The sequence below is a fragment of the Paenibacillus sp. tmac-D7 genome (assembly GCF_006519665.1).
GTDB classification, from domain to species: domain Bacteria; phylum Bacillota; class Bacilli; order Paenibacillales; family NBRC-103111; genus Paenibacillus_G; species Paenibacillus_G validus.
On the sequence record NZ_VIDW01000026.1, the window covers coordinates 1 to 57671 of the forward strand.

Sequence of the window (57671 nt, forward strand, 5' to 3'; positions counted from 1 at the left end):
GTCCGCGGCCGCCCCTTGCGCAGGGGGCTGCGAGGCGGCGCCGGCAGAAGGCTGCGCTTGCGGCCCACAGCCGGAGAGAGCGGTCATCACGGCAATTCCCAGCAGAAATAATCGATACATCTAGGATCCTCCTGACATGAAAAGGAAAGAAAGAGCCCCTTGCGAACAGGGCTCTTTTCATCCTCACCGATTACGGCTTTTTTGTCAATTCATAGGCTCTTACCGCTACGACCGCAGCCATCTCGCGCGTTGCCGAATCCAGCGGCAGGAACCGTCCCGCTTCGTCGCCTTCCATCAGCCCTTGCTCGCGCACGGCTTGAATGAATGGTACGGCATCCGGGTACGATTCGCTCATATCGATAAATCCGGCGGAATCGGCGCCTGTGGCTTGCAATTGCAGCGCTCTTGCCAGCATGATAGCCATCTCCTGACGTGAAATGGCGGCATCCGGAGCAAACCGATCCGCGCTTACGCCCTGCACGATGCCCTTCGCCACCGCTTTGGTCACATAGCCTGCGTACCAGGCATCCGGAGCGACATCTGCGAAATCCGTCGTGGCTTCGGCCAGAGGCGCTTCGCCCATCATCCGCAGCAGCATCGCGGTAAATTGTACGCGGGTCACTTTTTGTTTAGGTTCGAAAACGGGTACCGATCCGCCCGTCCCCTCCATGATCCGGTAAATAGACGCCTTCTGTACGAACGGCAGCGCCCAGGAGGCAATGTCCGTCTGGTCGGCGTAGACCGGGGCGGCAGGCACCTGCCGATCAAGATTCACATAGGCTTGGTACGCTCCCAGCGCCATTAACGCCTGCTCCGTAGCCATGACCTCCGCTTCCCCTCCGCGTTCATGAGGGAAACCGCCGTTACTCAGCTGCAGCCCGAGCAAGCAGGCCAGCATGCTCTGCTTGCCGGACTTGAAATACGGGCTGTTCACCGGATCGGTTCCGCTTACCGAGAGACCCCAAATCACTTGCGCTGTACTTTCCGCATTCTCCACACCGTTCAGGGCAAAGCCGCCGTCCGGGGACTGCACGGAGCCCAGCCATTTAACCGCCCTCTCCATGGCGGCTTTCACATCCGTCCGCTCTTGGTAAGGGGTAAGGGCAGCCAGCGCCGCAGCCGTTAAGTCGGGATTTCCCTGCTCGCCCTTCACAAGCGGCCAGCTGCCGTCCGCATTCTGCACGTCGAGGATCCACTGCGCCAGCTTCCCGGTCGTCCATTTCGCATCGGCCGGAATGCGATAAGCGCCTCCGTTCAAAGCCAGCAGCGCATAAATCGGGCCGTTGCTTCCCTGTACTTCCATCCGCTCGTTATTATAAATACGCTCGATCAGATTGAAGCCGCCTATCGATTCCGGATTGCCGCCTGCCGCCTGTATGCTTAGCGCCAATCTTTCATAGTCGGTGACGTTCCGGAACTCGCCGTTCTTCTCCTTCAGCTTGGCGGAAGCCAAAGCGAGGTAATCGTTTGGAACGGCCACGCCGGCTCTGCTCAGCGCATAGGCCGACCAGTCGCTCAGTTCCACGCCGCCCTTCAGCCATTGGGCCGCCCGTTCGATGGAAGGTCCGACGTCTATGCCCGCAGCCGACGCCACTTTGGACTTGTCGATAACCGCGAATTTCGTAAAATGGTTCACCCATCCGGTAACCGTTCCCGTCTCGGCATCGATGACGGCCGGAATCGGAATCCATTGCTCCGTCTGCTCATCCAGCCACACCAGCGCCAACTGATCCAGACTTACCGAGGCAACCGGCGTTTTAATCGAAATTTGTACCGGTGTATCAAAGGACTGACCCTGCGGGCCGAACTCATACATCGAGGAAACGAGCTCGTTCCGCCCGGCCGAAGCCGAAGGAAGCTCGCTGACCGTCAGCTTCGTCGTTTCCTTAAGCGCACCGGCCGGAACCTGGAGCTGAACCTCCGCTTTGGCGTCGGCAATGACGGTTTCGGTATCGGCAGCTGCCGCTTTTTGCACGTTCACCGTATTGGCCGCCAAGTCCTTCTTGAGCGTATCGGCGGCATTCGCCGTCATTTTCTTGTCTGCGTTCAAGACAATGGCCGGCTTCGCGATCTCATGGATCGGCTTCCGGTTGTTATACGGCATCTCCAGCTTCTGAACCACATCGGCAGCCGCCGGGACGGTCGGCGCCACCGGTACCCCGACAGCGCCCGTTCCTCCGGTACCCGCGCCGGCATTCAAATCCTTGCCGCCGTCCAGCGTATAACGCCACGCCACCGTATCGCCCGGCTTCAAGGACGTGGAATCCGCCCCTGTGCTCAGGTAGGTGCCGTTGACCGCGTACATCCAGCCGCTTAGCGGCCCCCGGTCGAATTCCCGCAGTCCGTCAATGCCTTGGACGTAAGCCGTCGAGCCCGAGCCGGACGATTGAACGCGGCCTGCGCCCAGGGCCCGGATCAGAATGGAATAAGGCGTGTCGCCGCTCTGCAAGGAAACCGAGGTCGAAGGCAGGATCGTCCCCATGCTGCTGTCCCCGGTTACGGACACATATACGACCGGATTGACGACAGGACCCGTTCCTCCGTCTGTTCCGCCCCCGGTTCTCGGTTGAATCGTCACCGGTTGCGAGGTATGTACCACTTTCGGCGCCTCACCGGTCACATAGCCTGATATATCGAGGGTATAGGTTCCTGCAGGCAATCCGGCGAATGTGGCGATGCCTTCACTGCTTGTTGTGGCGGTCAAGCTTCCGATCTTCACTTGAATGCCGGCTGCGGGAGAAGCCGGCTTATTGTCCGCGAGCGTCTTCTTCACCGTAACGGTGAACGATTCGTTAGCCTTAGGCTGTGCAGGATTCAAGGCAATCGAATCGACCAAATACGTCGACGAGTTCCACTCCGCGTCGAATCCGCTAATATAAACGACCGCCCGGTCCCCCGGCTGCAGCGTATATTGATCCGCGCCGACCATTCCCGGATTCCACTTGCCTTGGCGGTAGATCGCATAGAGCCAAGCCCCGGCATCAGCGCCGACGGATTGGATGTACGTTCCGAAGCTGGCGTGTTCAAGCTCGTAAGGAACCTGGTTGGCATCTAGAAGCCGCACAACGCTTTCCAGCAAATTCGGAGAACTCGCCTTCCCTTCGGCATAAGTGCCTGAAGCTCCTTCAATTTGAATCGCCGCCGTTCCGACCTGAATCGTCTTGGAATCCTTGACGATCTTCGGCGCAAGCACGTCTTGATAGCCTGTTACAACCGCTTGATAGGTGCCGCCGGGCAAGCCGGACGGGAACAACGCGTATCCGTTTGCGTCCGTCTCCACCTTACGCCCGCCCAATTCTACATAAACGCTGGCGGCAACCGTGACGACCTCGTCCCTTGTAACGTCATAATCCCATACCGACCGATAGACCTGAACCGTTACTGCCTGGCCTTCAACCGGCATCGCCGGCTCCACCTTAATCGAATCCACCAATGCGGTACTTATGCCTGTATAGTACAAATAAATGTCATCGCCGTTACGCAGGGAGTAGTCAGCCATGCCCAGGTTATTCGTGCGGGCATAATCCCAGGAGCCCTGGCGTTTGACATTGTACCCCCACCAGGTGCTGTAGTCGCTTTTACCGGAAATTCCGTTGATCGTATGAATGAAATGGCCGTCGCTCTCTGGAAAAGGAACCCCCTGCGCATGCAGCACTTGAGCCACAGCCTCATAGGCAGTCCCCGCAACGGCGGAGCCTTCGGCGATCGTACCGGCGGGGCCTTCCACATGAACCGTCACGCGAGCTGCGGCAGGCGCTCCGCCCCCTGTGGTCAGGATCGCCTCATACGATCCGCTGTCACCGTTGACAGCCGTATGGAAGGCCGCCAGCGCCACAAGCGATTGCACCGTGGCCCATCCGTCGGAAGAACCGCCGGCCACATGGGCAAATCCGCCGTCGCCTTGCCGGTAACCGAATAAATAGGTAAGCGGGTTGCCGTTCGCCTTCGCGAAGCCTGAACTGCGCGCGTCGAGTCCGGCAGCGGACAACGCGAGAATGACCTGTGCGGTGCTTTCCGCATTTTCCCCATACTCCGAAAATCCGCCGTTCGCTAATTGCTGCGAGGACAGCCATTGAATGCCGCGGTCCATCGCCGGCCGGACACCGGTGTGCGCGGTATGAGCGGCCAGGGCGTTCACAGCAGACGCTGTAATGTCGATGCTGCTCGGCCCTCCGGCCCCAAGCGGCCATCCGCCGTCCGCATTTTGCTGCGCGAGCAGCCATGCCACGATTTTATCGGGATTCCACTTCGCGGTTAACGGAATGTGATAAGCATCGCCGCTCAAGGCCAGCAGCGCATAAATCGCGCCGTTCGTTCCCTGGGCAGTCAGCACATCGCTGTTATAAATGCCCTCAATAAGGTTGTACGAACTAGACCCGGCCGCGATCTGCTCGGGGTTTCCTCCGGCCGACTTTACGCCTAACGCAATCCGGGCATAGTCCGTTACCTTGCTGTAACGTCCGCCGTTCTGCTGAAGCTGCTCGCGGACGGATGATAAATACGAAGCCGGCACCTGCTTCCCGGCTGCAGCCAGCGCATAAGCATCCCAATCGGAAAGCGCGCCTCCATTCGCATCCAGGATGTAGCCGGCCGCATCGTCTATAGCCTGAGGAACCGTGACAAGCCCTCTCCCCGCTCCATCCGCATACGCAGGCGCCAGCCCGCCAAGCATGGATATGAGCAAGCACCAGCTTAGCAGGACCATGCTTATCTTGTTGATCCATCTGTTACTCTTCATCTGTTGTCCTGTTCCCCTCTCTTGAAACTGACCTTCCTTAAACTAAAAAAGCACCCCTTCTCTATGAAGGGATGCCGATACGCATGAACCTGCAGGCAATATTACGTTCCTGACGGATTGCCGTTCCCCCTTCTCCTAATTTCGCGTAGGCGACGGTGTTCTCGGGTTAGACAGATATCCTGACTTGCGGATCGAAGCCGGACTTCCGTCATCCCAACCGCCCCCCCTAAACCAACTGAAGGACAGTGACATCATGGAAGCCGCTCCCCGCTTACAGTGGCGCGACCGTGCCGGATTCTCACCGGACTTCCCTGTTCGCCGAACGCCGGCATGGCTAGCCTCCCGTTCGACATCTACCCGAGCAAATGATTCAATTATGTACAAAGAATAACACGATCCCCAAGCATCGTCCAACTATTTCTTGCGGGCCAACCGCCCGCGGTCCTGACGCGGGGCCTCATCTCGCCGTACGCTTCGATCCACTCGCTTACGGCGGGCGGCTTCAGGATTCCATCACAAACCGGCCGGTAATTTTCTGCAGATTTCCGGAAATGCTTTTGAGCAAATCCGCTTGCTGCGCAATAAGCTCGGTAGCCATGTGATGCCGTTCTCCGCTGCTCGCCATCGCTTGGGCGGACGCAGTGAACTGTTGAGAAATATCCCGAATCGCCTGCATGCTGCTTTCCATCGAATGAAGCCCAAGCTGAATTTCACGCATCTCCGCAGAATGCGCGGACGCTTGCTCCGCAGTCAGGCGGCACTTGTCGGCCACAAGGCGAATCATATCGCTCAATTGGCCAATCCTTCGGATTCCCCGTTCTACGGCAAGCCGTTCCGCTTTCACCGCATCCGCGGCTTCTTTCGATTTCAGCGCCATATTGTGCGTCAGCCCGATCGCGCGTTCCGCTACCTCATTGGATGTAACGGCAAGCTTCCTCACTTCGCCGGCAACGACCCCGAATCCTCTGCCTTCTTCGCCGGCCCTCGCAGCCTCAATCGCGGCGTTCAGCGCGAGCAGGTTCGTCTGTTCGGCAATTTCACGCATGTACAAGATGAACTCTCTCATTTCTTGCAATTGCCGCTCCAGCTCTTCCATCGAGCTCACGCTCCGCTTGCTCGTTTCCTGCAGGTCATTCATGTCATTGCGCAATTCCAGCGTCTTCTCCAGCCCGGCATGCGACGATGTCCGGGCCTCCTCGGATATCTTGCCCGAAAGCTCCATGTCTTGACCGGCCCGGCTGACTCTGTCGTGAATCTGCTGCATCCGGCTGCCGTTAAGTTCGATGAGCTGCAGCTGGTCATTCGCTCCCGCGCTCACTTCCTGCATGCTCGCTACCAGCTGCTCAGCCGAAGACAGCAGCTGCCGAATTTCGTCGGCCTGCTCGGACCCGATCTTATTCACGGTGGAGGAAGCCTCCTTCATGTCGGACAAGATCGCTCTCATCCCTATCACAATTTTGTTGATCTCAAACGTAACTTGTCCGAGCTCATTGCGCCTGGAGCCTGCCGAAGCGGGCATCAGCTTGCCGGAAGAAATGGCTTTCATGCGGCCCATCCAGCTCTTCAAGCTTTGAAGCACCGTTCGATGAAAATACAAGCCCGTCCCGGCGAACGCCGCCAGCACAAGAAGGCCCGCCCCGGCGCGTTCCCCCCACGAATCGGCCAGCCCGAGGCCGCCTAAAGCGATCAGCAAGGGAATACTGTAAACGGTGTACCAGGTTGCCTGAAAAGATAAGGATTGCACGATCACACCCAGCCGCAAATTATAAGGCGAAGCTCCCGCCCCCGGAATGTTCACAGGAGTCGAAACATCCAATATAACCTCACCGGTGTTACGGTGATAAATTTGAGCTAACGGCTTGTCCGTTTGCGCAGCCGCCAAGCCAACGACATCGTTGAAGACCGTCCCCTCGCGCAGCCGGTTTGTATGCAGAACGGATAGTCCGTGATGCTCGACGACCAGGAAGTATTCATCATTTTGAAGCAACTGGTCCAATAATACCCGAATATCCTCTGACCGTTCAGACCATGCGTGTCCTTCCAAGAGCTTGCCGATCTCTACAGCGGCGGATTGCACTTTGGCTATTGCGCGGTTTTCCAGTTGTTTAGGTATGTTCATGTCGAAAGCCCCCTTAGAATTAATGTAAGCGCTTTAATAAAACTTTACATGGATTTGATCTTTCTGTGATAGCTCTGTGCGTGAAGTGTTAAATTAAAAGCATGAAATGTTAAAAACCAGCAGTGAACGGCTTGTCTTCCGGGCTCGCTTACATGCTGCACCCGGCATGATCTTTCGAAAGAAAAAGAGGCCCGTCCGGACTCCTCTCACCCTACAATTGGAATAATAAGGTGTCCCGGTTCATGCTCAGCTGCACGAAGGGCATAGCGTTATTTTTCATGTGGCCAATTTCCCTTATCTCAAGCTAGTTTTCATCACTTCCGTATTAAATTGAGTTATGGTGCGGGTATTCGTGTACACTATGCTTCCAAGACCTGTTCAAATCCAATATTATGACAAACTGTTGAAGGAATTATTTTACAGAAGGATTCCTTCTCCGAAGTGTCGAATGATGTAAATTTCGCAGTTTAAATCGCATTCAGGAGGGTACAAAATGAAAAAGAACTTCGCACTGCTACTTGCGGCCATGCTGGTCATGGTTGCGCTTCTAGGGGCTTGCGGCAAAAAAGAAGAAGCTCCCCAGGCGGCGGGCTCCGCACCAAAGGCGGAAGTCAAACCCGTCAAACTGGAGATCGGGATGCTGAAACTTACCAGCTCCGCTCCACTGTTTATCGCCATGGAAAAAGGCTTCTTCAAAGAAGAAGGAATCGAAGCGAGTCCACGGTGGTTTGAAGCGGCCCAGCCGATCGCCGTTGCTACCGCATCGGGAAGCGTGGACGTGGGCGCTACGGGAATTACCGCAAGTCTTTACAATATGATCGCCGGGGGCCAGAAGCTGCTCATCGTCGCGGATAAAGGAAGAGAGCAGAAAGGCTATTCCTCTTCCGCTTTACTGGTACACAAAGATTCTCCGGTAGCTTCCATCCAGGATTTGAAGGGCAAAAAGATCGGTATTACCCAAACCGGCTCTACGTTCCATTACATGGCCGGACGTCTGCTGGAAAAGTACGGCCTGACACTGGCCGACGTAGAACTCGTGCCGCTCGGCAAAGTGAGCGCGATGATGGAAACACTGAAGAGCAAACAGGTGGACGCGGTGCTCCTCAACGAGCCTAATATTACAGCCGTTGTGAAGGAAGGCTATGGGAAAGTCATTGCGCAGGTGGGCGACGAAATCGAATACCAGACGTCCGGTCTCTTCTTCTCGCAGAAATTCGCGGACAATCGTGACGCAGCCGTTCGCTTCATGAAGGCGTACGTCAAAGCGTCCCGCTACTACTACGATGCGGTGCTCGTGCAAAAGGACGGCAAACCTCAACCGGGCGCTAACTATGACGAAGTCATCAGCATCATTGCCAAATACACCGATCAGCCTGCCGACAACATCAAGCTCGGTCTGCCTTACATGGACCGTGACGGAAAGCTCTTGGCCGAAGACATCAAAACTCAGGTCGAGTGGTACTTGAAAACTAAAATGATCGAACAAGCGGTGGACTACAAAACCATCGTCAATACGGAATTGCTTGACGAAGCATTGAAAACCGTAGGAAAGTGAGGACAGCATGAGAGTCGTCGTCGACGGAGTCACCAAAACGTTTCGGGACAAAAAAGGGCGGGACGTCACCGCCCTCAGCCAGATCGACTTCGCCATCGACCGGGAGGAATTCGTCGTCCTGGTCGGCCCTAGCGGCTGCGGGAAGTCAACGTTGCTGAACATCGTGGGGGGACTGCTGTCCCCCACCGATGGAAGCGTTTATTTCGAAGGACTGTCCGCGGAGCAGAACGATCCGCGTCTTGGGATCGTGTTTCAGGAGATCGCCCTGTTCCCCTGGCGTACGGTGTTCGAGAATGTGGTGTACGGCCTGGAAGAAATGGGGCTGGGCAAAAGCGAGCTGAAGGAAAAGGGCCAGTACTACCTCGACATGGTAGGGCTGACCGGCTTCGAGCAGGCCTATCCTAAGCAGCTCTCCGGCGGTATGAGGCAGCGCGCAGGCATTGCGAGGGCGCTTGCCATCGAACCGGATCTGCTGCTCATGGACGAGCCGTTCTCCGCTTTGGATGCGCAGACCCGCACCCTGATGCAGGAGGAGCTGCTCACCATCTGGAACCGCACGAGACTGAGCACGCTGTACGTCACCCATAATATCCAGGAAGCCGTCTATCTGGCCGACCGCGTGATCGTGCTTTCCCGTCATCCCGGGCGAATCAAGGAAATCATTCGAATCGACATGCCGAAAACAGGCCGGGACAATGAGCAATACCGGATTCAATTCGACGATTACGTCAAACAAATTTGGAACCTGATCCGGCATGACGCCCAGGACGCGCTGAAGGAGGGTTAGTCAAGTGGGAGAAACGAGAAAACATATTAAAAACCGGGTGGCGTTTCTGGAGCAGAAGGTTCCCGGCTACGCCTCCGTGGCCGGGATTGCCGCGCTGCTCATAATTTGGGAAATTGTTTGCCGGTTGGAATGGGTCTCCCCTTTGTTCCTGCCTTCACCGACGGGAATCGTTGCGGCGGGCTGGGAACTGCTGACTCAAGGCGATTTGCTGCAAAACACGGGCGCCAGCCTGTACCGTATCGTGCTCGGCTACTTGCTTGGCGCGTCCATCGGCATTGTTATCGGACTGCTGCTCGGCTTTTCCCGCTGGGCGGAGGCGATGGGAACCCCCATCCTGTTCTCCCTGTATCCGATCCCGAAGATCGCCCTTCTGCCGCTGATCGTACTTTGGCTCGGCATCGGCGAGCTGCCGAAGGTGACCATTATCGCGCTCGGCGTCTTCTTCCCCGTCGTCATCAACACATTCTCGGGTGTGAAGAATGTCGATCCGATCCTGATTAAAGCGGCGGTCAGCTTCGGCTCCAACCATATGAACGTGATCCGCAAGGTCATTCTTCCCGGCGCGCTGCCGGTCATTTTTGCCGGGCTCAAGCTGGCGGCCGGCACGTCCCTGCTGCTGCTCGTCGCCGCGGAAATGATTGCGGCCAAGCAGGGCATCGGCTCGATGATCCTGCACTACGGCAACCTGATGATTACGACCAAGCTCATGGTCGGCGTCGTGGTGTTATCGCTGCTCGGCCTCCTGTTCAACCGCAGCCTGCAGTGGCTGGAGAACAAGCTGCTGCCTTGGAAGTAGCCTGCCGCAAAACTTGCGTGCGGCAAACAAAAGCCCGATGGAATGTACGTGACATTCCATCGGGCTTTTTGTACGGTCCGCTACGACTGAGCGGCTACCGCTTTCTTCAGAGCCATGATGTAACCGGCATGGGTCGCCTCGTGGCCGATACTGAACACCAGCACTTCATCCAGGCGGGTGAACTCCTTAAAAGCTACCGTAAGCTTGTCATTCAGCCGCCCTTGAAGGCGCTGACGGTGCCGTTCGGGCTGTTCCTCCAGAAGTTGGCGCAAGGCCGCAAGATCCGGCGGCGAGGTTTGCCAGTCGGCCGGCTTCGTGCCGTTGACGAACAAGCTCGTCAGCTCCTCCGGCAGCTCAAGCGGTTCTCCGAGCAAGCGGAAAGCGAGCCGTTCTTGGGTCGTCAGAATATGCCCCAAATGCCAGCGGATGTTGTTGTTGAATCCGTTCGGCACCACATCCGCCGTCTTTTCCGATAATTCGGCCACAACAGCCAGCGTGCGGCTCCGGTTAAGGGCAAGCTGACTGAAGACGATTGAATCCATGCGATCGATCCCTCCCAGGATGAAGATGAATGAAGCCCCGCGTGTAACTTCATTCCATTATACCAGATGAAACGATTATCCGGTAATAATAGTACGGTCAACAGCCGCTGGAGCTCATTTGCCAGCCGCATGCGGATTTGCGATAATGCGTATATGACAGAATGAACCGGAGGGTGAGTTTCGATGGAGAAGAAGAAGAAGGTCCTCGCTTTCATCGGGTCCTATGCGGACTCCGCTAATCCCGGGCTATACGCCTGCAGGTTCGATACAGATACCGGAAGTCTCGAGATCGTCGATCAAGCTTCCGGGCTGCAAAACCCGACTTTTCTGGATGTGGATCAAGACCGCTTGAAGCTGTACGCCATAACCGAGGGGACGGACGCTAAGGGCCAGCGCTGCGGGGCTGCCGCCGCTTATGATATCGACCCTTCCACCGGAACGTTGTCGTTGTTAAACAAGGAGCTGACGGTGCCGTCCCCGACTTGCCATATCACCTTGGATCATACCCGCCAGTGCATCATGGTGTCGAGCTATCACGGCGGCATGATCGGTCTGTCTCCGGTGAAGGAGGACGGACGGGTGGGGCCGACGGCTGACATCCATCAGCACAAAGGGGCAAGCATCCTGCCCGTACAGGACCGGCCGCGTGCGCACTCCGTCTTCGTTGACCGCTCCAACCGCTTTGCCGTCGCTTCCGACCTGGGCTTGGATCGCCTCATGATTTATAAGCTGGATGTCCCGGCCCGCCGGCTGATTCCTCACGGGGAAGTCCGGATTGCGCCCGGGTCAGGCCCGCGGCACTTTGCGTTTCATCCGCAATTGCCTTACGGATATGTAATCAATGAGCTCAACGCAACCATCACCGGATTCTCGTATGATCAGGAGCAAGGGGCGCTGCATGAAATCCAGACCGTCTCTACGCTGCCTGACGCTTACGAAGGAGACAATGCATGCGCCGATATCCACATTTCTCCCGACGGCAAATTCCTGTATGGCTCCAACCGCGGACATGACAGCATCGCGGTTTATGCGATCGATCCGTTCACGGGGAAGCTCGCTTTAGTTGAGCATGCCTCCACGCTCGGCGGACATCCGCGCAACTTCGCGCTTTCGCCGGACGGACGGTTCTTGCTGGCGGCCAACCGGGATTCCAACAACATCGTAACGTTTAACCGGGATGCGGAAACAGGGAAGCTTCTCCCTGCCGGGCCTGTTCTGGAAGTGTCCAAGCCGGTCTGCATCAAGTTTGCTGCATGGGATTGAGACCTGTGCACGACAGGTTATCCAAGCCCTTCGCTCCTGCGGAGGGCTGTTTCTTCTTTCGGTGGTCCCGCCCCCTATAATGGGTGCGCCGGCTTCAGTAGGCTTCTTTATTTTTGGTAATCGGGTTTGACGAAGCCTTGAAACTTGGTTTCCGTCACCTGTTTAAATTCTGCCGATTTGTAGGCTTCCAGGATGTCCTTAACAAACGTTTTATCCTTGTCGGCGGCTTTGATTGCTATGAGGTTCATGTATTGATCCGGCGTTTTCTCCAAACCCAGCGCCTCGGTTAAAGATAGTCCGGAAGCTAAAGCAAAATTTCCGTTAATAAACGAATAGTCGGCATCATCCAACGACCGCGGCAGCTGGGCGGCTTCAATCGGCAGAAGCTTAATTTTCTTTATGTACTCGGCAACGTCTTTTTCGGAAACCTTGATCGGATCGTAACCATCCTTCAGCTTGATCCACCCGAATTGCTCCATCATCACTAACGCCCGCGCCTGGTTGGCCGGATCGTTCGGCAGCGCAACCTTCGAATTCTCAGTGACTTCGTCTAACGATTTATGCTTCCTGGAATAAATGCCGATAGGCGCAGTGGGCACTTTGTCCAAGTCGATCAAATCCAGCTTCCGGTCGGTAGCAAAATTTTTCAAATAGATGATATGCTGGAACACATTAGCGTCCAAGGAGCCGTCAGCTAAGGACAAATTAGGCTGAATATAGTCGTTGAACTCGACGATTTTCACTTTGTAGCCTTTCTTTTCAAGAATGGGCTGGATGCCTAGTTTAATTTGATCGCTGTAGGGACCGGCAGTCGCTCCAAAGGTGATTTCTTTCTTTTCATCTGAAGGTTTGCTTGGGCTTGATGGTTGGCTGCTGCCGCCCGTCTTCGAATCGGCCGATGGTTCCGGCGCCTTCTCTTGACCGCATGCGGCCAGCATCAGGGTGAATAATATAAGGGTTATGAGCAAGGACAAAGTTTTTTTCATAGACATGCTCTCCTATCTTTTATCTAATCGTTTGACCAGCGTATTTCCCGTAAATTGAATGATATGAACGAACACAATCAATAAAATGACTGTAAAAATCATGACGTCCGTCTGAAACCGGTAGTAACCGAACCGGATCGCCAGGTCGCCTATGCCGCCGCCGCCTACAATGCCCGCCATCGCCGTGTAGGACAAAAGACTTATTGTCGTAATCGTAATTCCCGACAGGATTCCCGAACGGGCTTCGGCCAGCACGACCTTCCACGTAATCTGAAGGGGCGTCGCGCCCATGCCCAGCGCCGCTTCAATAATTCCTTTAGGGATTTCGCGCAGCGATTGCTCCACCAATCTGGACAGATAGGCAATTGAGACGATGGATAAAGGAACGGTTGCCGCTACCGGGCCAATCGTCGTTCCGACAATCGTTCTTGTAATCGGAATAAGAGCTACAAGCAAAATGATGAACGGCAGCGATCGGATCGTATTCACCACATAATTCGTGATTCGAAACAGCGCCGGCCGCTCATAAATTTGTCCGCTGCCGGTAAAATACAGAAAAACACCAATAGGTATGCCGATCAGAACGGCAGCACTTACAGAAATGAGCAGCATAAGCCCGGTTTCTGCGATGGCATGCCCGATTTCCGGTGCTAAGGAGAACAGATTGTCAAACATACGCACCGACTCCTTTCAACACTTCAGGACGGCTTCCAAGCAGCAGCCTGGCGATTTCCGTCTTTGGTTGCTGGTCCCTTCTTCCCAAATCCAGCGTTTCGATAAGGCTTCCCTTCTCCACGACAGCGATTTTTCCGCAAACCTGCTTGACCACCTCCATGTCATGGGAGACCAGCACGATCGTCATGCCGAAACGCTTATTAATGTCGCGAATAAATTCGAGGATGCTGCCGGTCGTTTGAGGATCGAGCGCTGAAGTCGGTTCGTCGCATAATAAAACCTTGGGCTCGGTAGCCAATGCCCGCGCGATAGCCACCCTCTGCTTTTGTCCACCGCTTAGCTGAGCCGGATAGGAGGAGGCTTTATCTTCAAGCCCGACGATCTCCAGGCATTCCTTTACCCGCTTTTCGCGGTCCTTTTTGGACATGCCGGAAATTTCCAGGGGGAACGCAATATTGTCCGCTGCTGTCCGGTTTTGAAGCAAATAAAAATGCTGAAAGATCATCCCGATCCATCTTCTTGCCACGCGAAGCTCCTTCGGCGTACATTGCGACAGATTCTGGCCGTTTACAATGACCGACCCGGTAGACGGCTTCTCAAGCAAATTCATCATCCGCAAAATCGTCGATTTCCCGGCGCCGCTTTGCCCGATAATTCCGAATATTTCCCCCTCCCCCACCTCCAGAGACACGGGAACGAGAGCTGAGAAATCGCCATCTTTCGTTCGATACGTTTTACTGACCTCTTTTAATGTAATCATCGGGCATCCATCCCTTGTTTGATAAATGACGTAAGCGGCAATACGTAATCATGAAAACGAACAACTTCTTCCAGCGGAAACCGAAATGCGCTCAGCAGCATGTGAACGCCCGCGCTCTCAAGCTCCCTGATCTTTTGCGCGATCTGGCTGTAGGAGCCGACCAGCCCCGTGCGGAAGCCTTCGTTATTGGCGACAAAGTCGCTGACCGTCGAGGCATTGCCCCACATTCCTTTGGCGCCCTTCGCCTTTTCCTGAAAACCCCGAACAGCGGCATGATCGGCTTGCTCGAGGATCAACCGGTATTCTTCCTGCGCCTCCTGTTCCGTTGCTCTTGCGATGACGAACGCATTGACGGCAAATCGGACCGTTCTGCCGTAGGAGGAGGCGATTTCCCGAACCTCTCTAATCTGCTCCTTGATTTCATCCAGCGGCGCACCGTTAATGAAATACCAATCGGATAACCGGCCGGCCATACTGCGGGCCGCTGGGGAGTTGCCTCCCTGAAATATGGCGGGGTAGGGTTGTTGATAGGGGGCAGGCCGGAGTCTTCCTTCCTTGATTTTGTAATAACGGCCGTCGAAGGTAAACGCTTCTTGCTGCCAAAGCCCCTTCAAAATTTCAATATACTCTTCCGAGCGTGAATAGCGCTCCTCATGCGCAATCCAAGGTACGCCGAACATCTCCTGCTCTTCCTGAAACCAGCCGGTTACCAGGTTTACATGCCATCGGCCCGAGCTGATATGGTCAATGGTCGCCCCCATCTTGGCCAAGGTTACCGGCGGAATAAACCCCGGCAGCACGGCGCTGATGAACCGAATTTGGGTGGTAGCGGCGGCCAACGCCGCAGCCAGCGTGACCGGGTCGAGTTGACCGTTGGTAGAATCTCCCCCGCCTATACCGCCAATATAACGAACGGGCAGCAAAATTGCATGGTAGCCGAGACGGTCGGCAAGCTGTGCGAGCTTCAGGTTATAAGCGAAGCTTGCTTCCTTATCCTGCTCGATTCCGGAACGGAGAAATCCGCCGGCAATATTCGAGCCCCAGACAGAAAACTGCATACTCATCTTGCGCTCACCTCATTCAGGGGTTGGCCGATCAGCTTCCAAACCGGGTCCGTGAGCCTTGTCTGGTCATACCCCAAATACTGCGCCGCATAAGCCCGCACCGGATCGCCGGAGTAAAAAATCTCATAAAGCTCGTGGCGGGAGCCTAGAGGACTCGCGATCAAATCCCATGCCAGCTTGAACAGCCTCACGCGTTCTTTCGCAGGGATGGACGCTCCGCGGTAATATTTTTGCAGCAGCGGACCTAGCGGACCGTCCAGCTCCGCAAGCGTGGAAGGCGTTTGCATCAAGCCGCCGGCACATATATGCTGCAAAATACCGATCGCCCGCGGATAGTAACGGCTGCCCAAATTGCGGGCGGTCGTTAGAGGCTCGATGGCCGGAAGCCATACTCCGGTATCAGCGTCCGGCTTCGCCAGTTCTTCGGAGACGGCAAGAAGCGACTTGATCGTGCTCAGCTGCACCAGCAGCTCGCCCAGCTTTTCCTGAACATGCAGATGATGCGTGACCCCGATGGTTGTTGCGACTTCATGGCCGACCGCCGTTACAAATTCCAGCTTGCTGATCAACCGGACTACCGTTTGATGCTGGCTTAAGGCGACTACGGCCGGATCCATCCTCATCTTCCAGATCGCTTCAGGATCGTTCTTGATAAAGACCCGTTCCCAAGGAACAAACACATCATCGAAAATAAGGACAGCATCCATCTCGTCATACCTGGAGCTGAGCGGGTGTTCTTCCGGTTGTTCCGAAGCGAACGGCTCCCGGCATACGAGATGAAGTCCGGGAGCGCCGGCCGAAACGGCAAACATGGACGAGTAGAGCAAGTCTTCGGACGATCTTCGATGGAACGGGTAAATGAAAATTTCATCCACATAGGGGGCGGCTGTGGCCACCATCTTGGCGCCTCTGACCCAGATGCCGTCGCTCGTCTCTTTCACGATCCGCAAGTAGGCGTCCGGGTCGGGGGAATCGGAAGGTCCCTTGGAACGGTCTATTTGCGGATCGTGAAATGCTGTGGTGGACATCCAGTCCAAGTCTCTGCTCTGTTCAAAGTAACGGGTGATTTTATCTGCAAAATGGTCCGAAGCCCCTCCCAGCCGGTTTCGGCTTGCATACCATCCGGTCAGCAGAGACCGGGAATATTCAGATATCCGGCTCATCATCCCGAAGGTCGCGTCCGACCATATCCGAAAAGCCTCATGGCGGTGCAGAATATCTTCCTTGCCGTAGGGAACGAGAAAGGCCGCGTTCACCCGTTTGCCGGTAGCCGGGCTGGTAAAGGTCAAAGCATCCCGGGTTTCCGGCTGCTCCTGCAGATCGATCAGGGAAGCGACGGTGTCCACCGTTCCCTTAAAAGCGGGATGATTCGGAACATCCGCAACATCCCTGCCATTCACCCACACCTTTCTTCCGTCATAAAGTCGTGCGCGATAGCTGCTGCCCGGCGATTGTCGATTCATCGGATTCCGCCTCCTTTCCATAATGAGTTTGCCGGAATGTCCGCATCCGACTCTCCAACTCGGATTTATCGGCGTTTACATATTGATTGGCATAAGTGCGTACCGGATCGCCCGCATAGAACCGTTCGTACAGTTCATGACGGGAGCCGAGCGGACTCCCGACCAAATCCCACGCCAGCTTGAACAAGCGCACTTTATGATCCGCATCAAGCTGTTTGCCCGCATAGTAAGTCTTCATCATGTCTCCGAGCGGTCCGTTCAGATCCTCCAGCTTGGACGGAACCTGCATGAAGCCGCCCGCCCCGATCAATTGCAGAATATCCAAAGCCCGGGGATAATACCAAGCGCCCAAATTTCTGGCTGTTTCAATCGGCCCCAGCGAAGGAAGCTCAATTCCTGCATCGGTGCGGCTGCTTTGAATTTCGGAAGCGAGCAGGAGCCCCTTGATGCTTTCCACCTGAATAACCAGCTCTCCCAGCTTTTCCTGAACATGCTGGTAGCTGTCGGCTCCGATCGATTGGGCGACTGCAACCGACACCCCTGCGACAAACTCCAGCTTCGCCAGCAGCCTAACGACGGTTTGATGGAACGCGAGCGCCCCGGCGGTCCGGTTCATGCGCAGCTTCCAGACTCCGTCGATGTCTCCCTTCAGAAAAACGCGCTCCCAAGGAACCAGCACATCGTCAAAAAACAAAACGGCGTCCATCTCATCATATTTTTCACTTAGCGGATGATCGCCGCCGCTAAGGGAGGCGAAGGATTCTCTGCATATGATGTGCAAACCGGGGAGATTAGCGGGAACAATCAGGAAATGGGCGTATTCCCGCTCGGTTTCTTTTAGCCGATAGTACGGATAAACGAGAAAATCATGGGAGTAGGGGCCGGCTGTTGCAATCATCTTGGCTCCCCGGACGACCACCCCTTCCTCCGTTTCTTTGACAATACGCAGCACGGAATCGGGATTCCGGTGCTCGCCCGCGCTTTTGGTCCGGTCGATCTGCGGGTCGAGCAGCGCAGTCGTCAGAAATAAATCCTGATCCCTCGCCTGTTCGTAATACCGCGATATTTTATCGGCGAAATGCGGATCCAGCGAAGTGAACTCGTGCCGCGCCGCATACCAGCCCGTCACCAATGAACGGGCAAATTCGGACAAGCGGCTCATCACGCCGTGGGTCTCGGTCGCCCAGTAGGAAAACGCGGTACGCCGCCTTTTCAAATCCTCCCGGTTTGCAGGCACCAAAAATGCATGATGAGCATAAGTACCGGTTTCGGCATTTCGGAACCCGATTTGCGCTTGAATTTTCTTGTCGTCCAACGTGTCAAACAAATGCTTGATCGTCGTTAACGTGCCCTGGAACGACGGGTGTGCCGTCACATCGTCCAGACGCTGCCCGTCTATCCAAACGTTTCGTTCATCTCTAAGGCTTTGAATAAAGCGTTCGCCTCGTGTCAGTGTCACACCGGACTCCCCTTTCATTATGCCAAACTGACGTTGCCCACTCGTTGATTTCTGAATTGCGGCAGCAATAATTGCCCGACCCGTTCGGCTTCTTCCAAATGGGGGAACCCGGAAAGTATAAAATGCGTGACGCCGATGTCGATATACTCCTGCAAGCCTTCCCTGACCTGTTCAGGATTTCCCACGACGGCCGTACCCGCCCCTTTGCGAACGCGGCCGATGCCTGCCCATTTGTGCTTGCCGAACCGGTAATCCCCTTGCAGCAGCCGGTTCATTCTCTGCTGGGCCACCGAATCGGCCTCCCGGTAATACTCGCTCATTCTTAGCTCGACCGACGGGTCAATGTCGGAAACGAGCTTGTCGGCGGCTTCCCACGCTTCCTTCTCTGTGTCCCGGACAATAACATGAATGCGGATGCCAAACTCCAGCGTTCTTCCATACTTGCCGGCCCTTGAACGGACATCCTCGATTTGTTCGGCCACCTCCCGGGCATCTTCCCCCCACTGCAAGTAGACGTCGCCGTATCGGGCGGCCGCCTCCTTGCCCGCATCCGAAGACCCGCCAAAATAGGCAGGTATTTTGGATTGAATATTGCGGGGGACGAGCTGAGCATCCTTTAAGGAGAAATAAGGCCCCTCATAATCCGTCTTCTCTTCTTCCCAGAGCTTCCACAACACCTCCATAAAATCTTCCGTTCGTTCATATCTCTTATCATGGGGAAGGAAATCGCCGTCCTGCCCGAGCTCGCTGGGCGAGCCTCCGGTGACAATATTAATGTCAATTCTTCCGCCGCTGAACCGGTCCAGCGTTGCAGCCATTTTGGCGGAAAGCGAAGGCGCGATAAAACCCGGACGGATCGCGATTAACGGACGGATGGTAGAGGTATGATGAACGACAGCCGACCCGACCATCCAGGAATCCAGGAATGGAGTTCCTACAGGAATTAAAATCCCGTCAAACCCGGCTCTTTCCGAAGCCCTCGCCACTTCGACGATATAATTCAGGTTCGGTTCCCTCTCCGGTTTCTTCAATCCGATCCGTTCTCCGTCTCCGTTGGTCGGTGTAAACCAGGAGAAATGCAGCTTCATATAATCCCCCTCCGAGAATAAAAATGGTCCGGCACCGCAGCTTGCAAACCGAGTAAGCTGTCTGCCAAATAGCTAAAAAGACACAATACGCCAACGGCCATATTGTGTCTCCAGTGATCCGGTAGACAAATTTTAGCTATATTTCATCATTATTCCTATAATTATACTTTGGATTTTGTAAATTTCAAGCATTTTTTATCATTGCTGTAAACGACAAATAACCCGTACCGGCTTGCGCCAGTATCGGGTTACTTTCGTTGCTGATTTAATTACCGTATCAAACCATGATTTTGCAAATATCATTGGTGAATTCTACGGGATCCTGAATCGGCAAGCCTTCGATCAGAAGTGCCTGATTGTATAACAGGTTGGTGTATAGATTCAGTTTCTCTTTATCTTGTTCATATGCGGCTTTTAAGGATTGAAATACCTCGTGATTGACGTTAATTTCCAAGACCTTGTCCGCTTTTACATCTTGGGCGTTAGGCATCGCCTTCAATATCTTTTCCATTTCTATCGTTAGCTCACCCTCCGTAGACAGGCATACCGGATGAGTTTTCAGTCTCTTAGACGCTTTGACATGCTTCACTTTGTCCTTCAGAATATCTTTCATATGTGCAAAGAGGTCCTTGTTATCGTTCTCTTCTGCATCGGCTTGATTTTCATTAGCATCGGATTCAATGCCTAAGTCACCGCTCGATACCGACCTGAATTGTTTATCTTTATAGGTCATGATCATTTTGATGGCGAACTCATCGATATCATCGGTAAAGTACAGGATTTCATAGCCCTTATCGGCTACCAGCTCGGTTTGCGGGAGCTTCTCAATTCTTTCAAGCGATTCGCCGGAAGCATAGTAGATGTACTTTTGATCCTCAGGCATTCTCGATACGTATTCATCCAGGGTGACCAGCTTCTTCTCCTTGGAGGAGTAGAACATCAAGAGGTCCTGCAGCACTTCTTTATTTGCTCCGTAATCGCTGTATACCCCATATTTCAATTGTCTGCCAAACGATTTATAAAATTGCTCGTATTTCTCTCTTTCATCGTTCAACAAGCTTTGCAGTTGACTTTTGATTTTGTTCTTAATGTTCTTGGCGATCAGACTTAATTGTCTGTCATGCTGCAGCATCTCCCTCGAAATGTTCAGCGATAAATCTTCGGAATCTACCATCCCTTTGACAAAGCTGAAATAGTCAGGAAGCAAATCGGAGCATTTATTCATGATCAGCACGCCGTTGGAATAAAGCTCTAGCCCCTTCTCATATTCCTTCGTGTAATAGTCGAACGGCGGATTCTCCGGGATATAGAGGATGGCCTGGTAGACCACAGCACCGTCGGCACTAATATGGATATGCTTAAGCGGCTTATCGAAACCATACCGTTTTTCCGTATAAAAATTGTCATAATCTGCAGCTGTAAGCTCGTTCTTATTTTTTCTCCAAATCGGGACCATACTATTCACGGTTTGTTCTTCGTAATAATCCTCGAATTCATTTTCGCTGCCTTCTTTAGGTCTCCGGCCTTTCAGATCCATCTTGATGGGGTATCTGATGAAATCAGAGTATTTTTTGATAATCGCTTTGAGCCGGTACTCTTCCAGATACTCATCATATTGATCCTCTTCGGTATTCTCTTTAATTTTCAAAATAATTTCCGTACCTACCGCGTCTTTCTCGCACGGCACAATGGTATATCCGTCCGCACCCCTGGATTCCCACTTGAAAGCCTCATCGCTGCCCAGAGCTTTGCTGATGACCGTAACGACATCGGCCACCATAAAAGCCGAATAAAATCCAACCCCAAACTGACCGATGATATTGTGCCCGTCTTTCAATTCGTTTTCTTTCTTGAATGCCAGTGAGCCGCTCTTGGCAATAACCCCCAGGTTATTCTCAAGCTCCTCCTGCGTCATACCAATCCCCGTATCGGAGATGGTTAATGTTCGGTTTGCCTTATCCGCCGTTACTTTGATGTAGTAATCTTCTTTGTTAAATACCAATTGATCATCGGTTAATGCTTTGTAGTATATTTTGTCAATGGCGTCACTGGCATTCGAAATGAGCTCTCTCAAAAATATTTCTCTCTGTGTATAGATGGAATTAATCATCATTTCCAGTAATCGTTTCGATTCTGCTTTAAACTGTTTTTTGGCCACGATCAGGTCCCCTTTCCCTATATAAATCATGAAATACTTAACACGGCTAAGGATTAGCACTCCAATCATCAGAGTGCTAATCCTTATTTTTATATAACACATACGAATTTTGGGTGTCAATATGTTGCTGCATGAAGATGGGCCAAAGTTCTTCGAAGCGGTGTTTACCGGGTTATCCATATATTTGTGATTGAACCATTGACACTGCCGCATGATCCGGGCGAACATTCTCTCGGGCTCGATCTATTATGCGCTGAACAAGATGGAGGAGGAAGGCCTTATTGCAGCTGAGGCGGAAGAGCGTACAGGTGCGCGGCTTCGCAAAATTTACGCGATCACGGATGCTGGAAGAGTCCATTTCAATGAACTGCTGCTTCATTCACTGAGCACCCCTCCTCATTCGGCAAAATCCGACTTTACTTTGGGATTAGCATGGATCCATATGCTCCCTAAGGATGATGCGCTTGCCGTGCTTCGCCATAATTTATCGCAGCTGGAACAGCAGAAGCAGCTTTGGGAATTAGGGAAACGGATCAAGGGAGAGCACGGACTTTCATCCTTTGTGGAAGCCGGCTTTGATAATGCCATTGAACTGATGGAAGCGGATATCCGCTATATAACAAGGCTCATCGCCTTGCTGCAATTGTGATTTTTTTCCATCCCTTTACCGTTATCTAATCTCTTGAAGTCTGCGTATTGCAGGCAATGGATTATTGCAAGTCAGAAGCGTGACCCCGCAATCGAGCGCATATGCCACCTGCTCCTCCGTATCGGGGCAATAGCACCAGGGAAGAAGCCCCTTTTCTTGAAAAGCCTTCACTCTCTCGGCGGTCAACAAGCGCATCGGGAAGGCAATCGCCCACATTTTCGAATAAGTCCCCTGTTCGCCCGGGTCGAAATTGTACATCTCGTCCGCCATGAAGCCTTGTGTCTTCACGTTGTACGTATCATGAAGATAAGCAATGACGGCTGCGTCGAAGCAGGTGAATACACAGCGGGGTAAGTACCCGCGTTCCTTCAGCATCCCCATGGCTTGATCCACCACTTGTTTGGCATGAGGGCTTGACTTCACCTCCACGTTCAGCAGCAGCTCCGGATAAGGTTCGATCAAATCGCATAGTTCCTCGAAGCTTGGTATTTTCAGGCCCTCGAACACTTTGCCGAACCATCCGCCGGCGTCCAATTGTCTCAGCTCCGCCCAGGTGTAATCGCCGACCGGACCCGAGCCGTTTGTCGTACGATCCACGGTCTCATCATGAATCACAACGACAACGTTGTCCTTCGTCAGGCGCAAATCGAATTCCAGCATACCGACGCCCGCCTCCAGAGCTTTCTGAAAGGCCAGCGAATGGATCCATGGAAGTGAGACATCGTTGAATCCATCGATGAACTGGAAGCATTCTATACCCATATTTTTAACGGCAATCCGCCATCGTCTGCACGGTTACTAGAAGGAATGGATCGTTATCGGAGCATCGGCATCAACGACCCTCTAGGGAGCGTTACGCTGAGGCAGGCATCTGCGTTGGAGCGCCGTTTGGCTCATCTTGGCATTCAAACCTTCGTCGCCTGCAAGCATACGGAGCCTCTAGTAGAAGAGGCGGTAAGCCAAATCGTGAAGATGAATGCGGAGCGGTTATATGCCTTATCGCTTGCCCCTCTTTATACAAGGACGGGAACCGGCGCGCGGCTTGTCGTCTAGGGCTTGATTATGTGCGCACGGAGTTCTTGAACGATTCCGATGAGTTCATGGAAGCGGCGGCAAACTGGATTGAACAGCGCGTTGAAACATAAATAGGGGCTGTTCCCAAAGCCAGGAATATGGCTTGGGACAACCCCGCGTCTGTAATCAATAACCGATTACGGCTGCCCGGCTACATTTCTATTCGGTTCCGCTTGTACCTTTGGTTTGGCTGTCAGCAGCTCGCTGCCTTTCGCCGAGACGTAGCCTAGAAGGGCGCCAACGATTAACCCAACGGCACTGCCCGTAAAATTTAATCCGGTTCCGAAGTAGGTGGCCGTTCCAAGAAATACGCCCGGGACGTACGATAAAATAGCGGCCTTCGATACCAGACACATGACGCCGGCAACGATGCCTAACGCCACACCTAAGGCGACGGTTGATTCCAAACCTGCGGAAGAAGTGATGACATTCGAAAACTGGATGATCAGGAACCCCCAAACGACACCGCTAAAGTTCGTAATCAACGTCGTTTGCAATCCTTTCCCTCCGCCGCCTGCGGCAAAAAAGCATGCCCATGATACGAAGGCCGCAAACGTAACCCATCCCCACATGATGCTCAAGGAAGTCCACACGCCTGCCAAAACTGCGACCACGACCGCTAATGCGATCCGTGCCGGCATATCATCACCCCATCATCATTCATAATGATGAATCAATTAAGACTTACGCAATTTTATTAGCGCTCGCGATCATCTTCGCCAGTTCACAATGGCGCAGCTTTTCCTTCTGGCTCTCGATGTCGATGTTGTACAATCTGGCCGCATTTTCCCCGAGGATTTTCTTCTTCACCTTCAGATCGAGCGTCGCACCGGTTTCTTTCTGAATATCTTCCGGCAGCTCCATGGCGATGAACTTCTCGATCAGCCAGCCCGGCTCCCATATCGCATAGTCGCTTCCGAACAGAATCCGGTCTTCGCCGATCCAGTACAGCAGCTCGCTGATGATTTCCGCGAAATAGCGGGGACGCGTATGGATGAACGGGAGCGCAACCGCCAAGGCCCCGTACACGTTCTTCTCTTGCGTCGCGATCCAGCAGAAATCCTCCAACCGGGGAAGTCCGACGTGCTCCACGATAAAGTTCAAATCCCGGAAAGCGCTTGCAACATCGTCGACATCGGCGACGTCGAACGCATCCCGGTTCAGCGGGGTGATCGTCGGCCCCTTATGCACGTGGATGTTCTTGATCCCAAGCTGGACGCACTTCTCGAGGTAGCGATAAGACCAGTCGTCGGATAATTTATACCCTTTCGAATCCTTGTACCAGTCGGCCGTATACAGCTTGATGCCGGACCACTTGTATTTCTCGTAATCCTTCTCAAGCTGCTCCAGGCCTCGCTCTCCATGGCGCGGATCGAACGTTCCGTTACAGATGAACCGCCCCGGATATTGCTGCGCAAGCGCCTCGTTGGCATCGAAGTCGCCGAAGCCGTTCTTGTAGAACTCTTTTAAATACACCGGCTGGAAGATCGCCATGTCGCTGTACCCTTTGACAAACACATCTTCGATCAACGTGCCTGCCTCATATTTCAGAAATTTGTCCTTCGGCCAGAGATGCTCTTTCGGGCTCAGGTTTTTGTGATAATCGTAAAAACAGCTGATGAACTGATCCCCTTGAACGTTCAATTGGTTCTCCTGGCTGCCGTCCCATAATGCAATGTGCGCGTCGATGATGAAAATTTCTTCTCCGTTCGGTAAGCGATACATAGCCATTCCTCCTTGAAAGGTGTTAGCAAAAGGAAACGCTTACAATAGAACAAAGGCGGAAGTTCTCTTTCGTCCCTTCCACCCTGAAACGCATGAATCGCATGATGTTCGTTCCCAATGCTTACTTACAAGTATAGTTATGGCCATAACCGAATGAAATGTGCATTTATCTAAAAAACAATGCCGAACATTGGATAATTTCTGTAGAAAGAACCATCAGGAAACGCTTGAATTGTCCACCGCTTCGAGCAGCAGGTCGGCCAGATGCACGGCTCTCATTCTCTCCTCCGCTCCCTCGCGAATAATGCCGAGTTTCATCTGCAACAGACAGCCCGGGTTGGCCGTTACGATCGTTTGCGCACGTGCTTTGTTGACCTTTTCCATCTTATAGTCCAGGATTTGCATCGACATTTCTTTCTCCGTTATGTTATAGACCCCGGCCGATCCGCAGCAATGATCCGCCTCTTCCATCTCCTGATAGTGAACGCCTTTAATGGAAGCCAGTAATGTCCGTGGCGCACTGGCTGTGCCCATGACATTCCGCAGATGGCAGGAGTCCTGATACGTAATGACTTGCTCCGGCAGCGAAAGTCCTCTTTCGGCAAATTGAAGCTCAACAAGAATCTCGGAAAAATCCCTCACTTTGCGGGCAAATGCTTCGGCTCGATCTCTCCACTGCTCTTCATCCTTCAACAAGTGGTCATATTCAACCAATAAGGCGCCGCACCCGCCCGCATTCAACACGATATAATCGACATCCAGCGATTCGAAGGCCACGATGTTGGCCTTGGCTAACTGCTTGGCCATATCTTTCTCTCCGCCGTGTGCGTGCAAGGCGCCGCAGCAGCCTTGGCCGGGAGGAATCACGATATCGCAGCCTGCCTTCTGAAGCAGCTTCATCGTGGCATCGTTCGTCTCCATAAACATCGTATCCATCAGACAACCGGAGAAGAAAGCGACCTTCTTCCTTGCTTGTCCTTCGGCAGGGATATGGGTAGGACGGTTGCTCAACGCGCTGACGCTGGCAATCGGCGGTAGCGTTCGTTCAAGCTCCGCGATATTCCCAGGCATTATTCGTAACAATTTGCTTTTTTGAACGACGCGCTGCAGGCCGCTCTTTTGATAAAACCTAAGAAAATAATGCAGGCGTTTGAGCCGGTCTTTGCGCGGGAACAATTGTTTAAACACAAGCCCCCGTATCACCTTCACGTGCATGCTATGCTTTTTCTTTTGTTGAATCACGTCCCGGGCTTCCTCAAGCAGATGACCGTATTTCACGCCGGACGGACAAACCGGCTCGCAAGCCCGGCAGCCGAGGCAGAGGTTCAGCTGCTTCTCCACATCATCGTCCGGTTCAATGACCCCGTCGACAACCCCCTTCATTAGCGCGATCCGGCCGCGCGGAGACGCCGCTTCATATTGATCGGTTTGGCCATAGGTCGGACACGTCGGCAGGCAGAAGCCGCATCTCATACAATTCATTAGCTCGTCGTAATCCAGCCGTTCTTTAAAGCCCTGTCGAATCTCACTCTGCACCTGCTGATTCATCCGTTAATCACCACTCTTTTGCGGGCATCTCTTGCGAACATTTTTCCGGGATTCATGATTCCGTTCGGATCAAAAGCTTGTTTGATCGCCTTCATCGCTGCTACGCCTTCCTCTCCAACCTTTAACGATAAATAAGGCAGCTTCATCTCGCCAACCCCGTGCTCTCCGGTAATGGTACCCCCCAGCTCGATCGCTTTCCGGAAAATTTCATCGAACGCTTGTTCGACCAGGTGCATCTCTTCCTTGTTTCTGCCATCCGTCAGGCAGGTGGGGTGCAAGTTTCCGTCACCGGCATGACCGAATGTACAGATCGTTACCTGATACTTTTCTGCAATCTGATTAATGGCACGCACCATTTCGCTAATTTTCGATCGAGGGACCGTCGCATCCTCCAGAATCGTCGTAGGCCTCAGCCGCGCAAGCGCGGATAACGCCGCCCGCCTTGCCGTACTTAATGCCTCGGCTTCCGCCTTCGACTGGGCGATCTTCACGGATCTCGCATGTCCGTCCTTGCAAATTTGAGCGATTCGTTCCATGTCCCTTTCCACGACTTCAGGCGGTCCGTCCTGCTCAATGAGCAGCACCGCATTCACATCGGTCGGTAAACCGACCTTGGCGAAATCCTCGACGACTTTACACGTAGGCTGATCAAGAAATTCGAGCGTGGCCGGGATAATCCGGTTTGAAATAATCGCCGACACCGTACTGGCCGCTGCGTCGAGATCTTCAAAAAGCGCCAGCATCGTTTTTTTCGTTTCCGGAATGGGAATGAGCTTTAGCGTCGCTTCCGTTACGACGCCTAGCGTCCCCTCGGAGCCGACAAACAGCTTCGTTAGATCATATCCTGCCACATCCTTGGGTGATTTCCCGCCCGTTCGCATACAATCCCCGTTCGGCAGAACGATTTCCAGCCCAAGGACATAGTCCTTCGTGACGCCGTATTTTAAACCTCGAAGCCCTCCCGAGCATTCATTAATGTTGCCGCCGATGGTTGAGATTTTCATCGAGCTTGGGTCCGGGGGATAAAATAAGCCCCTTGCCTCCACGGCTTCGATTAATTTCTTCGTAATGACGCCCGGTTGAACCGTAACGGTCAAATTCTCTTCGTCAATCTCCAAAATTCGATTCATATGATTGAACACAAGGACAATGCCGCCTTGGGTTGGACATGTACCGGCACTTAAATTGGTGCCGGAGCCTCTTGGAACAATCGGAATTGTATGCTGATTGCATATTTTTAATACCGCCTGGATTTGTTCCCTGTTCTTAGGCATGATGACGGCGTCAGGGAGCGCCTGGTAGTTCGGCGTCGCATCATACGAATAAGATAGTTTCGCTTCATTCGAGTCATGATACTGGGCGCTTCCGACAATTTCTATAAGCTGACTTCTGATCGCTTCCGTAATCACGAGAAGTCCCCCTTTCGTTATCACCATTATAGAAATTGCCCGTTGAAATAACTATGTGCGAATATACAAAGATTTTCAATTCGGATCCTGATTTATTGAATGATTATCCAATTTTAATAAAGAAAGTGCGATTAAAAATAACGTAATGCCTTCCGGACATTTGGGATTAATGCCCGTAAGCTCTTTGATCTGGTTTAGGCGGTAGTGAAGCGTATTGATGTGAATATGAAGCGCATCGGCGCTATCTTTAATGGACAATTGATGCTTATAATAAATATGGATCGTCTCAAGAAGCTCTTGATCCGATTGAATTTCCGATAAAATCCGGTCGATAAACTCTTGCCTCGTTTTTGCGCTGATCTCCTCTAACACGATATCGAGCAATAAATTTTCATAATAAACGATTTCAAGATGCTTTTGAGCCACCTTCAACGCTTTCTTCGCTTCGTTGTACGTATGATTCATTTTGAAAGGCTCGAAGGTCTTGCCCACGCCGACGGCTAAATTAATGCCGTAATGCTTTTTAAAATATTGATGCCATTTTGCCAATTCCCGGGAAAGCTTTGTTGGCGAATTATTATTTTTGGCATTTTTGATCAGAATGAATTGGCCGTTGCCCCAGCGAATGAAAAAATCGGTCGGATCGCGTTCAAAACTTCTTTGAAAAAAGTCGGTCATCAGCGACTGCGCTTCTCGCAGCACCTCGTCGCGGTGATGGACATCCACTTGGAAAAGGACGCAAATATACGGAATCTCAACGGAAACCCCCAGGATTTGGCCTCGGTCGATAAACTCCTGATCCACGTCCTGGATATGAATCCACTCGTAAAAAAAGGCTTCAAGCCCCCTTGTTTCCCACTCCTCCTTCTCTTTCTGCTGGGCCTCTCTAATAATGAGCTCGGTCATTCTCCGAAGCAGCTCCGCGTAAGGCTCAACAACAGAAGGAGTACCTGTGATGCCAATGACGCCTATCACCTTTTTGTTGTAATAAATCGGCAAATTGATTCCCGGCTTCACCCCTTTTAACCGCTTCGCATCCTCATCGGAAATGTACAGCTTATGACCCGACTTCATGACAATCGTCGCACCTTCATGAAAAGAGCCAATTCGGTTTTTGTCCGTTGATGCGATAATGATCCCCTGACCGCCTACAACAATCAGCTGCTCGGTCATGACCGATTCCACTTCATGGATAATCTTCTTGGCTAATTCCGGTAATAATTGCAGACGAATCACCCAACCTTCTCAAAAGTGATAAATGGGAAAAACCAGCGCACTCCGGTGTCAAGCCAGAGTGCACTGGTTCCAGGTCAACAATCACGTGTAACCAGCTGCTCGAACAACGATTACACCGTTACTTTCTCGTCCACATTCAACAGATTGAGGAATTCTCTCATAAATCCCGGCAGATCCGGCCATGCATGACCCGTTACCAGGTTGCCGTCAACGACAAGCATCTGCTCGACATAATGGGCTCCCGCCGCTTCCACTTCCGGACGGCAGCAAGTATAAGCGGTCATCGAGCGGCCTTGAATATGCTCGCGCACGGTCGTCAACACCAGTTGACCGTGGCAAATGACGCCCATCGGCTTGTTCTCCTGCAGGAAATGGGCCGTAATTTCTTGTACTTTTTTGTTCATGCGGATGTATTCCGGCGCGCGTCCGCCCGGGATAATCAGCGCATCGAAATCGGCTGCGTTAATGTCGTCGACGGAAGCATGCGAATCGATTTTATAGGCGACCAATTCCGTGAAGGTTTCCATTTGCGGAAGGAAATCGTGACAAACCGTTTGAAGCTTCTTTTTCGTAGGCGAAGCAATCGTCACGTCGATTTGCTCCTCCAACAAGCGATAGTAGGGATAGAAAACTTCCAGGCAATCTACGGCATCACCAGTTAGAATAAGCACCTTTTTACTCATCTTCATCACCGATCCTTTTGAATGTGTTTTGTTTATGATGATCAAGAATGTATGAACATTCCCGATAGCATATGGAACTGCACTGCTTATGACATCTCCGTGCCTGTGGCTTCCAAATCGTAACGGGCCTCTAGCAGACCGCGGCAATAGTGGCCGTTAAATTCCATGCTTAATCTTGTCCTTTTGGCGCCCAATAAGTAATCCGAGAATCCTTCCAGCGTCAAAGCATCCCCTTCCGGAGTTGTAAACGCCTGAACGCCGGAATGGTGGAGCTGCGCTTTCTTCTCCAAATATCCCTCTCGCATGCCGCTTCCCTCTTCCGAGAGCGGGAGCTCATGCAGCTGCTCCAAAGTCATCGCAAGGATCGCTTCATTCGACCAGCCTGCAGCCAATAAATGCTTGATCAGCTTTTCCTCCCGGGCATAGAACGCTTTGATTTGGAATGTCCTCCGAAGCTCGTCAAGATCTCCATCGGACGCCCCGAACTGACTCGTGGATTCGCTGAAGCGCTTCCCCTTCGAAACCCCTTGATTGATTTCGTCGGAAGCACAGTGGTCGATCAAATTTACTTTGACCTCCCGGACCCATTCCAATCGGGAGACACAGGTCCGGATATCTTCCGCCATGATGAAAGCGAAGTTGGGGGAGCACCAATAGGTCGGCAAACGGAATACGACTTCCACTTGATCGTCATGGATCTTCGTATGATCGATAAACCCCAATTCGGTTAAGGGCTGATCAAGCTCCGGATCATATACCTTATCGAGCTGCTTGTATACCTGCTGTTCCTTGGTCATCAACATAGCATGCACCTCCTGTGAGTGAGCTGTTGTAAAGAAGCTTACGCGATTTTATTAGCGTTCGCGATCATCTTCGCCAGTTCGCAATGGCGCAGTTTCTCCTTCTGGCTCTCGATGTCGATGTTGTACAATCTGGCCGCATTTTCCCCGAGGATTTTCTTCTTCACCTTCAGATCGAGCGTCGCACCGGTTTCTTTCTGAATATCTTCCGGCAGCTCCATGGCGATGAACTTCTCGATCAGCCAGCCCGGCTCCCATATCGCATAGTCGCTTCCGAACAGAATCCGGTCTTCGCCGATCCAGTACAGCAGCTCGCTGATGATTTCCGCGAAATAGCGGGGACGCGTATGGATGAACGGGAGCGCAACCGCCAAGGCCCCGTACACGTTCTTCTCTTGCGTCGCGATCCAGCAGAAATCCTCCAACCGGGGAAGTCCGACGTGCTCCACGATAAAGTTCAAATCCCGGAAAGCGCTTGCAACATCGTCGACATCGGCGACGTCGAACGCATCCCGGTTCAGCGGGGTGATCGTCGGCCCCTTATGCACGTGGATGTTCTTGATCCCAAGCTGGACGCACTTCTCGAGGTAGCGATAAGACCAGTCGTCGGATAATTTATACCCTTTCGAATCCTTGTACCAGTCGGCCGTATACAGCTTGATGCCGGACCACTTGTATTTCTCGTAATCCTTCTCAAGCTGCTCCAGGCCTCGCTCTCCATGGCGCGGATCGAACGTTCCGTTACAGATGAACCGCCCCGGATATTGCTGCGCAAGCGCCTCGTTGGCATCGAAGTCGCCGAAGCCGTTCTTGTAGAACTCTTTCAAATACACCGGCTGGAAGATCGCCATGTCGCTGTACCCTTTGACAAACACATCTTCGATCAACGTGCCTGCCTCATATTTCAGAAATTTGTCCTTCGGCCAAAGATGCTCTTTCGGGCTCAGGTTTTTGTGATAATCGTAAAAACAACTGATGAACTGATCCCCTTGAACGTTCAATTGGTTCTCTTGACTGCCATCCCATAATGCAATGTGCGCGTCGATGATGAAAATTTCTTCTCCGTTCGGTAAGCGATACATGGCCATTCCTCCTTGAGATTCGTTGTTCAAAAAGAGTGAAATCGACAAAGGGAAACGCTTACAGCCTGACTGTGATTTGAAGTATACAGCCTCAATACGAAGAAAGAAATATATTTTCATATAACAAATTTACCATAACAGGCTATATTTTTTGTATGTTCATACAAATGAAGGAAAAATCAAGCCCGTCTATTGGCCGCCGAAACCTATATAAAATCCGATTTTGCCTAATTGCGCCGCGCGCTCCATCCGCTCGAACGCCTGCGCATATTGCTCTAACGGTACGACCCGATCCAGCACGGGTTTGATTTGATGGGATTCAATAAACTTGATCATATCCCGGTACTCTTCTCCGCTTCCCAGCGTCGTCCCCAGCAAATTATGATGTCCATAGAAGAAGTCGCGCAAGTTGAGTTGGACGACATCTCCCGCAGAAGCTCCGAACGTCACTATGGTGCCTCCCAGGCGCAGCCGTTCAAGCGACTTGTGAAACGTCGCCGCGCCGACGCTTTCAATGACGACATCCACCTTCGCTCCGTCAAGCGCCGCGCCCCAATCTTCATGGCTGTCGATCGCCCGGTCGGCGCCGTATTCCAGGGCTTTCCTGCATTTCTCCTGCGAGCGGGAGGTTACATACACGGTAGCGCCCGCCGCTTTAGCAAATTGAAGTAGAAACGTGGCGGCCCCGCCGCCGATACCCGGGATCAGCACCTTCATGCCGGGCTGGATACGGGCTCTCGTAAACAATGCGCGATACGCTGTGAGCGCAGCCAATGACAGCACGCCGGCTTCTTCCCATGTTAAAAATCGAGGTTTAGGGGCGACATTGTCGCCGGGCACGATGACCTTCTCCGCAAAGGTGCCGTGCGTCGGCAAGCCGAGAATTTCAAAGCCCTCGGGAGGCGCATCGCTGTTTACCTTCCATCCGAGACCCGGGTTAATCATCACCTCGTCACCGGCTTGGACATGCGTCACGCCTTCGCCGACGGCATCGATAATACCTGCGCCGTCTGAACCGATAATGAGCGGCGGATCTGTCGGCTTATGACGTTCCAGGACAAAAAGATCCCGATGGTTCAGCCCCGCCGTTCTTATTTTGACCCTTACTTCTCCCGCCTTGGGCTGCAGCTCTTCCATCTCCCGAATGGATAAACCTTCCAACCCGCTCTTCCCTTCATGAACTAGCGCTTTCATCCAATCACTCCTTTTTTGAGTCTTATGTTTACAAAAAATGTATGGAAAATCAAGTGGGCTCGGCAAATATTTGTTTCGTGAACGCGATCCATTCTCTTGCGGCCAACGATTGATACCCTTCCCGTCTCCAGGCCATCACGGGCTGCCACGGAATTTCCGGACTGACCAGGGAAATCGCTTTCACTTTATTCGGATCTAATAATCGGCAAATGGTACCCGGTAGAAACGCGATGCCGAGGTCGGCTCTTACCATCTCCCTGATTAAATCCCACTGGGAGCTTTCGGATACGATGCGGGGAACGAAGCCCGCCGAACGGCATGCGTTCTTGATCCGGTCATGCATGGCGAAATGGCTGTTAAAAAATATAAACCGCTCCAGTTCCAGTTCGGCCAGCTCGATTCGCTCCCGGTCCGCTAACCGGTGTGCGGGATGCATCACGACCTTTAACTGATCCCTCACGATCGGAAATGAATCGAATACCGCCTGATCGACCGGCCATAACAATATTCCTACGTCCAGCAAGCCTTCTTCGATGCTTCTCTCGATCTTGCTCGCGCCGTCCTCGACCATCTTCATCGTGATCCCCGGGTAACGATCCTGGAATTTTTTAATCACGTCCGGGAAGAAACTCGATCCGGCCATGGGCGGTAAGCCGATTCGAATGCTGCCCTTGTTCAAGAAGGTCAGGTCATTGATTTCCGTTTTTAAACTTTCGAACATTTGCAGAATCGGACCGGAATGCTGCAAGATCGCTTCGCCCACATCCGTCAATTGGATCTGTCTTCCGCTCCGGACAAAGATGTCCGCATTCAATTCTTTCTCTAAATTTTGGATCATTTTGCTTATGGTCGGTTGCGTAACATTCAGATTTTCTGCGGCTCTGGTAAAGTTGTTACACCGCACGATTTCTGCGATGTATTGCAAGTGACGCAACTCCATCGGCATCCCCCTTTTCCAACCATAAATAAATGGAATGAATTTGATTCTATATATTCATTTTACATATGGAACTCCTTTTTGTATACTCGCTGTAATCAGTGGCGGAAGGGGTGCGATCCATGAAGTCATGGTTGATCACAGGCGTGCAGGTGTTGTTTTTTGTTGTAATTGCCCAAATAGCGGACGTCATCGTCCAATGGCTTGGTTTCCCGGTGCCGGGCAGTATCGTGGGGATTGGAATGTTGTTCGCGCTTCTGAAGTGTAAGATCATTCGCCTGGAGTGGATCGAATTGGGCTCCCAATGGCTGCTTGCCGAAATGTTACTGTTTTTTATTCCCGCCTTCGTAGGCATCATCGATTACAAAAGCTTGCTGGCGGATCACGGTATCGCCATCGTCGTCATCATCGCCATTAGCCTGCTTGCCGTCATGATTTGCAGCGGTTTCATCGGCCAGCAGCTGTCCGCCCGGAAAGAAAGACAGGTCGAGTGATGGAAGCGATCTTATGGCTGGGTTGTACTGTTGCGATTTATTGGGTGTCCAGACGAATTTATGGCCTGTATCCTAAGCTGTATTTAACTCCGCTGCTCGTTACGCCGATTGCCGTCATTGCGCTCGTCGAAATCGCCGGCGTGTCTTTCGAAAGCTACAACAAAGGAGGCGAATGGCTCACCGGCATGATGGAACCCGCTACCATCGCGCTCTCCGTCCTCTTATACAAGCATCTCGACGTGCTTCGAAACCATGCTTATGTCATCGCCGCAAGCGTAAGCTGCGGTTCCCTCGCCGCCATCGTCACATCGGCCGGTCTCGCCCACCTGTTCGGCTTACGTGCGGAGCTCGTCTCCAGCCTCGCCCCGCGTTCCGCAACGACACCCGTCGCCCTTGCCGTCTCCCACATGACCGGCGGCATTACGTCCGTCACCGCGCTTGCTACGTTGATTACCGGATTGCTCGGCATCCTCGTCGGTCCGCTGATCATCAAGTGGTTCCACTTTCAAAGTCCCGTCTCGCGCGGCGTCCTCCTGGGAACCAGCGCTCACTCGGCCGGCATACGCCAAGCGTTGGAATATAGTCCCGTCTCCGGCTCCATTGCGATGGTTTCGATGATGCTGGCCTCGTTCATCACGCTGTGCGGCACGCCATGGATCGTTTGGTTGTTCCGGTAAAGTTGTTGGGCGGTCAACGCCGCCGATAGGTGCGCCCGTGCGACCACACCAAAAACCTCCAGCATTCCGCTTGGAAGCACAAGAACCCGAACGATTGAAAACTCAATCGTTCGGGTTCTTTGCTTGCGGTAGACTGTAACAGTTTCAATCCAATATCCTTTGTTAAACCCATTTCCGATAACATCTGCTGTAGTCGGCTAAAACCTTTGTTTTACTGGTTTTTTTGTCCCTTTTTTACGACTTAAGCTGAACAATCATTTCAATCTCAACCGGCGTATTAAAAGGCAGTTCCGGAGCGCCTATCGCGGATCTTGCATGCTTGCCGGCATCCCCAAAAATTTCTTCAAGTAAGGAGGAGGCGCCATTAATGACATAAGGCTGTTCCACAAAACCCGGTGCGCTATTGACAAACCCCAACAATTTCACGATTCGTTCCACGCGATCCAAATCCCCAATATGATTCTTAAGAACGGCTAAGAGATTGATCATTGTCTGGCGGGCAGCTTGTTGCCCCTGCTCAACCGACAGATCGCTGCCCACTTTACCCATATATATCAGTTTACCATCTTTACGGCAATCATTGCCCGATGTATAAACCAAGTTGTTAACCGTCACAGCCGGTATATAAATGGCTGCCGGTGCCGCCGGTTCAGGCAAATCAATATTTAGGCTTTTTAAACGATCTTCTATGTTTCCCATGTTTTTTTCCTCCTACTGATTTCTTGGATCGTATAAATTATCGAATACGACGGTTGCCGCTGTTCTCAAAATAATCGGGATTATCACCCAATTTATGCAACAACGGAGCTGTAATTACATTTAGCTGATCGCGAACTACAGGCGACAAAAGATACGAAGCCGCTTCCAAGTTTGATTTTAACTGCCGCACGTCGCGGCATCCGCAAATTGTCGTCGCGACTTTCGGATTCGATAACGCCCACGCCAAAGACAATGTGCTGACGGATACGCCTAGATCGTTCGCAAGCTCTTGAATATGATTCAGCGCTTGCTGCAATTCGATTTCCGCGCCTTCTTCGCCATGGCGGCAGCCTTGATCTCGGCTATAATGAAAATGTCTGGATCGTGCCCGCCCTTGCGGAATGTCGTTAAGCGAACGATATTTTCCGGATAAAATGCCCTGATGCAAACCCATATAACCAATGACACCGATTCGATGGTCAGCGCAGTACGGAAGAATCTCGGTCTCGACTGCTCTGCAGATCAGATTGTAAATTAACTGGTTCGCAACAACTTGTACACCGGTTTTCCTGACTTCTTCCATCTGTTCTATTCCATGATTGCTGATGCCGATGTAACGAACCTTGCCTTCTTGCTGCAGTTCCTTTAACGTATGGAATACTTCTTCTACTGTCGGCGGATCGGCTATCAGACTTTCATCATTGCTAAAATGTAAGATCGATTGGGCGTTGATCGGCCAGTGAAGCATATACAAATCGATATAATCGGTTTGCATGCGCCGCAAACTTGCTTCGCAATGTTCCCTTAACGTCTTGGATTTCGTATTCGAAGGTTTGATTTTAGTGCCGATAATAGCCTTATGCCGCCTTCCCTTTAACGCCAATCCGAGGGATCTTTCACTCTCACCATCATTGTACATCTCCGCCGTATCAAAATAATTAATTCCGTTATCCAGCGCCATGCTGACCACTTCAACCACATCTTTTTGACTCTGGTCTCCCCAATAGCTGTTGCTATCTCCACCGAACTGCCAGCAGCCCATCCCCAAAATACCAACTCGCAGTTCGGAACTCCCAAGCATTCTGGTTTCCATTTTTGTTCACGTCCTGTACACAGTCAAATTTTATATCTGTCATTTGAGAGTGATCTTCGTAATGGCTTACCTGGATAAATTCCCGTAAAGATACCGTTCTCCAGAACGATTTCCCCGTTCACCAAGACCGCTTCGATTCCACTTGGATTGACCGCGGGTTCGGCATACGTCGAATGATCATCAATCGTATTTTTATTGAAAAGGGTTATATCCGCGACCATCCCCGGCCGGATCAATCCGCGATCGAATAAACCCAATCGATTCGACGGGAGATAGGTCATTTTATAAATCGCCCGTTCCAAATGCAAGGTGTTTTTTTCTCTTACATATTTGCCAAGGACCTGAGGGAACGTGCCGTACAGTCTGCGATGCGCCTTCTTCCCTTTTTGCGGAATGCCGTCGGATCCGAACATTTGCAGTTCATGCTGCATGACGGTTTCCATTTCATCCAGATCTTGCTGAAACATGATGAGAATGATGCGGCCCTCCTCTTCAACCAGCAAGTCCAAAAACAAATCCAAAGGCGGGATGTGCCGTTTTTCAGCAATTTCCTTGATGCTGCTGCCTTCCAATGATTTGTTCTTGTCTGATTCCACGGTGCAAATCATCATATTTTCCCATCCGATCAAGTTGCTCATGCTCTCCCAAGCATTATTCGGAATACCGTTAATCAGGTTGTCTTTGATTTTCGCACGAGTTTCTTCATTTCGCAGCCGCTCCAGCATTTTTCCGTGTCCACCTTCGAGCGCCCAAGGAGGAAGGATTGTCGTCGCTGTCGTACTGCCTGCATGGTAGGGATATTGATCAAATGTAATGTCGATGCCCTCCATTTTAGCCTTTTCAATTAAATGCAGTGCTTTTCGGGCCTTACCGAAATTAGAATTTCCTACCGCTTTCAAATGCGAGATTTCCAAAGGCACGCGCGCTTCACGCGCAATTGTGATCATTTCTTCGATCGATTCCAATAAATAGCTCGCTTCATTCCGCATATGGGAAGCAATAAATCCGCCTTCTTCGGCTACAACCTTACTTAATTCGATCAATTCCTCCGTATCGGCGAATAAACCCGGGGCATAAATTAATCCCATCGACATGCCGACAGCTCCACTGCGCAAAGCGTCTCTGAGCAAACCTTTCATTTTTTCCATCTCGGCAGACGTAGGTTTACGATTATCATATCCCATGACCGCAACCCTTATAACCCCATGTGCAACAAGAGAAGCAACATTGATGGCGCTTCCAACCTTTTGGAATTCCGCGAAAAAATCATCTAACCCCGAATAGCCCAGCTCCCCTTTTTCCGGTGCTCCGAACAGTCCTGCTGCGTATTTATTAAAATAATGACGGGTTTCCGGCAGCACAGGGTAAAGCCCGAAGCCGCAATTTCCGATAACCGTCGTCGTTACCCCTTGCCGAATCTTCACGTCCATATATGGGTTTTCTAAAACATGCAGATCGTCATGTGTGTGGATATCGATAAAACCGGGGGCAACAACAAGCTGATCCGCTTGAATCACCCGCTTCGCTTGAACGCTTTTTAATATACCGATGGATCGGATCAATCCGTCTTTGATAGCAACATCAGCGTGATAACCTGGAGCCCCGCTGCCGTCAACAACCAGCCCGCCCTGAATCAAAATGTCGTACATCATATTTCCTCCATGTATCTTTCTATCTTTTTAAATGATTTTCCCGCGGGCCTCCACTTTCCATTCGTCGATGACTTCATCGTTCCGGACTACAAATACCCGGTCCATGAGGTTAACTACCGGACACACGTGATTGGGGATGATCTCCACCCGCTGGCCGATCTGTAAATCTTCTGTATGATGAACCTTCACCATCCCATGTTCCTCGCTCAGACGCTCAATCACCGCCGATGGAGCTTGTTTGATGTATCCATACCCTGGAGAGGTGGATATGTCCGACGTTAATGATTTGCTGCCCGTGTCGAGAATCAATCGTTCCGCTGCCGGACGACTGACAACGGTAGCCAAAATAGAAAACGCACATTCCGCCATCGGCGTAGCGAGCTGCATCTCACGAACGTCGTTAAACACGTAAGTCCCGGGTCTCCACTCCGTCACACCTTCGACAGCTACACCGGCTCGGCATGCAGGTGTTGTGCCCGTGCTGACTTCTTCAATGTTGAAACCATGTTGACGAAGCATGTCGGCGATCCCTACCATCATCCGGCCCGCCGCTGTTGCCGTTCTAACGATTTGTTCCGTGTCTTTCGCTAAATTAACGTGTCCTTCGTGAGTCATAATGCCTTTAAGCCGCACATGATCAAAAAGCGAGATGCTCTGAGCCAGCTCCAATGCCTCTCGTTCGGAAGCAACCCCATCCCGATTGTCTCCGGTATTGATAATCATATACAGCGGTATCACTACACCGCGCTTTTTAGCGGCTTCATGCAGTCTTTCCGCTCCGTAAACGCTGTCGAAGGCTACCGATACGGAACAATCACGCGAAAGATTCAAAATCCGTTCCACCTGAGCTTCTCCGACAGTCGGAAAGGCAAGCAAAATATCCTTCGCGCCGTACTGTGCCATGACTTCAGCTTCACTGATTTTGGCACATGTAATACCAGCCGCTCCGGCTTCCAATTGCATTTTGGCGATAGCCGGAATCTTATGCGTTTTAATATGCGGACGAAGCTTCTTGCCTGCTTGCTTTGCAATCTGCGCCATCAATTGTATGTTTTTTTCCACTATATCTAGGTTGACAATTGCGGCAGGGGTGGATAGCTGATGTAAATACATGTGATCCTCCTTGTATGTCTGGAGGGGAGCAGAGCTCCCCAACGACAGAATGCCAATAGAACCTTTATTCCTTCCAAACGTTCCAATAGAATGGGAATGCGGTGCCTTCCAGGCCTTTTACCTCTTTGGTCTTTACACTCAATACGAAGAAATCGCCGACCTTGAGCAACGGAACTTCTTCCCAGAAGTAGGCTTGCAGAGCGTCCAAATGCTTTTTACGCTCTTTTGGATCCATCGCTGAGTTCAATTTTTTCACCATTTCATCTTTCTTAGGGTCTACCCAGAATCCAGGCCAACTGCTTTCCCAAATCGGCCAAATTCCCGGGTCCGGAGTGAATGTTGTCGCACCCATAAAAATTTCATATTCCTCAGGCTTCATTCGTTTGGAAACGATCGTTGCATAGTCTACTACCTGCAATTCAATATTAAAGCCGATTTTCTTCAACTGTTCCGTTGCAACCAGCGAGTTTTTATACATAAAGTCATATTCTTTCGTCGTCAGCCACCGCAGCTTCTCGCCTTTATAGCCGGCTTCTTCCATCAGTTTTTTGGCCTTTTCCAGATTGGCTTGATTATAATTTTCCTTTCCAGCCTCAGACCACCACTCCTTCTGTTCCTTGAACATTATACTTGGGTCCAAACGATAAAATTCTTCGGAGGCAAAAGCGGCCTGCATCATCGGTTTCATATCCAAGGCCAGTGAAAATGCTTGGCGCAATCTCTTATCCGTGAACGGTCCTGACTTTTTGTTAAACACAATTTGCGTAAACCAATAGGGCTTGGTGATCAACGCATCTACTTGATTGTTTGCTTGAATCTGCTTGTACATGTCGGAGTTCACTTGCTCGGCAAAGTCGAATTGACCCGTCTGTACGCCATCCAAACGCACCGAAGTTTCCGGAGTCGGGATAAACAAAATTTCATCCAAATAAGCTTTGCGGCTGCCACCCATACCTTTGGCCGGTCCTTCAAGCGGTTTATAGTCTTCAAAACGGGCTAGCTTGATATATTGATCCGGCTTGTGCTCAACAAAACGGTAAGGTCCTGTGCCGATATATTGTTTAATCTCACCGTCTCCGGCAGCTTCAACAATTTCCTTAGGAAAAATCGCGGACTGCTGATTCGGGAACGCGAGCAGAATCGGTACGATAGGCGATGGACTCTTTAAAACAATATCAATCGTAAGATCGTCAACCTTTTTTAACTCTTGCAAATTCTGAAACAGTATTTTTCCGTAGTTTGCTTTCTTCCCCCAACGATTTAGAGAAGCGACGACATCATCCGCGGACAGTTGTTTGCCGTTGTGAAATTTAATCCCTTCACGTAAATGGATGGTGTACGTATTCTTAGCTTCATCAAAAACATAATCCTTGGCCAGCATTGGAGTAGCATTGTAATTTTCATCAATAGTAAATAGTCCTTCATAAATATGCCAACCGATCTCTTGCGCGGAATAAGCTGTCGTTTGAGTCGGATCAAGCGTTGGCGGTTCCCCGGTAGTTGCGACCTTTAACGTGCCGCCCATCTTAGGCTCACCTGCTGCATTCGTTCCAGGGCCGGACGACGGTTTTTCTTGACAAGCGGACAACAAGACTGAAAGCATAAGAATTAGAGACAAAAAAATCTTGAATCTTTTTTTACTTTCCACTTTGATCGCCCCTTATTTTATATTGAGTACAGACTGAGTCTGATGACTCTGAATTTAAAGTACAAGAAGAGAGCAGCAGTTATAGCCATATCCATAAATGTCCTAAAATAACGAGTTTTCGATTTAATTGTACAGATGACAAGAAACCAATTGATCGCCTATCTGCTTGGCCGCAGGTTTTTCGATTTTGCAAATATCCATGCAGCTAGGACACCGCGGATGAAACGAACAACCGCTGGGCGGATTGGCCGGATTAGGAACGTCTCCGCTTAAAATAATTCGCTCCCGGTCCCTCTGATCAACCGACGGAATGGAAGACAATAACGCCTGCGTATAGGGATGAAGCGGATTTTCGTATAACGTTTCTTTTGGACCGATTTCCACAATTTCTCCAAGATACATCACCCCGACACGGTGACAGATATACTTCACGACACTTAAATCATGGGAGATGAATAAATACGACAACCCGTATTTTTCCTGCAAATCGATCATCAGATTCAATACCTGAGCTTGTACGGATACGTCTAATGCGGAAACCGGTTCATCGGCAACTATTAATTTGGGATTTAAAGCAAGTGCCCTTGCAATTCCGATGCGCTGCCTCTGTCCGCCTGAGAATTCATGCGGAAACCTCGTTCGATAAGCAGGGCGAAGCCCTACCTCTTCCATCAACGAAATAACACGTTTGTTACGTTCTTCCGTCGTATATAAACCTTGTAATTTATACGGTTCCGTCAATATTTTCTCAATCGTCATCCGAGGGTTTAGCGAAGCGTACGGATCTTGGAAGATCATCTGCATTTCTCTACGCATCGTCCGCAGCTCTTTTTCCTTCGCCATCGTTACATCCTTTTCGCCAAACGTGATAGACCCGCTTGACGGTTCGATCAATCGGATCGCCAACCTGCCCGTTGTCGACTTACCGCATCCGCTTTCGCCTACCAATCCGAATGTCTCGCCTTTGTTAATCGTGAAAGAGACATCGCGAACGGCCTGTACCTTCTTCTTCTTAATGCCAGCCCCTACTGTAAACACCTTTTTTAGATTTTTTACCTCAAGCAGCGCTGAAGTCATCCTTATCCCTCATTTCCAGTGGCATTCCAGCATTTTGCGGCATGATCATCAGTAACATGCACCATTAAAGGTTCATTTGCGCATTTTTCCGTTGCCGAACCGCATCTAGGCATAAAACGACATCCTGACGGCATTTTACCAAACTGTGGAACGGTCCCTGGTATTGTATCCAATCGTCTGCGCGTTTCCTTCAGCCTAGGTATGGACTTAAGTAGCCCGATTGTATAGGGATGCTGCGGATTGTTCAGAATTTCTTTCACCTTTCCGCTTTCCACGATTTGACCGGCATACATGACAATCACCCGATCGCACATTTCGGCGACGACACCCAAATCATGTGTAATGAACAGCATGGATGTTTTCGATTCAAGATTAATTTTCTTTAACAATGCCAAAATTTGTGCTTGAATCGTTACATCCAACGCGGTTGTCGGCTCGTCTGCAATCAGCAGCTTCGGATTGCAGGATAATGCCATCGCAATCATTACCCGTTGACGCATACCCCCTGACAATTGATGCGGATATTCATTCATAATATTACGCGAACGATGAATACCGACGCTTTCCAGAATGGAAAGCACATGATCATTCGCTTCTTTATGGGTCATTTTCAAATGAAGTTTAACGGATTCAGTCAATTGATCACCGATGGTAAACACCGGATTAAGCGATGTCATGGGTTCTTGGAAAATCATAGCGATTTCTTTACCCCGTATGGCACGTATTTGTTGTTTATTCAGTCCTGTCAATTCAATATCGCGGAATTTGATCGATCCAGCTGTGACTCTCGTAGATTCATTTGGCAAAAGCCCCATAATAGACAAGGAAGTAATGCTTTTTCCACATCCCGACTCCCCGACTAAACCGACAATCTCACCCTCCTGAATCTCGAAAGAGACGTCGGCAAGGGCTTGAACTTGACTTTTGGGCGTTATAAACGAAAGCTCCAAATGGTTGATTTGCAGCAAGGGTCGTGTCATTTCCATTTCCGCCTCCCATTTCACCGATACTTGATTCGCGGATCAACCCACGTATATATGATGTCCACGATCATATTGATGAGTATAAACACTACAGAAATAAACAAAACAATGCCTTGAATAAGCGGGTAATCCCGCCTGGACACGGCGCTGATCATCATTCTGCCGATGCCCGGTAAACTAAACACCGTCTCGATGGCGATTGCTCCACCCATTAATACCGCGACAGTAATTCCAATTACCGTTAAAATCGGGATGAATGCATTGCGCAAAATATGCTTAAATACGATCACCCCATTCGACAATCCTTTGGCCTCTGCAGTTCGAACGAAATCCTCATGAATGACGTCAAGCATGCTGGTTCTTGTAATCCTGGCGATAAACGCCGCCTGCACGAAGCCAAGGGACACAGCCGGTAAAGTCAATGAACGAATACATTCGAAGAATCCTTCTGATAAAGGAACATAGCCTGTAACCGGGAACCACTGTAAGTTGACGGCAAATACCAGAATCAGCATCAGGCCAAACCAAAACTCCGGCATGGACACGCCTATCATCGCTCCGGTCATCGCGATCTGGTCAATCGACTTATTACGGTAAATGGCCGAAATGATGCCGGAAAGCAAACCGATCACGATTGCAATGATCAAAGCGTAAATCGTCAGTACAATGGTCGTTTCTATATGATCCAAAATAACCGTCAACACAGGTTTTTTTAGAAAGATGGAGTCACCGAGATCGAGTGTAACCAGTTGTTTCAGAAAGGCAAATAGTTGGATCAGCAGCGGTTCATTTAAACCCATTTTCTCTCGCAACTGTTCAACCTGTTCGACAGTTGCATCCGCTCCCAGCATAATGGATGCAGGATCCCCGGGCGCCAAACGAAGCATAAAGAAAATAAGCAGCAAGGGAACGAACAATGTCGGCAGCAACGAAAGAAAGCGTTTGATAATATAGGACATCATGCGGCTCGGCACTCCTTTCAATCAGGGCTCAAACATAATAATTGACGAATTGACTCCGTATCATCCGGACTTTTGAGCTGATGAACAACAGGTGACATTTCCCGGTACACCTTGAAATCTTTATATCCGTGGCCGGTGACCATACATACTACTTTACTGTCCTGCGAAATGCGATGGTTTTGCTGCATTTTGATGAATCCTGCAAGGGAACAGGCTCCGGTCGGTTCGGCGAGCACGCCTTCCGATTGGGCCAATATTCTCATTGCATTCCGGATTTCATGATCCGTAACGGAAACCGCTCCCCCACCGGATTCTCTTATCAGCCTTAGCGTATAAGTGCCGTCCTTCTCATAACCGATCAGCGGATCAGAGATCCCGGATGCGATTGTTGCCGGTTGATCCCAAGCTGTCACCTCCATGTCGCCCGAATAAAACGCTTTCACGATTGGGGAGCAGCCAGCCGCTTGTACGGCGATGATCTTCGGAATCCCTTTGCGCGCATCACCCGATTCGCGCAAAGCTTCTTGGAAGCCTTGATAAACCCCTTTCACTAAAGGGCCGGAACCCACTGGAACAAACACGTAATCAGGAATTTCTCCTCCCGTCTGTTCATACAGCTCATAACCAACCGTTTTTAGCCCATCCGTTCCGTACGGATTCAAATAAGTTGTCGTCACATTGACATAGTTAAACTCCTTAGCCAACCGTTCAGCAAAACGATACGAATGACTGTAGTGTCCATCAATAAGCACAACCGTTGCGCCATACCCGGAAATTTGGGTTAATTTCTCAATGGGCGTATGACTCGGAGCGACGATAATCGCTTTTAGGCCAACTTTTGCGGCATATGCGGCTGCAGAAGCTCCCGCGTTCCCGCTTGAGGCGCAGATGATTCCGTTGCAACCTAATTCTTGTGCCCGACTGATCGCAACACTGACCAACCGATCCTTAAATGATCCCGTCGGATTGGTTGTTTCATCCTTTATATACACAATGCCTCTAAAGCCTGATAGCGACTGCTCCATGCGCAAGGCACGATGCATCGGAGTCATTCCTTCATACAGCGAAACGATATGATCCGGACTGCGGACCGGCAATTTCTTGCTATAGCGCCACATGCTTGTCTGTAAAGCACCATCTGTTTCCACGCCATTGGGATGGATAACCTCGAGAATCCCTCCACAATCATCGCATTCGTATAACATTTCCGGCGGCAAGACTTTTCCGCATTCGACGCATCGTAAATTCACCTCTTCTCACCTCCAACCCCGTTGTTATACCTTCCGCAGCTTTGGATCCAGCATATCCCTCAAACCGTCGCCGAACATATTCAAACCTAACACCGTTAACATAATGGCCGCTCCCGGGAATACGGCGATCCACCAAGCCTGCACGATATAAACTCGCGAATCGCTGAGAATATTTCCCCAACTGGGCGTTGTCGGAGGAACACCCACTCCAAGAAAGCTTAGAGCAGCCTCACCCAACACCGCATAGGAAAAAATAAATGTAGCTTGAATAATGATAGAAGACAGGCAGTTGGGTAAAATATGAGTGAATAATATATATATTTTACTTGCTCCAAGCGCCCGCTCCGCCTCGATAAACGGATATTCCCTAACGACGAGAACCGAACCGCGCACGACCCGCGCTACTCGCGGCATATAAACGATGCTTAATGCGATGATCACGGTCGTTAAACTTCCGCCCAGCACTCCCATCATGGCAATGGCGAGCACCAGGCCCGGAAACGACATCAATCCATCCATGATTCGCATCAATACATGATCGAGCGTTTTATAAAAGCCAGAAAACAATCCGATTAGCGATCCTGCCCCGACTGCCAGCAACATAACGGTCGCTCCAATAATCAATGATGTTTTACCGCCATGAATGACCCTGCTGTACACATCGCGACCGAAGTCGTCTGTGCCGAAAATATGCTGCATGCTGGGTGACATTAAACGTTCTTCCACTTTGACTCCATTAGGGTCATAACTCGTCAAAAGTGAAGAAAATACAGCCAAACAAATGACAAATACAACAAGCCCCAAACCGATCAAAACCGTTTTTCTTCGGAATAAATGATATATCATCCCAAATTTGTCTCTCTGATATTCAAACGAATCGTCGTCAGCTGTAAAATTGGGTTTATTAGGATGTTTCTCCAAGGCAGGTACATTTGCCATTACACTCACCACCTTTTAATCTATCCGTTCTTCCGTTACATCCAGTGATGCAAAATTAATCCGGTAAATCCTTCGTGGTCTGCCTTGACCCGAGCTGATTTCCTCTCCGATCGGTTCTGCGAATCCTTCCTTATGGAGATGAGTCAAGATCCGTCTTGCACTTCGTTGGGAAAGTCCCAGTTCGTTGGAAAGCTCTTCGGCAGTAAAATGATAGCGGCGTTCATTTTTAAACAAGTGGAATAGCTTCGCCATGGTCGGAACATTAATTCCGCTTTCTTTGGCCATCGTCTGTAGCTGTGTGCTTATCGTTCTCACAATAATTCTGCTGGTGTGCCCCCCTAATGGTCCAAGAAGTTCTTGATTGTCCAGAATGATGAATGCATGACCGTCTCCGGATTTTTCCGCCTTTAATAAAGCTTTTCTTGCACCTTCTTCAGCAATAGAAGATGTATTGCCCGTGCCAATTCCGATACTCAGCACAATGTTTAAATCTTTAAGTGCCGTTAGATCCGGGACCTCTTTGAAGCCGTTCGTCACTTGTTTCAAAACACCGTAAGTGGTATAGAACAAATACAATCCTTCATTTAATTCCGTCAGCCCCGCCTTAAGCTTCTCCGCATAGTTCAGCAAATGCTGATGAATCTCAATTTGATATCTGCGAGAATGAATGATCGATTCCTTTACCAGGGAAGGGGACTTGACTTTGATTAGCCCAATTGCAATTTGTGAGCCTTGATACTTCGAGCGTTCGTATGCGGCATTCAATTGATTTATAGCGTTGATGATTGATGTTTTCGTTGCAATCATGTTATAACACGGTATTTGCTTGCTCACCAAATGATCATATACGATCGAACGGCAGGTCAAAGCGAATGCCGTTGTTCCGTTGTTATAAAGTTCCATATGGAACGTCGTATAATCATCACTCACTTTCGGTTCAGTCAGAGGTTTAATTTTAAGCCGCTCAAACGGAAGCTGCAATTCTTCGCATACATTACGAAGAGTGCTTTCAGGAATCGTATCGATACTGACTCTTTCCAAATCAACTCCCATTTTCTGCAGTTCAAACAACGCTTTCATGAGCGATACTTCATCATGGGATACAAAATCTGCCGGAACCATGATGGCCGCAGCCTTATTGGCCAGATAATAAGGTACAGGTCCACCATAAAGAATCACATCTACCTGATGATTAAGTTCAAGTGTCAGTTCGACGGATTGGCTTTCGTGAACATACCATCTAAGGTAAAACTCCAAATCCAGCGATGCTACCTCGTTTACAGCCTTTAAAATCTTTCCTTTAAAATTTTCGTGCGAAATAATGCCCATCTTTAACATCTTCACTATCTCCCCTGTTATACAAATCGGTCGGTTAAGCGCACCTCCTCTCAAACCCAAAGTCCGCATTCGATGAACGACTCAACAACACTTATACTGCAACGGAACAAATACACCGGGCCGTTCCGCAGTCTTATGGTTGTGACGGGCGACAAGCCGACCATTAACCATCACGTACTTAATCCCATCGGGGTACTGTCTCGGTTTCTCAAACGTCGCGCGATCCCTGATTTCCTGTTCGTTGAAAACCACCAGATCAGCAAAATAACCTTCCTGCACAATCCCTCGCCGTTTAAACCCAAACCTTTGCGCTGAGAAGGATGTCATTTTCCGGATGGCCTGTTGAAGCGGCATAACTTTCTCATCACGCACATACTTACTGAGCAATCTGGGAAAAGTACCAAAATGGCGGGGATGAATTTTTTCCGAAGACAGCGGCAGCCCATCCGAACCAATCATGGAATAATCCGAACGGAGAACCGCTTTTACATCTTCTTCTGACATTTGATGTAAAATCATTGTAACGCAGCCTTGCTCCTCCAGTAACAAATCCATTAAACATTCAACCGGCTCCTGTTTGCGATGTTCGGCAATTTCCAAAAAATTCATGCCTTCAATCGCTTTATTGGTATTGGCCTCTCCGTTTACGGCCGAGACGACCACTCGATCCCAACCGAGCATCTCCACAAAATTATCCCAGCCTTTAACGCTCCTACCCATGTCATTTTTGATTTTGGCCCGCTGTTTCGGGTCGGATAGCCGCATGAGAGCTTTCTCCACTCCACCTTCGGAAACCCAGGACGGAAGGACCGACATCAACGTGCTGCTGCCTGCGGTATACGTGTAAATATCGCAAGTTACATCAAGTCCTTGAGCCTTTTTAGATTCGATCATTTCAAGCGCATGATGAATTTTCCCCCAATTGTTGACTCCGATGAGCTTCAAATGACTGATATGAAGCGGAATTTCCGCCGCTTCGGCAATATCGAAAACTTCGTTCATGGACTCCAATAAGCTGTCTCCTTCTGCCCGCATGTGGCAGTTGAGAATACCTCCATATCGAGCAGCCACCTTTGACAAAGCAATGAGCTCCGCACGATCCGCATAACAACCAGGTGCATACAGCAAACCTAAAGATAATCCGATTGCGCCCGCTTGCATGGCCTCTTCCACTAAAGCTTTCATCTCTTCGATCTCTTGGCTTGTCGCAGGGCGGCTTTCAAAACCCATTACTGCAATGCGAACCGCCCCATGAGCAACCTGCGATACCAAGTTCATCGAAGTTGACCGCTCAGATAAAACGCTTACATATTCCTTGAAGCTTTTCCAGCCCCATTCGCGGGAATAAGTCCCTAATACTGGTGAGATATATTGCAACAATTGTTTACGTGTAAGCTTATTTACAGGCGCACAACCAAAACCGCAATTTGCTAATACTTCTGAGGTAACACCTTGAAAAAGCTTTGGTTCATGATCAGGATTGGATATGACTGCAAGATCATCATGCGTATGAACATCTATAAAACCTGGACAAACGATCTGATGCTCTGCATCGATAACATGAAGCGACTCCCCTTCGAGATTTTTGGATACGCTTACAATTTTACCGTCTTTAACGCCAATCTCCCCTCTGAACCAAGGATTTCCGGTGCCGTCGACAATTCTGGCATTAATGAATTTGTAGTCATACATCCTTCCGCCCCCCATTTTAGAGTTTATGATGATTAGCGCTAATTATAGACATAACCATAAATGTCCATAAATATTAGTTCATTGTTTATTTATTTTTAAGTTCATTATAGTAGTTTTTTTAAAAAAATCAATATCTAACTAGCAACGAACAGACTCCTGCGGTCATTTGACTAAAAGTAAGCGGGCTCTTTTCCCCAACCAAAAAAATTTCCAATTCCTTCTTTTGGTGCTGCCCTTGACATGGAACCTCTACGGGCATGAATTCCTCGCGATAGGGCGATGCGGGTAAACAGGCATCGCGAGGCTAGCGAGCTTATCATGCCCGTCTCTCCATGTAAAGGGCTTATCCATCTGCTAGACCTTTATGACCAGCGGTGGCACACTGTGCTCTTGCATAGCTTGTACAATCGATATCACCCATCTGATCATCATCTTAGAGCCCGCCATGTTCACCACTTCTGCTATCCTGCCCATCTACGATAATAGGATGCCGGATTTCGACTCTAAATCCTGTATTCGGATTCGGATGCACCAATAATCCGAACTTATGCCCAAAATGCAGCTCTAGCCGTTTATGAACATTCACTAATCCGATTCCGCCAGTTCCGTCCCTCTCCGCAGGATTGCCCAAGTTCAACAAGGGCCCGCCATGATAGCCGGGCCCATTATCTTCAATGATGAAGACAATTTCATTCCCATCCCGTTTCGCGGTCAGCTTAATCTTCCCTTTTCCTTCCGGATGCTTGCTGATGCCATGCTTCACCGCATTCTCCATAATCGGCTGCAAAATTAATTTAATAATCTTTTTTTTGCGAACATCCGGTGCAATTTGGCTGAACACTTGGAAAGAACGATTGCTGCGAAGAAGCTCAATGTCAAGGTAATTTCGGGCATGCTCAATTTCCCGCTCAACGGTCGTCCATTCATCCCCATTGTTCAGACTGAACCGCAGCAAACTGGCTAATTTAGTGACCATCGCGGCAATCGTCGTCTCGTTGCTGTGTTCGGCTCTCCACTTAATCGAATCAAGCGTATTGTAAAAGAAATGGGGGTTGATTTGATGATTTAAGGTCTGCAGCTCCAATTGCCTTTTGTCTGATTCCATGGCTTTCGTCTTGTGAAGCAATTCCAGCATACCCGATACCATCTGATTGTAGCCGCGAACAAGCTGGCCGATTTCATCTCGTCTCTCTTGATAGAGAGCAAAAGGATTTAGCAGCCCTCTCTTCACTTCATTCATATGCAGAACCAAATTTTTAATGGGAATCGTAAAGGTGCGTACAAGTATAACAAGAAACAGCGTGACAACAATCATACTGATCATCACAATCCAGAAGGTGAAATCTTTAATTTGGTAAATGGTTCCCGTGAGCTCATCCCTTGGGACAGCCGCAATGAGCTTCCAGCCATCCCTGTTCAGCCCGACTTCTCCCTTCTTCCATTTTTCCGTCGGAAAATATTCTTCATAGTAATACTCCTTATTGTAGAAGCTTGTATCCGTATTAGAGATGATATGATTTCCGCTATCCACCAGCATGACTTTATAGTTCTTAAATGAAGATGGGAAGACTAATCCTCCACGGACTAAATACTCCGGAATCTCCAGCGTTAGAATGCCGATGGTATCATAGGCGGAGTTCCTGATCAAGGCGATATAGATAAATACCGGGCTGGACATATCCCGATCCCACTCATGAATCCATACCCCCTTTTTTCCCGCTGCTTGAATGAGAGGATATAGCTGCGAATAAGACTCCGAATTCTTAGTCAATACATCCATGCGGTAAGCGCTGGTTAGCTTGATTTGAAGTCGCGTTTCCACCACGGAGAACGGAACCTGATCCGCTTCATTAGCTAAGGGGTAGGTCTCCAGATAGTCCTGAATTTCTTTGGATGCAGCTAAGCGTCGTGACTCCTCTTCCACACTAACCATTATTTTTCTAACCAGCTTGGCATTTAATGCGAGATTATCCTGAAGAAACTGGGAGGTGACGGATTCAATTTGCTGCTTAGACTTCTCAAAAGAAAGCATGCCTAGTACGGCGATCGGGATTAACATCGATACAGACATAATCAGAAGCATTTTAATGAACAGCGTGTTAAAATTCGTTCTCTTCCTCATTTGCCATACCTGAACTCTTTCGGAGTTTCACCTGTTTTCTTTTTGAACAGCGTGCCGAAATACTGCAAATCATTGTAGCCAACAGCCGTGGCAATCTCATAGATTTTCATACTTGTCTCTCTTAGCAGCGTCTTCGCGCGGTTAATCCGGAGATCGGCAAGATAATCCGTGAAGGTCTGGCCGGTTTCTTTCTTGAACACCTGACTGAGCCACACGGGATGAATCGATAACTCGTCCGCGACTTTACCTAATGTAATATCTTCCATATAAGCGGCAGCCATTTTCTCTAATGCACGTTCCACAATCGCATTCATCCTGGGAGCGAACAGCTGTCGGCCTAGATTGGTGAGATAGTCACGCAAAACCTGCTGATACTCTTGAATCGTGCTGCACTCGTCGAGCATCTCCCACACTCTCATCGGAATTTCTTCCAATTCCTTGGCCGTTCTCTCACTCAGGCTGATATGAATTTGCGAAAGGTAATTTAAGACGCCGCGAGTAACATCCTCTTTGCTCTCCGTTCCTTCCAGCATGACGGTGCCTCGGATGAATTGTTTGACAGCCCGTGCAATCGCCTCCTCGTTCTGCTCGCACAACAAGGAGGCCATCTGGTCCGGCGTCACATAACCGCTTGATTTAGATGGATTGGACTCATAGAAGAACTCCGAATGGTCCGATAAGGAATGGATTCGGAATGCTTTCAGTGCATCTTGGTAAGCGGAATGGATATGTTCGAAAAGCTCCATCTTTGCGCTGATCCCTATTGCCAATTCAATTTTCTGATAACTTTTGACACTGTGGATAATCGAATGTATCAACTCTTGAACCTTGTCGTTCCCTGTTATTACAACCCAACGATGCTTGGAATCCTTGAAAAATACAGTAGCAGCGTAGTCCATCAATACTTCATTCAAAATGTTCCCGATAGCGAAGGTTTGCAGCGCATAATTACTCCCGATCGGCTTACCGTCCGGATAGCCTTTGGTGTCCATCACCATAATAGAATAGGGTTGGTCCGCCAGCCATGCCAGGTTCCATAGCTTTAACCTTTGGTAAATATGCTCTTCAAGCGGCGTATATTTTAAACAGAAATCGGCCAAATAATTATCACGCATCAACCGATTTCCCATTTGGGCAAAGGTATACTGCTGCTGCAGATGGTGATTCTGTTCTTTTTCTTGCTGAATCAGGAGTAGAAACTTGCGGATTTTCTCTGCGAACTCCTCCGTATGGAATGGTTTTAACAAATAATCGGCGGCTCCAACACGAATGCTTCTTTGTGCATATTCAAAATCGTTGTATCCGCTTACAACAATGATTTTAGGTTGATAATGTTTCCCAACGAAATGCTCGACAAGGTCCAAGCCTGTCATGCCCGGCAGCATAATATCTGTAACGATCAAGTCCGGCCGGTGCTCCGCAATGATTCCCATTGCCTCTTCGGCATGGTTTGAAGTAAACAGGGACAAATTCATCCCCATCGATTCGACCGCTCTTCTCATCCCCATTAATGAGTTCGGTTCATCTTCAACGACAATGACTTTCATTGGTAATCACCCCTTGCAATTGAAGTCTCTGGTATACGAGAAGTACAGGTGAGTGTGCTGCTATCGTCTATTATAACACGTGTTAACCCTTGATGAGGTAAGCTAGGATTTCATAATCAGGCACTGGAGAAGCCAATAAGAATGAACCCCTGGAATCGGATTCCCGTTCCAGGGGTGCTGCTCTTTCCTTGCATCCTATTTCCCTTGCTATCCGTCCAGCCTTCCTCATAACCCCGGGAGAGTGAACGCACGGCCGTACAGCATGTTTTAGCAGTCCCGGATCCCGCCTTCATTAGGGATTAGGACGCAGGTTTTTTACCGAACGCAACCGCCAGAATAATAATCGCGCCGCTGACAATCATCTGCTGGCTGACGCTCAGTCCCATAATAATGAGCCCGTTATTAATGGTCCCAATCAGCAGAGAACCAATGATCGTACCTATGATTGTACCCGCACCGCCGAAGAGGCTGGTTCCTCCCAATATAACCGCAGCAATCGCGCTGAGCTCATCGCCCTGCCCGAAGCTGTAACGCGCACTTTGCATCATGCCGGCATAGAGCATTCCTGCGATCGCTGCAGCACCACCGGAAAGCAGGAACGCATAAAACTTGATTCGCTTCGTATTGACACCCGAATATTCAGCAGCAAGCCGGTTCCCCCCCGTAGCCAGCACCTCACGTCCGAACGGGGTGTGCTTGAGTATGTAATGCCCCGCCCCTAAGAACACGAGAGACCATAACAGTAAGACGGGTATGGAGCCCAAATTGCCGGAACCGAAGAAGAAGTTAAAGTTGGCATTCTTGATCACAACCGGATTGGTGTTGGTCAGCCACATATCCACACCACGCAGCAGCTGCATCATTCCCAGGGTCACAAGAAAGGAAGGAATGCCTACTTTCGTAACAAGTATGCCGTTAGTGGCGCCAATCAGCAGGCCAGCCAGCAGACCCGCGATAACTCCTCCTGCCATGCCATATCCGGCATTCATGGCCATGGCCGAAATCAGAGCGGAGAATGCCGTTATCGAACCGATGGATAAATCCAGCTCCCCCGCGGAGATGACGAAGGTCATGGCAATGGCCATAATGGAAATCATCGTCGTAGCCCGGACGATATTAAACAAATTGGAAGGCAGGAAAAAACCGTCCGCAGCAATCGTAAAAGCGAAAAAGATCAAAACAATTGCGAATGCGATATAAACAAAGTAATCCCTCCAATGGAAAGGAAAGCTTAACCGAGAAATCGAAATGAGCTCCTTGCTTTTAATATCCTTGGATTGCATGATGAAGAACCTCCTCGGTCTCAATATCCCGTCGATATATGTCTTTCATGATTTCGCCGTTATATAGAACAAGAATTCTGTCGCTTAACGCCAGAAGCTCCTGCAGTTCGGAAGAAATAACAAGAACGGATATTCCTCTGTCGGCAAGCTCACGGACGATCTCAACAATTTCTGATTTTGCTCCTATGTCTACGCCGATCGTAGGTTCATCCAGGATCAGCAAGGTAGGATTTTTAGCCAGCCATTTAGCCAGTACGATTTTTTGTTGATTTCCGCCAGACAGCAGCTTTACAATCTTATCAGGGCCGTCTGTTTTAATATTCAGCTTCTGAATGTAATGGTTCGTCATATTCGTGCCTGCATAATCATTCACGAACAGATGCTTTGATAACTGATAGATGTTCGTCAGCATGACATTGCTTCGAACCGAATGATCGAGAATCAATCCTTGTTTGCGCCTATTCTCCGGGACTAGAGCAACCCCTTGACCTATTGCATCGCGAACGTTCTTGATTTTCTTTCCTCGGATGAGGATTTCTCCTGCTTCCGGTTGGCGAATGCCGAAGATGGCTTCCGCAATTTCTGTTCTTCCGCTGCCCATTAAACCTGCCAGGCCTACAATTTCCCCAGGGTAAAGATCAAAGCTAACATTCCTTACTCTGCTCCCATAAGCCAGATTACGCACCTGCACAACGGGTTCGGGAGTAAGCTCGTATTGCCTCTCCTGCCACTCGAAAGAGGCTGTCTCTTTGCCCAGCATGGACACAATAACCTGCTCCATCGAGATCCGGCTGCATTCCTCCGTTAAGACGTTCTGTCCGTCCTTCATTACCGTGATGCGATCACAGATTTCAAAAATCTCCGCCATTCGATGTGAAATGTAGACGATCGATATCCCTGCATGTTTAAGGCGTTTGACCAATTGAAACAGGGATCGGGTTTCACTTTCCGATAAGGAGGCCGTAGGCTCATCCATCACGAGAATTCGCGCATTTTTGGATAAGGCTTTGGCAATCTCGACCATTTGCCAGTAACCAACGCTCAGCGAATCAACCGTTGCGTTAGGATCAATCTGGACATCCAAATCGTTCAGAATTTCCCTGGATCTTCTAACCATCTCCTTGCCGTCGATGGAGAAGGGCAAGCCTCTCCTGGGTTCGTGCTTCAAGAAGATATTTTCTGCAACCGTGAGTGTAGGGATTAGGCTGAATTCCTGGAAGATCATCGCGATACCGCTTCGTTCGGCATCCTTGGGCTTGTTGAACTCCACCTTGCTGCCTTCTAATAAAATGGTTCCGGAGTCTTTGGTGTACACACCGGTAAGAATTTTCATCAACGTTGATTTCCCTGCACCGTTGCCTCCCATAAGGGCATGAACTTCACCTTTGCGCAGCTCAAAGTGTGCATTCTTCAGTACAGGCACACGACTGAACGACTTATTGATGTTCTCCATTTCAAGAATGTGTGGGATCGTCATGGTCTCACCGCCTACGTGTATAAATGGATGGCACGGCAGAGACGTCCCCCCTGCCATGCCTTCGTTACGCTCTTATTTCATCAATGCTTCAAGAATATCGGCCGGGGCATCCTTGTGATAGATCACCTTGTAGGACTCTTTAAGGTTTTTCCGGTTGACGGCCAATGAACTAACCGCGACATAAGCCGGCGTCGGCTGGCCGATCATCGCCAGTGCCGCCAATTTAGCTTCTGCGACACCTTGGTCGAACGGACGCTGTGAGCCGATGCCGGCGATAAAGCCGTTCTGCGCCATGTCAAGCGCCACTTCATTACCAAGATTATCATTTGAAATCTTAAAGTTCGCAGGCGTCTTACCTGCAACGCGAGCTGCTGCTACGGCCCCCATTGCCGGTACATCCCAGCTGGCATACATCCCTTTCAAGTTCGGATATTTCGTCAGCAGGGCAGCCGCTACTTCCTGTGAACGGTTCGGATCCTGGAAGCCCTGTACCTCAACCAGCTTAATGTCAGGATACTTGGCTGCCAGACGAGCTACGAACCCTTGATAGCGCTGATTGGTCACATAGAAGTTCGGAGCGTAATAGAGCGCTGAAACTTCACCCTTGCCTCCTACGGCTTTGGCTAATTCATCCGCAATGTTCATGCCAAGACCGAAGCTGTCTGCGGACACCACAGAAACGTAGTCCTTGCCCGGCAGCATGCCTTCCGCCGGCTGGTCCATAAAGACGATCTTCGTGCCTGCATTGGCCAGAGCTTTGTATGCGCTTGCCGTTGTCTGAGCGTTGAGCGGAATACTTACAACAATGTTCGGCTTCTTACCGGCAATAGCTTGAAGATCGGAAATTTGCGTCGTATCCTTGAAATTTGCATTGGTTTCAGCGACGACTTCAATACCCAGCTTGCGGAACTCCGACTTCAATCCGGCGAGCTGCTGCTCGGACCAATCATCCCCCAGGAATCCCATAGCGATTGCTGCCGTAAATTTGCCTTCCTTGATCTTGGCAGCTTGCTCTTCCGTAATGATAATTTCGCTGGCAGGAGTTGCTTTCTCGCCATTAGGACCGCTGCTTACAATCACATCGGAAGGATTGTCCAATTTGACGGCTTCCAATTGATCAGCCGTTGGTTCCTTATACCATGGCGGCTGCTTTAGTCCTGCATGAGTACTGCCATCCGCTTCAGATTTCACGGATGACCCGGCAGCATTCTTGTCAGCTTCCGCTGTACCCTCAGCTTTACCGGAAGATGTACCGCTGTTATTGCCGCAAGCCGTCATGAACATGAATAGAACTACAATGGCTACAAGAACCGGCTTATTCCATTTCACATTCCGTTCCCCCTTTGATCGTCGATAGAATCAGACCCTTACTTACAACATCACGCCACTGCATTCATGTGGCGTGATGTCAAGATATTATTTGCTGATGAAGTTAAGCAGGATTTCGCTCAATTCGTTCGGACATTCCTCTGCCAATTGGTGGCCCCAAGGCAGGCTTGCTTCCTCCACGTTCTCTGCAACCAGTTTCATCTCGCGTGTATTCTCTTCACCAATGAAGTAAGTACTTCCGAGTGCGAGAACCGGCATTTTCAACTTGTTGTCGAGTGCTGTTTTGAAGAAGGCCGCATCTTGGAATGTCGCGCGGTATACTTCGAACATCGCCCGCAGTCCGCCCGGTGCAGCGTAGCAGCGCACATACTCTGCAATGGCCTCTTCGGAAACGGCAGTAGGATCATAGCACTCATGACGGATGAAATGAGAGAAGTACAGCATTTCTCGACCCGAGATCAGAAGTTCCGGGAAATCACGAACATTGTAGAAGTTGATGTGCCAAA

At 50.3% G+C, this 57671-nt stretch carries 48 protein-coding genes and 1 riboswitch (1 of these 49 running past the window's edge); of the genes, 8 read left to right on the plus strand and 40 right to left on the minus strand.

Annotated features, from left to right (window positions below; genetic code table 11):
* Window positions 1–190: 190 nt before the first annotated feature.
* Together FKP33_RS17435 and FKP33_RS17440 are read right to left on the minus strand one after the other, a co-directional pair.
* Window positions 191–4738 carry an S-layer homology domain-containing protein gene (locus tag FKP33_RS17435; RefSeq protein ID WP_258313474.1) on the minus strand — a complete coding sequence of 1516 codons (4548 nt, stop codon included), beginning with the start codon at window positions 4736–4738 and terminating at the stop codon, window positions 191–193.
* A gap of 152 nt (window positions 4739–4890) precedes the next feature.
* Window positions 4891–5110, minus strand: a riboswitch (cobalamin riboswitch).
* Window positions 5111–5240: 130 nt separating this feature from the next.
* Window positions 5241–6857 carry a methyl-accepting chemotaxis protein gene (locus FKP33_RS17440; protein WP_141335891.1) on the minus strand — a complete coding sequence of 539 codons (1617 nt, stop codon included), beginning with the start codon at window positions 6855–6857 and terminating at the stop codon, window positions 5241–5243.
* A gap of 493 nt (window positions 6858–7350) precedes the next feature.
* Here FKP33_RS17440 and FKP33_RS17445 point away from each other — a divergent pair, with 493 nt between their 5' ends.
* From FKP33_RS17445 to FKP33_RS17455, 3 genes are read left to right on the plus strand one after another with little or no spacing between them, the layout of a single operon-like run.
* The gene (locus FKP33_RS17445; protein WP_141335892.1) at window positions 7351–8412 is read left to right on the plus strand and encodes an ABC transporter substrate-binding protein; all 1062 of its coding nucleotides are present in this window, start codon (window positions 7351–7353) and stop codon (window positions 8410–8412) included.
* A gap of 7 nt (window positions 8413–8419) precedes the next feature.
* On the plus strand, window positions 8420–9199 hold the full coding sequence (locus FKP33_RS17450) for an ABC transporter ATP-binding protein (RefSeq protein WP_141335893.1): 780 nt from the start codon (window positions 8420–8422) through the stop codon (window positions 9197–9199).
* 4 nt (window positions 9200–9203) lie between these two features.
* The gene (locus tag FKP33_RS17455; protein ID WP_127610048.1) at window positions 9204–9995 is read left to right on the plus strand and encodes an ABC transporter permease; all 792 of its coding nucleotides are present in this window, start codon (window positions 9204–9206) and stop codon (window positions 9993–9995) included.
* 80 nt (window positions 9996–10075) lie between these two features.
* Here FKP33_RS17455 and FKP33_RS17460 read toward each other — a convergent pair whose 3' ends face one another.
* Window positions 10076–10537: a DinB family protein gene (locus FKP33_RS17460; protein WP_141335894.1), complete on the minus strand. Its 462-nt coding sequence runs from the start codon at window positions 10535–10537 to the stop codon at window positions 10076–10078.
* A 183-nt stretch (window positions 10538–10720) separates the two neighbouring features.
* Here FKP33_RS17460 and FKP33_RS17465 point away from each other — a divergent pair, with 183 nt between their 5' ends.
* The gene (locus FKP33_RS17465; protein WP_127610050.1) at window positions 10721–11800 is read left to right on the plus strand and encodes a lactonase family protein; all 1080 of its coding nucleotides are present in this window, start codon (window positions 10721–10723) and stop codon (window positions 11798–11800) included.
* Between the two features lie 107 nt (window positions 11801–11907).
* Here the strand turns inward: FKP33_RS17465 and FKP33_RS17470 are convergent, their stop codons facing one another.
* From FKP33_RS17470 to htpG, 8 genes are all read right to left on the minus strand, one after another.
* Complete coding sequence (locus FKP33_RS17470) at window positions 11908–12786, minus strand: MetQ/NlpA family ABC transporter substrate-binding protein (protein WP_141335895.1); 879 nt, start codon at window positions 12784–12786, stop codon at window positions 11908–11910.
* Between the two features lie 12 nt (window positions 12787–12798).
* Window positions 12799–13461 (minus strand): methionine ABC transporter permease, encoded by a 663-nt coding sequence (locus tag FKP33_RS17475; RefSeq protein ID WP_127610054.1) that lies wholly within the window; start codon window positions 13459–13461, stop codon window positions 12799–12801.
* The gene (locus FKP33_RS17480) at window positions 13454–14221 is read right to left on the minus strand and encodes a methionine ABC transporter ATP-binding protein (protein ID WP_141335896.1); all 768 of its coding nucleotides are present in this window, start codon (window positions 14219–14221) and stop codon (window positions 13454–13456) included. The genes FKP33_RS17475 and FKP33_RS17480 overlap by 8 nt, the downstream gene beginning before the upstream one ends.
* A complete protein-coding gene (locus tag FKP33_RS17485) occupies window positions 14218–15285 on the minus strand; it encodes an LLM class flavin-dependent oxidoreductase (protein ID WP_230876029.1) in 1068 nt (355 codons plus the stop codon). Before FKP33_RS17485 ends, FKP33_RS17480 begins: the two co-directional genes overlap by 4 nt.
* On the minus strand, window positions 15282–16748 hold the full coding sequence (locus FKP33_RS17490) for a 4-hydroxyphenylacetate 3-hydroxylase family protein (RefSeq protein WP_141335897.1): 1467 nt from the start codon (window positions 16746–16748) through the stop codon (window positions 15282–15284). Before FKP33_RS17490 ends, FKP33_RS17485 begins: the two co-directional genes overlap by 4 nt.
* The gene (locus FKP33_RS17495; RefSeq protein WP_258313475.1) at window positions 16702–18207 is read right to left on the minus strand and encodes a 4-hydroxyphenylacetate 3-hydroxylase family protein; all 1506 of its coding nucleotides are present in this window, start codon (window positions 18205–18207) and stop codon (window positions 16702–16704) included. The genes FKP33_RS17490 and FKP33_RS17495 overlap by 47 nt, the downstream gene beginning before the upstream one ends.
* A gap of 17 nt (window positions 18208–18224) precedes the next feature.
* A complete protein-coding gene (locus tag FKP33_RS17500) occupies window positions 18225–19295 on the minus strand; it encodes an LLM class flavin-dependent oxidoreductase (protein WP_127610062.1) in 1071 nt (356 codons plus the stop codon).
* A 277-nt stretch (window positions 19296–19572) separates the two neighbouring features.
* Window positions 19573–21453: a molecular chaperone HtpG gene (htpG, locus tag FKP33_RS17505; RefSeq protein WP_141335899.1), complete on the minus strand. Its 1881-nt coding sequence runs from the start codon at window positions 21451–21453 to the stop codon at window positions 19573–19575.
* A 211-nt stretch (window positions 21454–21664) separates the two neighbouring features.
* On the opposite strand from htpG, the gene FKP33_RS17510 reads away from it, so the two are divergent.
* The gene (locus tag FKP33_RS17510) at window positions 21665–22102 is read left to right on the plus strand and encodes a PadR family transcriptional regulator (protein WP_141335900.1); all 438 of its coding nucleotides are present in this window, start codon (window positions 21665–21667) and stop codon (window positions 22100–22102) included.
* 21 nt (window positions 22103–22123) lie between these two features.
* Here the strand turns inward: FKP33_RS17510 and FKP33_RS17515 are convergent, their stop codons facing one another.
* Window positions 22124–22864, minus strand: a complete 741-nt coding sequence (locus tag FKP33_RS17515) for a glycerophosphodiester phosphodiesterase family protein (RefSeq protein ID WP_141335901.1) — start codon at window positions 22862–22864, stop codon at window positions 22124–22126.
* Between FKP33_RS17515 and FKP33_RS17520 the strand changes: the two genes are divergently transcribed.
* Window positions 22865–23155 carry a ferrochelatase gene (locus tag FKP33_RS17520; protein WP_258313478.1) on the plus strand — a complete coding sequence of 97 codons (291 nt, stop codon included), beginning with the start codon at window positions 22865–22867 and terminating at the stop codon, window positions 23153–23155.
* Between the two features lie 158 nt (window positions 23156–23313).
* On the opposite strand, the gene FKP33_RS17525 is transcribed toward FKP33_RS17520, so the two are convergent.
* The 10 genes from FKP33_RS17525 to FKP33_RS17570 all read right to left on the minus strand — a co-directional run bounded on the left by FKP33_RS17525 (window position 23314) and on the right by FKP33_RS17570 (window position 33793).
* Window positions 23314–23817, minus strand: a complete 504-nt coding sequence (locus tag FKP33_RS17525) for a DUF1097 domain-containing protein (RefSeq protein ID WP_127610819.1) — start codon at window positions 23815–23817, stop codon at window positions 23314–23316.
* A gap of 43 nt (window positions 23818–23860) precedes the next feature.
* Complete coding sequence (locus FKP33_RS17530; protein WP_141335903.1) at window positions 23861–24901, minus strand: amidohydrolase family protein; 1041 nt, start codon at window positions 24899–24901, stop codon at window positions 23861–23863.
* Between the two features lie 216 nt (window positions 24902–25117).
* Window positions 25118–26449: a (Fe-S)-binding protein gene (locus FKP33_RS17535; protein ID WP_127610589.1), complete on the minus strand. Its 1332-nt coding sequence runs from the start codon at window positions 26447–26449 to the stop codon at window positions 25118–25120.
* Window positions 26446–27858 carry a glycolate oxidase subunit GlcD gene (gene glcD / locus FKP33_RS17540; RefSeq protein ID WP_141335904.1) on the minus strand — a complete coding sequence of 471 codons (1413 nt, stop codon included), beginning with the start codon at window positions 27856–27858 and terminating at the stop codon, window positions 26446–26448. Before glcD ends, FKP33_RS17535 begins: the two co-directional genes overlap by 4 nt.
* Before the next feature lie 75 nt (window positions 27859–27933).
* Complete coding sequence (locus FKP33_RS17545; RefSeq protein ID WP_258313476.1) at window positions 27934–29094, minus strand: CdaR family transcriptional regulator; 1161 nt, start codon at window positions 29092–29094, stop codon at window positions 27934–27936.
* A gap of 110 nt (window positions 29095–29204) precedes the next feature.
* Window positions 29205–29777: a DJ-1/PfpI family protein gene (locus tag FKP33_RS17550; protein ID WP_141335905.1), complete on the minus strand. Its 573-nt coding sequence runs from the start codon at window positions 29775–29777 to the stop codon at window positions 29205–29207.
* Window positions 29778–29863: 86 nt separating this feature from the next.
* On the minus strand, window positions 29864–30580 hold the full coding sequence (locus FKP33_RS17555) for an iron-sulfur cluster assembly protein (protein ID WP_230876028.1): 717 nt from the start codon (window positions 30578–30580) through the stop codon (window positions 29864–29866).
* Window positions 30581–30618: 38 nt separating this feature from the next.
* On the minus strand, window positions 30619–31659 hold the full coding sequence (locus FKP33_RS17560) for an amidohydrolase family protein (protein WP_141335906.1): 1041 nt from the start codon (window positions 31657–31659) through the stop codon (window positions 30619–30621).
* Window positions 31660–31848: 189 nt separating this feature from the next.
* Entirely contained in the window at window positions 31849–32853 is a 1005-nt protein-coding gene (locus FKP33_RS17565) for a zinc-binding dehydrogenase (protein WP_141335907.1), read from the minus strand.
* 49 nt (window positions 32854–32902) lie between these two features.
* The gene (locus tag FKP33_RS17570; protein WP_127610599.1) at window positions 32903–33793 is read right to left on the minus strand and encodes a LysR family transcriptional regulator; all 891 of its coding nucleotides are present in this window, start codon (window positions 33791–33793) and stop codon (window positions 32903–32905) included.
* A gap of 119 nt (window positions 33794–33912) precedes the next feature.
* Between FKP33_RS17570 and FKP33_RS17575 the strand changes: the two genes are divergently transcribed.
* Window positions 33913–34284 carry a CidA/LrgA family protein gene (locus tag FKP33_RS17575; RefSeq protein ID WP_127610601.1) on the plus strand — a complete coding sequence of 124 codons (372 nt, stop codon included), beginning with the start codon at window positions 33913–33915 and terminating at the stop codon, window positions 34282–34284.
* Entirely contained in the window at window positions 34284–34961 is a 678-nt protein-coding gene (locus tag FKP33_RS17580) for an LrgB family protein (RefSeq protein ID WP_054797802.1), read from the plus strand. The genes FKP33_RS17575 and FKP33_RS17580 overlap by 1 nt, the downstream gene beginning before the upstream one ends.
* Window positions 34962–35195: 234 nt before the next feature.
* Here FKP33_RS17580 and FKP33_RS17585 read toward each other — a convergent pair whose 3' ends face one another.
* The 18 genes from FKP33_RS17585 to FKP33_RS17670 all read right to left on the minus strand — a co-directional run.
* Entirely contained in the window at window positions 35196–35660 is a 465-nt protein-coding gene (locus FKP33_RS17585; protein ID WP_141335909.1) for a RidA family protein, read from the minus strand.
* Window positions 35661–35697: 37 nt separating this feature from the next.
* Window positions 35698–36753 (minus strand): aldo/keto reductase, encoded by a 1056-nt coding sequence (locus FKP33_RS17590; protein ID WP_141335910.1) that lies wholly within the window; start codon window positions 36751–36753, stop codon window positions 35698–35700.
* Between the two features lie 23 nt (window positions 36754–36776).
* Complete coding sequence (locus tag FKP33_RS17595; RefSeq protein ID WP_181410194.1) at window positions 36777–38402, minus strand: N-acyl-D-amino-acid deacylase family protein; 1626 nt, start codon at window positions 38400–38402, stop codon at window positions 36777–36779.
* Window positions 38403–38432: 30 nt separating this feature from the next.
* A complete protein-coding gene (locus FKP33_RS17600; RefSeq protein ID WP_141335912.1) occupies window positions 38433–39518 on the minus strand; it encodes an alanine racemase in 1086 nt (361 codons plus the stop codon).
* Between the two features lie 64 nt (window positions 39519–39582).
* On the minus strand, window positions 39583–41166 hold the full coding sequence (locus FKP33_RS17605) for an ABC transporter substrate-binding protein (RefSeq protein WP_141335913.1): 1584 nt from the start codon (window positions 41164–41166) through the stop codon (window positions 39583–39585).
* Between the two features lie 123 nt (window positions 41167–41289).
* Window positions 41290–42243 carry an ABC transporter ATP-binding protein gene (locus tag FKP33_RS17610; protein WP_141335914.1) on the minus strand — a complete coding sequence of 318 codons (954 nt, stop codon included), beginning with the start codon at window positions 42241–42243 and terminating at the stop codon, window positions 41290–41292.
* A gap of 2 nt (window positions 42244–42245) precedes the next feature.
* Window positions 42246–43223 (minus strand): ABC transporter ATP-binding protein, encoded by a 978-nt coding sequence (locus tag FKP33_RS17615; RefSeq protein ID WP_054797829.1) that lies wholly within the window; start codon window positions 43221–43223, stop codon window positions 42246–42248.
* A gap of 20 nt (window positions 43224–43243) precedes the next feature.
* A complete protein-coding gene (locus FKP33_RS17620) occupies window positions 43244–44188 on the minus strand; it encodes an ABC transporter permease (RefSeq protein WP_141335915.1) in 945 nt (314 codons plus the stop codon).
* 17 nt (window positions 44189–44205) lie between these two features.
* Window positions 44206–45438, minus strand: a complete 1233-nt coding sequence (gene thrC, locus FKP33_RS17625; protein ID WP_141335916.1) for a threonine synthase — start codon at window positions 45436–45438, stop codon at window positions 44206–44208.
* A gap of 24 nt (window positions 45439–45462) precedes the next feature.
* Window positions 45463–46389 carry an ABC transporter permease gene (locus FKP33_RS17630; RefSeq protein WP_196426880.1) on the minus strand — a complete coding sequence of 309 codons (927 nt, stop codon included), beginning with the start codon at window positions 46387–46389 and terminating at the stop codon, window positions 45463–45465.
* 3 nt (window positions 46390–46392) lie between these two features.
* Window positions 46393–47715 (minus strand): helix-turn-helix domain-containing protein, encoded by a 1323-nt coding sequence (locus tag FKP33_RS17635; protein ID WP_141335917.1) that lies wholly within the window; start codon window positions 47713–47715, stop codon window positions 46393–46395.
* Between the two features lie 81 nt (window positions 47716–47796).
* Complete coding sequence (locus FKP33_RS17640) at window positions 47797–49407, minus strand: N-acyl-D-amino-acid deacylase family protein (RefSeq protein ID WP_181410195.1); 1611 nt, start codon at window positions 49405–49407, stop codon at window positions 47797–47799.
* Between the two features lie 433 nt (window positions 49408–49840).
* Window positions 49841–51529: a sensor histidine kinase gene (locus FKP33_RS17645; protein WP_141335919.1), complete on the minus strand. Its 1689-nt coding sequence runs from the start codon at window positions 51527–51529 to the stop codon at window positions 49841–49843.
* Window positions 51526–53076, minus strand: coding sequence for a response regulator (locus FKP33_RS17650; RefSeq protein ID WP_127609304.1), 1551 nt, complete (start codon window positions 53074–53076; stop codon window positions 51526–51528). The genes FKP33_RS17645 and FKP33_RS17650 overlap by 4 nt, the downstream gene beginning before the upstream one ends.
* A gap of 299 nt (window positions 53077–53375) precedes the next feature.
* Window positions 53376–54359: an ABC transporter permease gene (locus FKP33_RS17655; protein WP_127609302.1), complete on the minus strand. Its 984-nt coding sequence runs from the start codon at window positions 54357–54359 to the stop codon at window positions 53376–53378.
* Complete coding sequence (locus tag FKP33_RS17660; protein WP_258313477.1) at window positions 54340–55893, minus strand: sugar ABC transporter ATP-binding protein; 1554 nt, start codon at window positions 55891–55893, stop codon at window positions 54340–54342. The genes FKP33_RS17655 and FKP33_RS17660 overlap by 20 nt, the downstream gene beginning before the upstream one ends.
* A gap of 15 nt (window positions 55894–55908) precedes the next feature.
* Window positions 55909–57165, minus strand: a complete 1257-nt coding sequence (locus FKP33_RS17665; RefSeq protein WP_141335920.1) for a substrate-binding domain-containing protein — start codon at window positions 57163–57165, stop codon at window positions 55909–55911.
* Window positions 57166–57252: 87 nt separating this feature from the next.
* Window positions 57253–57671: the final stretch of an alpha/beta fold hydrolase gene (locus FKP33_RS17670; protein WP_054797830.1), read on the minus strand. Its footprint extends 466 nt past the window's final position; the window shows 419 of its 885 coding nt (coding positions 467–885); its start codon lies off the right edge, out of view; it ends in the stop codon at window positions 57253–57255.

Excerpts from the sequence above, each read along its gene's own strand:
- FKP33_RS17560 (WP_141335906.1), bottom strand. The coding sequence starts at position 31,659 with ATGTATCGCTTACCGAACGGAGAAGAAATTTTCATCATCGACGCGCAC.
- FKP33_RS17585 (WP_141335909.1), bottom strand. The coding sequence starts at position 35,660 with ATGGGAAACATAGAAGATCGTTTAAAAAGCCTAAATATTGATTTGCCT.
- FKP33_RS17655 (WP_127609302.1), bottom strand. The coding sequence starts at position 54,359 with ATGCAATCCAAGGATATTAAAAGCAAGGAGCTCATTTCGATTTCTCGG.
- FKP33_RS17480 (WP_141335896.1), bottom strand. The coding sequence starts at position 14,221 with ATGATTACATTAAAAGAGGTCAGTAAAACGTATCGAACGAAAGATGGC.
- FKP33_RS17515 (WP_141335901.1), bottom strand. The coding sequence starts at position 22,864 with ATGGGTATAGAATGCTTCCAGTTCATCGATGGATTCAACGATGTCTCA.
- FKP33_RS17640 (WP_181410195.1), bottom strand. The coding sequence starts at position 49,407 with ATGTATGACTACAAATTCATTAATGCCAGAATTGTCGACGGCACCGGA.
- FKP33_RS17590 (WP_141335910.1), bottom strand. The coding sequence starts at position 36,753 with ATGGAAACCAGAATGCTTGGGAGTTCCGAACTGCGAGTTGGTATTTTG.
- FKP33_RS17610 (WP_141335914.1), bottom strand. The coding sequence starts at position 42,243 with ATGACTTCAGCGCTGCTTGAGGTAAAAAATCTAAAAAAGGTGTTTACA.
- FKP33_RS17650 (WP_127609304.1), bottom strand. The coding sequence starts at position 53,076 with ATGAAAGTCATTGTCGTTGAAGATGAACCGAACTCATTAATGGGGATG.
- FKP33_RS17530 (WP_141335903.1), bottom strand. The coding sequence starts at position 24,901 with ATGTATCGCTTACCGAACGGAGAAGAAATTTTCATCATCGACGCGCAC.
- FKP33_RS17535 (WP_127610589.1), bottom strand. The coding sequence starts at position 26,449 with ATGAATCAGCAGGTGCAGAGTGAGATTCGACAGGGCTTTAAAGAACGG.
- FKP33_RS17570 (WP_127610599.1), bottom strand. The coding sequence starts at position 33,793 with ATGGAGTTGCGTCACTTGCAATACATCGCAGAAATCGTGCGGTGTAAC.
- FKP33_RS17465 (WP_127610050.1), top strand. The coding sequence starts at position 10,721 with ATGGAGAAGAAGAAGAAGGTCCTCGCTTTCATCGGGTCCTATGCGGAC.
- FKP33_RS17525 (WP_127610819.1), bottom strand. The coding sequence starts at position 23,817 with ATGCCGGCACGGATCGCATTAGCGGTCGTGGTCGCAGTTTTGGCAGGC.
- FKP33_RS17660 (WP_258313477.1), bottom strand. The coding sequence starts at position 55,893 with ATGGCAGGGGGGACGTCTCTGCCGTGCCATCCATTTATACACGTAGGC.
- FKP33_RS17440 (WP_141335891.1), bottom strand. The coding sequence starts at position 6,857 with ATGAACATACCTAAACAACTGGAAAACCGCGCAATAGCCAAAGTGCAA.
- FKP33_RS17580 (WP_054797802.1), top strand. The coding sequence starts at position 34,284 with ATGGAAGCGATCTTATGGCTGGGTTGTACTGTTGCGATTTATTGGGTG.
- FKP33_RS17475 (WP_127610054.1), bottom strand. The coding sequence starts at position 13,461 with ATGTTTGACAATCTGTTCTCCTTAGCACCGGAAATCGGGCATGCCATC.
- FKP33_RS17555 (WP_230876028.1), bottom strand. The coding sequence starts at position 30,580 with ATGTTGATGACCAAGGAACAGCAGGTATACAAGCAGCTCGATAAGGTA.
- FKP33_RS17600 (WP_141335912.1), bottom strand. The coding sequence starts at position 39,518 with ATGTATTTACATCAGCTATCCACCCCTGCCGCAATTGTCAACCTAGAT.
- FKP33_RS17470 (WP_141335895.1), bottom strand. The coding sequence starts at position 12,786 with ATGAAAAAAACTTTGTCCTTGCTCATAACCCTTATATTATTCACCCTG.
- FKP33_RS17445 (WP_141335892.1), top strand. The coding sequence starts at position 7,351 with ATGAAAAAGAACTTCGCACTGCTACTTGCGGCCATGCTGGTCATGGTT.
- FKP33_RS17615 (WP_054797829.1), bottom strand. The coding sequence starts at position 43,223 with ATGACACGACCCTTGCTGCAAATCAACCATTTGGAGCTTTCGTTTATA.
- FKP33_RS17510 (WP_141335900.1), top strand. The coding sequence starts at position 21,665 with ATGATCCGGGCGAACATTCTCTCGGGCTCGATCTATTATGCGCTGAAC.
- FKP33_RS17435 (WP_258313474.1), bottom strand. The coding sequence starts at position 4,738 with ATGAAGAGTAACAGATGGATCAACAAGATAAGCATGGTCCTGCTAAGC.
- FKP33_RS17635 (WP_141335917.1), bottom strand. The coding sequence starts at position 47,715 with ATGTTAAAGATGGGCATTATTTCGCACGAAAATTTTAAAGGAAAGATT.
- FKP33_RS17485 (WP_230876029.1), bottom strand. The coding sequence starts at position 15,285 with ATGAGTATGCAGTTTTCTGTCTGGGGCTCGAATATTGCCGGCGGATTT.
- FKP33_RS17575 (WP_127610601.1), top strand. The coding sequence starts at position 33,913 with ATGAAGTCATGGTTGATCACAGGCGTGCAGGTGTTGTTTTTTGTTGTA.
- FKP33_RS17550 (WP_141335905.1), bottom strand. The coding sequence starts at position 29,777 with ATGAGTAAAAAGGTGCTTATTCTAACTGGTGATGCCGTAGATTGCCTG.
- FKP33_RS17500 (WP_127610062.1), bottom strand. The coding sequence starts at position 19,295 with ATGAAGCTGCATTTCTCCTGGTTTACACCGACCAACGGAGACGGAGAA.
- FKP33_RS17595 (WP_181410194.1), bottom strand. The coding sequence starts at position 38,402 with ATGTACGACATTTTGATTCAGGGCGGGCTGGTTGTTGACGGCAGCGGG.
- FKP33_RS17565 (WP_141335907.1), bottom strand. The coding sequence starts at position 32,853 with ATGAAAGCGCTAGTTCATGAAGGGAAGAGCGGGTTGGAAGGTTTATCC.
- FKP33_RS17460 (WP_141335894.1), bottom strand. The coding sequence starts at position 10,537 with ATGGATTCAATCGTCTTCAGTCAGCTTGCCCTTAACCGGAGCCGCACG.
- FKP33_RS17490 (WP_141335897.1), bottom strand. The coding sequence starts at position 16,748 with ATGAATCGACAATCGCCGGGCAGCAGCTATCGCGCACGACTTTATGAC.
- FKP33_RS17450 (WP_141335893.1), top strand. The coding sequence starts at position 8,420 with ATGAGAGTCGTCGTCGACGGAGTCACCAAAACGTTTCGGGACAAAAAA.
- FKP33_RS17645 (WP_141335919.1), bottom strand. The coding sequence starts at position 51,529 with ATGAGGAAGAGAACGAATTTTAACACGCTGTTCATTAAAATGCTTCTG.
- FKP33_RS17620 (WP_141335915.1), bottom strand. The coding sequence starts at position 44,188 with ATGATGTCCTATATTATCAAACGCTTTCTTTCGTTGCTGCCGACATTG.